We start from the raw sequence: 56,716 nt of genomic DNA, 5'->3' as shown, positions 1-56,716 counted from the left end.
GGTTGTCGATGCGGGGGCAGGCCGAATACGTACCGGACTCGTACGGCGAGGTGGGCTTCGTCCACCTGTCGACGCCGCAGCAAGTGCATCTGCCTGCAAATCGGCTGTTCCCGGGGCGAGAGGATCTCGTTCTGCTCCGTCTGGATCCCGCTCGACTGAATGCACCCGTTCGATGGGAACCCGGCGTGCCGTCCGATCCGGAGTCCATGCGCTTTCCACATTTGTACGGGCCGCTACCGATCGCGGCCGTCACGGCAGTGCTCGACTATCGGCCCGGGCCGGATGGATCGTTCTCGGTGCCACCGATGTGACGACACCGTGCCCTGACGACGAGAACGACGACCGCCGATCTCGAGGATCGACGGTCGTCGTTGTTCGAATCGGGTCACTCAGTCCAGGTAGTCGCGCAAGACCTGTGAACGGGACGGGTGACGCAGCTTGGACATCGTCTTGGATTCGATCTGGCGGATTCGCTCACGGGTGACCCCGTACACCTGTCCGATCTCGTCGAGGGTGCGCGGCTGGCCGTCGGTGAGGCCGAAGCGCAGACGGACCACGCCGGCTTCACGCTCGGAAAGAGTCTCGAGCACCGACTGGAGCTGGTCCTGCAGCAGCGTGAACGACACTGCGTCGACGGCAACGACTGCCTCGGAGTCCTCGATGAAATCACCGAGCTGGCTGTCGCCCTCGTCGCCGATGGTCTGGTCGAGGGAGATCGGTTCACGCGCGTACTGCTGGATCTCCAGCACCTTTTCGGGTGTGATGTCCATTTCCTTGGCGAGCTCTTCGGGAGTGGGCTCGCGACCCAGGTCCTGAAGCAGTTCGCGTTGGATGCGGCCGAGCTTGTTGATGACCTCGACCATGTGAACCGGGATACGAATAGTGCGGGCCTGATCGGCCATGGCCCGAGTGATGGCCTGTCGGATCCACCAGGTGGCGTACGTGGAGAACTTGTAGCCCTTGGTGTAGTCGAACTTCTCGACTGCGCGAATGAGACCGAGGTTGCCCTCCTGAATCAGGTCCAGGAAGGCCATGCCACGACCGGTGTAGCGCTTTGCGAGCGAGACGACGAGCCGAAGGTTGGCTTCGAGCAAGTGGTTCTTGGCGCGGTTGCCGTCACGGCAGATCCACGTCATGTCGCGACGCTGCGCGACGGGGAGCTTCTCGCCCTTCTCCGCGGATTCGCGCATCTTCTCGACTGCGAACAGGCCTGCCTCGATGCGCTTGGCCAGTTCGACTTCCTCCTCGGCGTTGAGGAGGGCGACCTTGCCGATCTGCTTGAGGTAGGCGCGGACGGAGTCGGCGGAGGCCGTGAGTTCGGCGTCCTTGCGGGCCTGCCGGAGCGCCTCGGATTCTTCTTCGTCCCAGACGAAGTCACCGGAAGCCTTGTCTTCGGCGGTCGGCTCGGTGGTGGCGTCCTCTTCGGTGTCGTCACCAGCGGCGACGACCTCGACGACATCGTTCGCGGCAGCGGCGAGGTCGCCCTCAGAGATGTCGATGTCTTCGATGCCGGGGGTGCTCTCTTCGGCGTCGTCCCCGGTCGCGGGTGTTGCTGTCTTCTTTGCTGCGGCCTTCTTCGCCGGTGCCTTCTTGGCTGCGGCGCGCTTGGCGGGTGCCTTCTTGGCCGGTGCCTTCGCAGCGGGTGCCTTGACAGCAGGTGCAGGTGCCGCAGACTCGGTCTCGGAATCTACGGTCTGACGGATATCGGTGGCTGCCACGTACGCCCTTTCGTGACGAAGTCGTGCGGCGTCACGCCAGAGTTGTTTCCGGCGGAGAGGTCTTGGGATTCGGGCCGGCTGCGTACCGGCACACACCATTGTAACGACCTCTCAGGAGTTTGTTACCGACCCTCGTCCTACGCGGGTGGCGACGCCGCGTGTCAGTGCGCCGATCCAGCGGATGTGCCGGTTTCTGCGGACGGAACTGCGCTGTCCGCAGCGAGTGCGGCACCGACGATCCCGGCAGTGTTCAGCAAGGTTGCCGGCACCACGGGAGTGCGGTTCGTCAGATGTGGAATCCACTTCTCGCTCTTGCGGCTGATCCCGCCACCGGCGATGAACAGATCCGGCCACAGCAGCGCCTCGAACGTCGCCAGAACCTTCGAGACCTCCTTGGCCCATTCCTTGTACGACAACCCCTGATTCTCCTTGACCGACGACGCTGCACGGTGCTCGGCTTCCTTGCCGTCGATCTCCATGTGGCCGAATTCGGTGTTGGGCAGCAGCACCCCGTTGTGCAGCACTGCCGAGCCGATCCCGGTGCCGAACGTCAGTAGTACGACGACACCGTCCTTGCCCTTGCCGCCGCCGTACTTGTCCTCGGCGATTCCGGCCGCATCGGCATCGTTGAGGACGGTGATGTTCTCGGTTCCGATGGCCTCGGCGAACAGCGCTCGGGCGTCGGTGTCGATCCAGGACTTGTCGATGTTGGCCGCCGAACGAGCCACGCCGTTGGTCACCACGGCGGGAAGTGTGACGCCTACCGGACCGGTCCACTCGAAGTGAGCGACGATCTCCGCGACGGTTCGCGCGACGGCATCCGGCGTGGACGGCTGGGGAGTCTCGATCTTGTAGCGGTCGCCGACGAGGTCACCGGTGCTCAGGTCGACGATTCCGCCTTTGATGCCGCTGCCGCCGACGTCGACGCCGAATCCGTGGCGCGCCGCCCCGCCGGGGGTGTTGTCCGAACCTGCCTGTGTCATGTGGATGCCGCTCCTGGCCTGATCGAATCCGTGTGGTGCCGTCGCTTCCGAACAATAGTGCCGTTTCGGTGTTCGTGGAACGCCGACGTGGCCCCGATGTGCTCGGTGAGTCGCTGCGGTGGTGCTCGGCCGTCGGTGTGTGTTGCGATGTACGTGTGCCGAAATCAGACGGATCGCAGAACGACACCGCCAGTACGCAATTGCCCGGAACGCCGGTGCCGGCGGGAGGGTCGGACACCGAACCGAACACGCGAGACGTGGACGTGCTGCACGAGGTTGCCGTTCGTGTCGCGACGCGTGCCGCCGAGCACGTCCGACTGCGGCGACCGCAGGTGTTCGGTGGCGGTTCGGGTGTCGATGACGAGGCAGTGCAGTCCAAGAGCACGCCGACCGATCCGGTGACTGTCGTGGACACCGAGACCGAACGCGTTCTGCGCGAGATGTTGGCGCAGCTGCGGCCGTCGGATTCCATTCTCGGGGAAGAGGAAGGGAGCGAGGACGAGTCGCTCGACGGTGTGCGGTGGGTACTGGACCCGATCGACGGGACCGTGAATTTCATGTACGGAATCCCGGCCTACGCGGTGTCGGTTGCCGTTCAGATCGACGGTGTGAGTGTGGCGGGGGCCGTGGTCGACGTTGCTCGCGATCTCGTCTACTCCGCTGCCAAAGGCCGCGGTGCCACCGTACGGGGGGCCGACGGCACGCAGGAGCAACTGCGGTGCTCGGACGTCACCGAATTGTCGATGACGTTGCTGGCCACCGGATTCGGCTACGGGTCGGGTCGCCGTGCGGTACAGGGCGCGATCATCTCCGAATTGCTTCCTCAGGTACGAGATATCCGCCGGATCGGATCGGCAGCGCTCGACCTGTGCATGGTCGCGGCCGGCGCAGTCGACGCGCACTTCGAGCACGGGCTCAGTCCGTGGGACTGGGCCGCGGGTGCGCTCATCGCGGCCGAGGCCGGAGCGGTGGTGCGGCTGCCGGCCGCGAACTCGACGAGTGCGCACGGCTCTGCGACCGTGGCTATGGCTCCCGGAATCTCGAACGCGTTCCTTGCCGCGTTGCGCAGCGCAGGCGCTCTCGATCCGATTCCGGGTTGACGGGTCGACTCGCCGTCAGCAGCGGGATACGCGCGCTGCAGCGAGTAGGTCTGGATCGAGTGGCTGCGGTGCGGCATCCGGTGCTGTACCAGCAAGCGTTCGCAGCACCTCTTCTGCGTCGTCGTTCGGCTGGATCGCGCTGAAGTAGGTACCTAGAGCGAGATCGACCGAGTCGTCGGTGCGGGAATCTTCGATGAGCTCCGCGCAGGGCGCGACGAGCCAGACCGCGCTGGCCGCAGCGACCCCGGCCGCACCGAAACGAATCTGGCCCTGGCACTGCATGTTCTGATCGACGTAGACCGGATCGTTGCCGACCTGGACGTCCGGTGCGCTTGCGAAACCGTAATCGATGAGCTGGGCCGCTACCAGAGCCGCCTGGCCGCGCTCACCGTTGGCGTTGAAGACACGCACCTTCGATGCGGACAGAGCCGCGGGCGCGACGTCGAGCAGCGTGTCGGGGTCGACCTCGTCACCCAGCGGAGCGGGCTGCGTGCCGTCGGTGGCCGCCGTGGTGGTCGGCGTATTGCATTCGGCGGTTGCGGAGGTGGCCTCGGATGTCGTGAACACCTTGACCCAGACGAGCACGCCGAGCAGAGCCAGCACCGTGAACACTGCGATGATGGGAAATGCCCGGCGGCGACGGAACGGACGACCTCGATCGTCGGCCGAACGGCCTTCGGTGATCAGAGAAACCACAGTTGATCTTCGCCTTTCCTTCGGCTGCCGCCGAGACCGGTCACAGGGTCGGTTCACACCGACGCGGTGCCTACTGTAGATGCCCGCGGTGCCAGGCGGCGGCACACTCGGGCCGACCCCTCTCGGATGCGGAGCGCAACTCCCGTTTCTGAGCCGAAAACCCGCACTGCGAAGCCTTCGGTGGATCGCGGAATGAAGACGGCCGCCCCGGTGTTGATGCGGCGTGCATGCAGGTAATGGACCCACCGGCGATTCGGTTTCAACTTTGTCACCGGCTTCGGCTATTGTCTGGCGGCCGCGGTGCTTCGAGAATCGGACGCCGGTGCACCATCGATCAGGTGAGCGAGGTCTCGAACGGGTTTCAACCTTCGAGTTTTGGGAACTACCCGGTGTAGTTTCGGGCACCGCGCGACGACGAACGATTCGATCAGGCACGAACAATCGGTGGGAGTGAGCAAGCGCCCTCTTCGCAGCCGACGGCCACAAGCCGACCACAACGGCAACTCCCACCACACACACCACGAAGATGAGGGGTACGAGAACAATGGCAACCGACTACGACGCACCGAGAAGAACAGAATCCGATGACGTGTCGGAGGATTCGCTCGAAGAATTGAAAGCTCGGCGCAACGAGGCCCAGTCCGCAGTGGTCGACGTGGACGAATCCGACACCGCGGAGTCGTTCGAGCTTCCGGGTGCAGACCTGTCCGGTGAGGAGCTCTCGGTTCGAGTGGTTCCCAAGCAGGCGGACGAGTTCACCTGTTCGAGCTGCTTCCTGGTTCATCACCGGAGCCGACTGGCCAGCGACGCCAACGGCGTACTGATGTGCCGCGACTGCGCGGCATGATCTTCTCCGCACAGACCTGACCGTCGGCTCGGGTCTGTGCGTCGGTTCTCCGACCATCGGTCGGGTGGGGGATCAGCGTGCCTCGACGCCGTGAGCAGACAGCACCGCCAGTAACGCGTCGGGGCGTTTGGTGCTGATCAGCCAATACGGTGTGGGATCGTCCGGATCGTCGAGAACCACGATCACCATCTGCTTCACCCAGGTGCGGTGCTGTACGAAAGCCAGCGGATCGAGCTGTCTGCCCAGTGCCGCACTTTTTGCTGTTCCAGGGACGACTGCCGCCCTGGCTGCAACCGCGAGCGGTAGGTGTGCTTTCCCTACACGCAATTCGACGTCGGTCGAACCGGTTCCGGCCACCACCTCGACGCGCAGCCTGCTGAAGGTGAACAGTGCCCAGGCGAGGAGCGGCAGCAACACGACGTACGGCAACCATGCGCGGATACCCGGTGCGCCCATGTGAATCTCCGCCGCCAGCAACACCGCTACGGCGGCCCCCGCTGCCCACCACCAGATCGGCACCCAGAGCCGCTCGGAGTAGAGCACCGAGTCGGTGGACCCGGTGCTGGGAGTGGAATTGCCGGAGTCCGGGTTCGCGGGTTCGGTCTGTCGATCTGCAGTCACGAGCACCAGGGTAGTCGCCACACCGAGACACGAGCGGGCCAGCGTAGTCTCGTTCGACGTGAGCGACGAAGTCCCCGAGGCCGGCAAGGATCCGTCCGCCGACCGAACCCCGAACCCCGTGTGGCCTGCATCTCCGCTGACCGAGGTGCGGGTCCGTCGACTCGACCCCGAGCTACCGATACCCACCCGTGCGCACGAGGGTGACGCAGGAGTGGATCTGCGGATCACGGCTCCGGTCACGATCGCGCCGGGCGAACGTGTGCTGGTGGGAACCGGTATCGCGGTCGCTCTTCCGCTGGGAACCGTCGGGCTGATTCATCCGCGCTCGGGCCTGGCGGCGAAATCGGGGCTGTCGGTCGTCAACACCCCGGGCACGATCGATGCCGGATACCGCGGCGAGATCAAGGTCTGTCTGATCAACCACGACCTGCATTCCCCAATCGTGCTGGACCGGGGCGACCGTATCGCTCAGCTGGTCGTACAGCGGGTCGAGCTGGTGACGTTCGTCGAGGTCGACGAGTTGGACGACACCGTTCGAGGGGCCGGTGGTCACGGGTCGACCGGCGGCCATGCGAGTCTGAAGCAGTGAGTTCCGCCACGGAGTCGGTCGGTGGCAGGCACCGTGGAAGCAACCGAGAAGAAGAGGGCTGAACATGTTCGGACGGCGTAAGAAGAACGACGCCGGCAGTGCCTCCGCACCCGGTGCGGAGGCATTCGTCGATGGAGTCGAGGACAGGGAGCCCGCGGACACCGGAGCCGACGGACCCCACGATTTGGAGGACCTCGACGACGATCGCGAGACCGTAGCGAAGACGCGTCTCGACCTCGGTTCGGTGTTGATTCCGCTTCCTGAAGGCGGCCAACTCCAGGTCGAGATGTCGCAGGCGGGCAGCCCGCAGGCAGTGCACATCGTCACCCAGTTCGGGCGCATCACCATCGCTGCGTACGCGGCACCCAAATCGCCCGGTCAGTGGCGCGAGGTGGCGGCAGACCTGGCGACATCGCTTCGCAACGACAAGGCCGAGACCACGGTCGAGACGGGGCCGTGGGGACGTGAGCTGCACGGCGTCACCGCTAATGCCGATCTTCGTTTCATCGGAGTCGACGGCTATCGGTGGATGGTCCGATGCGTGCTCGCCGGGCCGTCGGGTGCCGTGGGTGAGGGGCAGCCGCTCGTCCAACTCGCACATACGATTCTTCGGCAGACCGTGGTCGACCGGGGGACCGATCCGCATCCCGTCCGAACACCGCTGCCGGTGGTGCTGCCGCAGGTGCTGGCCGAGCAACTTGCTGCCGCCTCACAACAGCAGGCGGCAGCGCAGCAATCTCCACAACCCGAGTCCGAACCTGTTGCACCGCAACAGAATTCGGTCCCGCAACAAAATTCGGCACCTTCGACACCGGAGCAGAGTTCGGTGCCGCAGTCGACTGCGGCCGAGCGCGATCGAGCGCCGCGACGCGGGGCGTCGGGATCGGCAATTCAGCAATTGGGCGGTTGAGGCGACCGCAGGTCGAGACCGTCGACAACCGCCCGGCCGAGACATCCCGCGTCGCTGCCGATCATGTCCAGCGTCACCGTTCTGAGCACGCAGTTCGGTAGCGCCCGCGCCCAGTTTCGCGCCACGTCGATGGGATGCACCGCGTCGTCCGACGCGCCGACGACGACGGTCGGCGGCTCGATCCGCGCGAGCTCGTCGAGTTCGAGGCTACGGTGTCGCGCCGCCTCCTCCAAGGCGTCGGGAAGGGCCGGCCATTGAGCGGCCCAGGATCGCCGCAGGGTGCGAGCGAGCCATTCGGGGCTCGACGACGACATGGCCGTAGTGACGGCATCGAGCCCCACCTCGCGCAGCGATCGAGCGGTGAACTGGGCGCTGAGGGCCGCGGGAGTGCCTGTCGGGTCGCCGGTCCATGCCGGTAGAACCAGGGCCAGCGCTGCAGTGCTCGACGCGTTGTCGGCGGCCCATCGTGCTGCGACCGCGGCACCGAGGGAGATTCCTGCGACGACGATTCGGCCGTGCCTGCGCGTTGCGGCGTTGAGCGCGTCGACATAGCTCGCGACCACGCCGGTGGGATCGGGATCGACTGCGATGGTGGTCAATCCCACACCGGTGAACGCTGCAGAGAATGCGTCTTCGGCAAACCGGGCGTCCGATCCCGTGCCAGGTAGAACGACCGCGGCGAGGGTGTCGAATCGGCAGTGCACGACACGATTGTGCACGGCTTCGGTTCCGAGTGTGGCGGTGGTTGGTCAGTGTGACATTTCGGGTCTACAGTGGCGAAGTACCCGCCCTGACGAGGCAAACCCCCACGTCGCCGCAGTTGCTTCCAGGAGTGGAGCCTGCGGAATGACCTATACCGCTGGCTCGCGGAGCCTGCGGAACGACTCACACCGCTGGAGCGCACAATGGCACCCGCTGCCGCAGGATACTTTCGCCGGTTGACGCGAAAGTTGACCGAGGACATCGATCAGCTCGACGCTGAGGAGATGGCCGAATCTTCCGAAGCGTCCGGTGCCCGCCGCGCGTGCGATTGCTCGCGCGGCGAGGAAGTCACGATGTTGGGTCGGTTGCGCAGTGTGGAGGCGTGCTCCAAGGCTGCCAACGCAAACATCGAAGCAGAGTTCTTCGACGGGACCGACACGGTGACGCTCGTGTGGATCGGTCGCCGGAAGATCGCCGGTATCGAGCCGGGCAAGACCGTCCTCGTTCGTGGACGCGTCGGCGAACGCGACGGACGCAAGATCGTCTACAACCCCTACTACGAACTGCGCGACGACAGCTGACCGTCGCAGGTATGGCACTCTCGTTGTGGTGACCAACAGTGACGATGCCGTGCCGCCTCCCACGACGCCGGAACTTGCGACCGATGCGCCGACGCCGGACAGTGTCGAGAAGGTGGCCCCTACCGTTCTCGAACAGCTCGGCGGTCTGAGCGGGCTCGTCTATTCCACGTTGCCGGTCATCGTCTTCGTTCCGGCCAACAGCTACTTCGGCCTGGCCGTGGCCCTGTGGTCTGCACTCGGCGTGGCCGCTGCGGTCCTGGTGTGGCGTCTGGTTCAGCGCAGTCCCATTCAGCCTGCGATTTCAGGATTCTTCGGTGTCGGCATCTGCGCGTTCATCGCGTACCGCACCGGGGATGCCAAGGGCTATTTCCTGTTCGGCATCTACACCTCGCTGGTCTACGGCGGAGCATTCGTGTTGTCGGTACTCGCGCGCTGGCCGCTGGTCGGAGTCATCTGGGGTTACCTCAACGGCAAGGGAACGGCGTGGCGTCACAACCGGTCGGCTGTGCGCTTCTACGACGTGGCGACGATCGCGTGGGCGGCGGTGTTCGCCGCCAGGTACGTCGTCCAGTCGCAGCTCTACGACTCGGATCAGACCGGCTGGCTGGCCGTTGCGCGAATCGGTATGGGTTGGCCGCTCACCGGAGTAGCGCTACTGGTCACGCTGTGGGCCGTGCGTCGGGCCGATCACACGCTGGAGGTCGCGTCGAGTGCGGATCGGACCGACGGAACAAAGCCGTCAGATCAGACCGACCGCAGCACGTAGTTCGTTCTCTACTTCTTTCGCCGCGACGAACAGTAGTTCGTCGCCGCCCTCGAGCGGGTCGTCGTGCTGTGGCACGATCACTCGGCCGCCGCGCAGAATCGTCACCAAGGCAGCGTCCCTGGGCAATTGAAGCTTTCGGACCGGCTTTCCTGCGAGCGGAGTGTTCTCGGGCAGCGTGATCTCGACGAGGTTGGCCTGTCCCTTGCGGAATGTCATCAGATGCACGAGGTCTCCGACCGAGACTGCCTCTTCGACCAGTGACGCGAGCATGCGCGGCGTCGATACCGCGACGTCGACACCCCACGCGGAGTCGAACAGCCACTCGTTACGTGGATCGTTGACTCGGGCCACCACACGATCGACACCGAATTCGGTCTTGGCCAGCAGACTGAGCACCAGGTTGGCCTTGTCGTCGCCCGTGGCGGCGATCACCACGTCGTAGTTTTCGAGATGAGCGGCTTCGAGCAAGCTCAGCTCGCACGCGTCGGCCAGTACCCATTCGGCTTCCGGTATCGCCGCCTGATCGACGTGGTCGAGCTTGCGTTCGAGGAGCATCACGTTGTGCTCGCTGCGGATCAACTCGCGTGCAATGGATCTGCCGACTGCGCCGGCGCCGGCGATGGCGACTTTCATGGCTTCCCGTTCGGGTCGATGGGGGCGGTGGAGAACGTGCGTGCGGACATCAGTCGTCCGACGGCGGTGGGTTGCCCGCGAGTGCGATGGCTTCGGCGACGGTGCCAGACACGGCGGCGACGTACACTTCGTCACCGGCCTGGATCACGGTGCGTTTGTCCGGTAGCAACCCGACGCCGAATCGGATGACGAATGCCGCCCGCGAACGCGTCGACTCTTCGAGGACCGAGAGCTTCTTGCCGATCCAGGCGTCGTGGAAGTCGAGGAGGACGACGGCCACGCTGCCGGACGGATCGCGCCATTTGGTGGTCGGATCGTCACGCAGCAGATTGTGTAGAAATCGGTCGGTCGCCCAAGGGACCGTGGCCACGGTCGGGATGCCGAGGCGTTCGTAGACCGCGGCGCGTTTGGCGTCGTAGATTCTCGCCACCACTTTGTCGACTCCGAAGGTCTCGCGCGCGACGCGGGCGGAGATGATGTTGGAGTTGTCGCCGGAAGAGACAGCGGCGAAAGCCTCGGCCTTCTCGATTCCCGCACTCACCAACACGTCTCGGTCGAAACCCATGCCGACGACGCGGTGTCCGCCGAAGTCGGGATCGAGTCGCAGAAATGCTGTTTCGTCGCGATCGATGATCGCTACTTCGTGGCCGATGCGTTCGAGCGCCCCGGCCAGCGATGCGCCGACGCGGCCACATCCCATCACAACTACGTACAACGCCCAGCTCCGTCCCGATCTCGATTGTCGACCACTGCCGACCGACACTGCCACGACGGGCAGGCGTGCACCAACGTATCGGGGGATTGGTCGCGGGATCGACCGAGGGTGGGCTCCGACGCAGTTTCGGGCGCGTGGTTGAGACGTCGGCAGGCGGACGGCCTACGCTTCTGTCCGTGTCCAAGGTCTCGACTGCCGCCAAGCGGCTAGTGCTCGGTAAGCCGTTCCGTAGCGACAAGCTCGGTCATACGTTGCTTCCCAAGCGAATCGCGTTGCCGGTGTTCGCCTCGGATGCCATGTCGTCGGTGGCCTATGCCCCCGAGGAGATCTTTCTGGTGTTGTCGGTGGCGGGTATTTCGGCGGTCGCGTTCACCCCGTGGATCGGTCTCGCCGTGTGCGTGGTGATGGCCGTGGTCGTGGCCAGTTATCGACAGAACGTGCACGCCTATCCGTCCGGCGGCGGCGACTACGAGGTCGCGACCACCAATCTCGGTCCCGCGGCCGGATTGACGGTCGGCAGCGCGTTGCTGGTCGACTACGTGCTGACCGTGGCGGTATCGATCTCGGCAGCCGCGTCGAACATCGGGTCGGCGGTGCCCTTCGTCGCCGAGCACAAAGTGCTGTTCGCTGTGGTGGCCATCGTGTTCGTCACCTCGATCAATCTGCGGGGCATCCGGGAGTCCGGGGCTGCGTTCGCGATCCCGACCTACGCCTTCATGGGCGGCATGTTCCTTATGTTGGTGTATGGCCTGGTCCGGGTCTACCTGCTCGGCGACGACATCCATGCGGAATCGGCAGCCTTCGATCTGAAGGCAGAGGATTCGCACCTGTACGGAATCGCGTTCGCGTTCCTCATCGCACGGGCCTTCTCGTCGGGTTGTGCGGCGCTGACCGGGGTGGAGGCCATCAGCAACGGAGTACCCGCATTCGAGAAGCCGAAGTCGCGTAACGCAGCGACGACGCTGTTGCTTCTCGGGGCGATCGGCATCACATTGCTGATGGGCATCATCGTGCTCGCACAGAAGATCGGTATCAAGTACGCCATGGATCCCGATATTCAGCTGATCGGTGCGCCGGAGGGCTATCAGCAGAAGACGCTCATCGCGCAGCTTGCGGAGACGGTATTCAGCGGATTCCCTGCCGGATTCTTCTTCATCACCACCGTGACGGCCCTCATTCTGGTACTGGCGGCAAACACCGCCTTCAACGGCTTTCCCGTTCTCGGTTCGGTCCTGGCCCAGGACCGGTACCTCCCGAGGCAGCTGCACACCCGTGGCGATCGGCTCGCCTTCAGCAACGGCATCCTGTTTCTGTCCGGTGCGGCAATCGTCTTCGTCGTCGCCTTCGGAGCCGAGGTCACCAAGCTCATTCAGCTCTACATCGTCGGAGTGTTCGTCTCCTTCACGCTCAGCCAGACCGGCATGATTCGGCACTGGACGCGTCTGCTCCGATCCGAGACCGACAGTGAGCAGCGCCGCAAGATGCAGCGTTCGCGTGTGGTCAACAGTGTCGGTCTTGCCATGACGGCAACGGTGCTCGTGATCGTGTTGATCACCAAGTTCGCCGCTGGAGCATGGATTGCGATCGTGGCCATGGTGGCGATCTTCGTAGTGATGCGCATGATCAGGAAGCACTACGACACCGTGGCGCGCGAACTCGAAGACGAGGTGTGGGACGGAGTTCTGCCCAGCCGTACCCATTCGATCGTGCTGGTGTCGAAGTTGCACATGCCCACCCTGCGGGCACTGGCCTACGCGCGGGCCACCAGGCCCGACACGCTCGAAGCCGTGACCGTCAACGTCGACGAGGCCGACACCCGCGCGCTGGTACGCGAATGGGAGGCCAGTGACGTGACGGTGCCGCTCAAGGTCGTCGAGTCGCCGTACCGCGAAGTGACCAAACCGGTTCTGGACTACGTCAAGCGTGTTCGACGCGACTCACCGCGTGATGTCGTCACCGTCTTCATCCCCGAATACGTCGTGGGTCACTGGTGGGAGCAGGTCCTGCACAACCAGAGCGCGTTGCGACTGAAGTCCCGACTGCTGTTTCAACCGGGAGTGATGGTCACCAGCGTGCCCTGGCAGTTGCGTTCGTCCGAGAAGGCCAAGCGCGAGGTGCTCGGCAACGCACCGGGTGCGTCGCGTCGCGGCTACGAGCCTCCGGCGGGCAAGTGACCGAGAGCTGGTTCGGCCTTCTGCTCGAGGTCGAGCTCGGTGCGCCGGGACACGGTGGGTTCTGCGTGGCTCGCCACGAAGGTCGAGTCGTGTTCGTTCGTCATGGGCTTCCCGGAGAGCGGGTCGTGGCCCGGGTGACCGAGGACCGAGGTGGATCGTTCTGCCGAGCCGATGCCGTGGAAATCCTGTCGCCGTCCGCGGACCGGGTGGATACGCGCTGCCCCATCGCCGGACCGGGCGGATCCGGATGCTGCGATTACTCCCACACCACTGCCGATGCAGGCCGTCGACTGAAGTCTTTCGTCGTCGCCGAGCAACTTCGACGCGTCGCCGGAGTCGAGCGTGAGGTGCTCGTCGAGGAGCTACCGGGGACCGGCGACGGCACCGGGTGGCGAACCCGCGTTCGACTGGCCGTCGATTCCGGCGGGCGGCCCGGCTACCACCGCTATCGCAGTAGCTCGATTGTCAGCGAATTGTCTTGTCCGCAAATGGATTCCGTAGCTTTCGAAGGATTGTCGGGCCAGCAGTGGCGGCCGGGTGCGGAACTGCAAGTGGTGCTCGACGGAGCCGGTAGGCGGCACGTCGTGGAGATCGCCCCGGCTCAGCTCTCGACCACCGGGCGCAGATCTCCGGGTCGCCGCGGGGCGTCGGCGCGCCGGGCAGCGTCTTCTCGGGCACGACCGGAGAAGGCCGTGATCGGGTCGGGTCGAGTGACGGAATACGTCTCGGACAGGGCCTTTACCCTCGACGCCACCGGCTTCTGGCAAGCCCATCGAGGTGCTGCCCAGGTCTACACCGACGTGGTGACGGACTGGACGGACGCGACCCCTGGCGACGGCGCTTGGGATCTGTACGGCGGTGTCGGGGTGTTCGCGGCGTCTCTCGCCGCTGGGGTCGGGCCGGAAGGACACGTGACCAGCGTCGAGTTCTCCCGCCGCGCGGCCGAAGACGGACGTTCGGCGCTGGCCGACCTCACGCAGGTCTCGTTCGTGCCAGGACGCGTGGAGCGTTCGATGGATGCATTGGCCGAGCCGGTGGCAATAGCGGTGCTCGATCCACCTCGCGCGGGAGCTGGACGCGACGTGATCGACGCCCTCGCCGCCCGAGGTCCTCGTTCGGTGGTGCACATCGGCTGTGATCCCGCGTCGTTCGCGCGAGACGTGAGCCTGTACCGGGCCGCGGGATACGAGCTCACCGACATCCGCGCCTTCGACGCGTTTCCTCTGACCAGTCACGTGGAATGCATCGGACGTTTCGTCAGAAAGTAGGGTTCGACGACCCGGTGACCGCGAAGTCCTACTCGACCAATTCGGCACTGTCGATCGGTTGGGCCCTCGACGCCGTGGTGCCCGAGGTGGCGCGCACCCTGGAGTGATCGATCACGCGGGACGAGCAACCTCGGCGACGGGGGCGAAGCTCTCGGTGGGTACCGACACGATGCGTTGGGCCCCGCACTGGCAGCCCTCGTATCCGACGAGACCCTCGCTCGTGTGGTGGGTGGAACGAGTTGTCCAGCTGTGTTCTGTGTGCATACATCCACTGTGATGTAATGGTCTTGTGCATATCAACCCTTACGGTGAATACGCGGTGAAACTCGGTATCGATCTGCTCAATACTCCGCCCACCTCGGCGACCGAACTGGGCGAGCGCTGCGTCGATGCGGGCCTGGTTCCCGATTGGACGGCCACCGATGCCGATCTGGCCGACACGCTCGACTTCCTCGGTCAGTGGGCGCATGTCGTGGACGCCGACACCGAGAACGAGCGAGCACAGGCACTCAACGTCCTGCTGGCTCGAGCGGCGGCGTACCCGAGGTTGACCGACCATGCGGGAGACGGTTGGCACATGCACTATCGCGATCCCAATATCGCCCTCGGCGGCGTCATCCGAGCTCTGGTGAGCGTCGGCACCGCGTTGCATCTGACGGGACGCGGCATGTCCCGCCTGTCTCGCTGCGCTGCGGCCGACTGCTCGCTCGCCTTTGCGGACACGTCGCGAACGGGCACGCAACGGTACTGCGGAACGGTGTGTTCCAATCGCGACGCGGTGCGCCGGCATCGAGCGCGCGCAGCGTCTTGACCGGCTGACGTATCGAACTGCAGCGGTATCCGTACTGCAGCGGTATCGAACTGCAGCTAGGACTTTCGGTTGTACAGCCGCATCGTGATCGGTCCGAACACCGCCAGCAGAACGGCGCACAGCACCAGTGTCACTCCCAATTGACCGGTGTCGACATCGCCCTGCATCAGGCCGCGCAGAGACGTCACCAGGAAGCTGACCGGGTTGACGTCGACGAAGGCACGCAACCAACCGGGCATGGTGTTGGGATCGACGAAGATGTTGCTCGCAAATGTCAGCGGAAACAGGATGAACATCGACACACCCATGACTGCGGCCTCGGTGCGCACGATCATGGCGATCATCGTCCAGATCCAGGACAGGCAGAACGAGAACACCAGCAGCAGAGCTATCGAGGCCACTACGCCGACGAGACCGCCCTGCGGCCTGAACCCGAGGACCAAGCCAAGAATCAGCACGATCACCGAAGCGAGCGTGTAGCGGACCACGTCTCCGAGCAGCGCGCCGACCAACGGCGACGGACGCCAGATGGGCAGCGAACGGAAACGATCGAACACCCCCTTCTCGATGTCCTTGTTCATCGTCACACCCGTGTACATCGTGATCATCACCACGGTCTGCACCAGAATGCCGGGAAGCAGAAACTGGATGTACGCGTCGGTCGACCCGGCCAGTGCGCCGCCGAACAAGTACGTGAACAGCAGCGTGAACATGATCGGGAAGGCCGTCACGTCGAACAGTTGCTCGGGCACGTGTTTGATCTTGAGCAGCGCCCGCCACCCGAAGCTCAGCGACGTGGACAGCGACGAGGGCCGCGGGGGACGAGGGCCGGCCGCGCCGAGCACATCGATGATGGTCGAGGCCTGCGGCGTCGACTGCTGGGCTTCGGCGGTCACGACACAACCTCCCGATCGGATGTGGACAAGGCGGTCGTTCCTGCAGGCTCCACTCCCGCTTCGTGCCCTGTCAGGGCCAGGAACACCTCGTCCAAGCTCGGCTGGCCGAGGGTGAAGGCCGCAATCGAGATTCCCGCTGTCTCGAGTGCTGGCAGCACGGGCGCGGCCTGTGCCGGGTTGTCGAGACGCGCCGTGACGGTCGACGGATCCGGATCTTCCGTTACGGTGCCGCCGAGCAGATCTCGCAGGATCCGCGCGGCCGCAGTTCGTTGCGCCGCGTCGAGAACCCGGAGGTGCAGCGAGTTCGATCCCACCGATGCTTTCAACTCGCCGGTCGTACCTTCTGCGATGACTTTGCCGTGGTCGATGACCGCGACACGCCCGGCCAATTGATCGGCTTCGTCGAGATACTGGGTTGTCAGAAGCACTGTCGTCCCGCCTGCCACCAGAGCACGGATGATCTCCCATACGTGGTTTCGGCTGCGCGGATCGAGTCCGGTGGTGGGTTCGTCCAGAAAGATCAGCTCGGGGGTGACGATGATGCTGGCGGCGATGTCGATACGTCGGCGCATTCCGCCGGAGTAGGTTTTGACCTGTCTCGGGCCGGCGTCGGCGATGTCGAACGCGGCCAGCAACTGCTCGGACCGCGACCGGGCAGCAGGCCGGGAGTAGCCGAGCAATCGTGCCAGCAGAACCAGATTTTCCGTACCGGTCAGATCCTCGTCCAACGAGGCGAATTGGCCTGTCAGAGCGACCTTCTGCCGCACGGCCTCGGGTTCGCTCGCCACATCGTGCCCCAACACGCGTGCGCTACCCCCGTCGATGGGGAGCAGGGTGGCTAGCATTCGGATGGTCGTGGTCTTGCCTGCACCGTTGGGCCCCAGGACGCCGTAGACCCCGCCGGACGGGATGGACAGATCGACGCCGTCGACGGCGACGTTCGACCCGAATCTCTTGACCAGACCGCGTGTCTCGATGGCCGCCATGTCTCTCGATTCCTCCAGTGGGCCGATCGCCCGATTACCCACGATTGTCCGATTCTCCACCAAGGATGAATCGCGGTCCAGCTCGGTGCAAACGAATTCGTGAACCCGAACCATCCTCCGGCCGGTTTGTTCCGAATATGTACCGCGGCGGGAAAACGTGGAGGTTTCGATATGAGAGCACTATGACCACTAGTGTCGTGTTCGATGAACTCGATCATGAACCCGTCTGTTGGGACGACCTTTCGATGAGCGCGCCGTTGTCCGGATCGTCGGATGCCAGCCGTGACCGGGTGGCCGACGGCGCCGATGGCTACACGGACGACAGCGCGGTATGCGCCGTTCCCAGTCCACAGTTGAAGAATTTGCGAGCCGAGGAGACTGACCGTCTTCGACGGCTCATGGCATCGGTTGCACAGGGCGATCGGGCGGCATTCGCAGAGTTGTACGACGCCACGTCCGCTCGCGTCTACGGCATGGTGCTGCGAGTGCTTCGCGACCCGGGATACAGCGAGGAGACTGCGCAGGAGGTGTTCCTCCAGATCTGGCGCGCAGCACCGAATTACGACCCGAACCAGGGGAGCCCACTCGCCTGGATCATGACGCTGGCTCACCGCCGGGCTGTCGATCGCGTCCGCAGCGAGCAGTCGGGTACCGACCGTGAGGCGGCGTACGGCGCAGTGAGCCACACGCCCGAACACGACGAAGTGCTCGAGACGGTGACTCAGCGGCTCGAATCGGAGGCCGTGGTGGCCTGTCTCGAAACTCTGACCGATACGCAGAGCGAGTCGGTACGAATGGCTTATTACAGCGGATACACCTACCGCGAAGTTGCGGAGCGGCTCGGGGTCGCCGTTCCTACCATCAAGTCGCGCATACGAGACGGATTGATCAAATTGAAGACATGTCTGGGGGTGATCCCGCAATGAGCGAGTCGTCACGGCAACGACTGATCGAGGACGCGGAGATCTACGCTCTCCACGCGACCACCGAGTCGGAGCGACGCGACATCGAGACCGAACGGCTTCGCGTCGACGACACCGCGCGCGCTCAATTCGACGTTCTCGTCAGCGAAATCCAGGAGACTTTGGCTTTGGCTGCGGCGATCGATGCGAAGCCCGCCCCCGATCGGCTGCGTCAGATGGTGATCGACCGAACAGCAACAAGCGACCAGGAACCTACGGTCCGCGAGCTACCTCCGAACGTGACCCCGCTGCACCGGCATCGGCGCGAGCGCTCGAAGTCCTGGCGCTACTCGATGATGTCGGCCGCTGCAGCGGTGGTCGTTGCCGTCGGCGGCGTGGTGGTCGTCACGCAGACGATGGGTAACGATCCCCAGCCGTCGCAGGCGGACCAGATCGTCGCTGCACCGGATGCGCGGCGGACCTCGGCTGAGTTCCCCGGTGGCGGTTCGGCAACGGTCGCTTACTCACTGTCGCGGAACGCTGTCGTGGTTTCTCTGGACGGGGTTCCGCAGCCGCCGCCCGGCCGCGTCTATCAGATGTGGTTCGTCGAGGGTTCGCCTCGATCGGCCGGCGTCGTGACCGAGGATCAGCTCACGTCGGAATCGGGCACGGTGGTCGACGGACTCGGGGCATCGACGAACTTCGCGTTCTCCCTCGAGCCTGCAGGCGGGTCGCCGCAGCCCACAGAGGTGCTCACGATGCTGACGTTGGGTGCCTGACCGTTTCACGTTCGCCTCGGGCGGTTCGACCTTCGGTGTCAGATACCGATGTCGAACCGCCCGAGCGTTCTGATCACCGCGGCCATCTGGCCGTACGCACCGGTGGCCAGATTCTCCAGGAGAGCAAGCTTGACCTCGGGCGCGTCCTGAGTCAGCGCCTCGAAGTGCGGTACCGACACCACCACGAGGTCGACCGGTGTGTCTGCCACCATGTCGAGCAGAAACGGCACTGCCATCAACAGCGGCATCTCGCCGAAGCTCATCCCGGGCGACAGAGTCGTGATCCGATGCGTGCCACCATCGGCCGACACGGTGGTCGACGTCACCTCTCCGCGCAGCATCAGAAACAGGCCTGCGGCCGCGGCACCGTGATGCACGATGATGTCTCCGCGCGCATAGTGCCGCTTCTCGAGATAGGGACTCACCGCCTCGTACTGGGCGGCCGACAGTCCTTCGAGCAACGGATGCTCGGCTGGTGTGATCTCGGTGGGCTGTCGAAGACCTGCGCAATGTCGATCGAGCAGAAGGTTCTCGGCCCACTGGATGGCCGACCCCAGGCTCGAATAGACCCGACCCGCCGGATCGGCCGGGTCGAGACTGGACGCAGTGTGTCCCATGATCGTTCGCGGATCCACCAGACACACCACACAGCCGTGTTCGGCCAGATCCCGGCGAAGATCCTCGAACATGCTGCGAGCGATGGCACTGACCTCGTCGACGCCGCGGACGTCGATGACGAGTGCGTCGAGCTCTCGATCCAGATTTCCGATCTCACGGACTGCGGTCTCGGCGCCGGAGAACAGCAGGTCGCCGTGCAATTCGTACACCCGGGCGCGGTCTCCCACCGCGGCCAGGGTGGCCTGTTCGACGTCGGAGCGCCTTTTGCGTGACGGTGCCTCGGTGAGCACGTATCGACGCCGGATCGAGGACTTCGCCGCTCGTGTGACGTGCAGGAAGTGCAGTTCGAGCCGGCTCGAGAGTTCTCGGCAGGCGGCGACCCCGCGCACGCTGTTTCCATGGGAGTCGAGCCGCGGCGAGTAGACGGCGATCCCCATCTGTCCCGGCAGTACCGCGAGAATCCCGCCACCGACTCCGCTCTTGGCCGGCATTCCCACCTGCGCAACCCAATCGCCTGCGCCGTCGTACATCCCGCACGTGGTCATGACCGACAACACCCGTTCGACCAGAGCAGGTGCCAGGGCCCGTTCTCGGGTGCGCGGATTGACACCGTTGTTGGCCATGGTTGCCGCCATCATCGCAAGGTCCGCCGCGGTGACATTTATCGAGCACTGACGAAAGTACAGATCGACGGCGGCGTCCGGGCCGTGTTCGATGATGTCGAACGAGCGGAGCATGTATCCGATCGCACGGTTCCGGTTGCCGGTGCGCGCCTCCGAACGGTAGACGGCATCGTTGAAGGTCAAAGATCTCCCTGCATAGCGTGAGTAGGAGGCCCGAATTCGCTCGAACCGATCCTGCGGAGTACTTCCGGCGATGAGAGATGCCGACGTGATCGCACCCGCGTTGATCATCGGGTTGCGCGGTCGCTCGGTGACGGGGTCGAGGCTGATCTCGTTGAACGGCTCGCCGGACGGCTCGATATCGATCTTGTTCGCCACGGCATCGAGTCCGCGATCGGCCAGAGCCAGCGCGTAGGTGAACGGCTTGGAGATCGATTGGATCGTGAAGGGTAGTCGAGTGTCGCCGACCTCGTAGACGTAACCGTCGGTGGTAGTCAGCGCTATTCCGAAGCCGTCCGGCGTGACAGCGGCAAGCTCTGGAATGTAGTCCGCCACCTGCCCGGTCGTGTCGTCTCGGCACAGTTCGTGAACCCGGCACAGGATGGCATCGACGACGTTGCTCATGGTCGTCACTGTATGTGGTGTCCTGTCGGTCACCCTCGAGGTTAGGGGCGGCTGATCTGGGGCATCTCGGTGTTCGACGGTAGTGTCACCGACACCACGCTGGGCGGAGCAGCGCGGGGACAACAACTCCGTAGACTGAATTGTCCAGTGTGTTTTTCGGCCGGAGGGAGCGATCTCGTTGGGTGTCCTAGCGCGAATTCAGACGCCCGAGGACTTGCGTGACCTCGGTAGCACCGAGCTGGCCGAGCTGGCTCGCGAGATCCGTGCATTCCTCGTCGAGAAGGTGTCCGCCACGGGTGGCCACCTCGGGCCCAATCTGGGCGTGGTGGAGCTGACGTTGGCGATCCACCGGATCTTCGACTCGCCGCGCGATCCCGTCATCTTCGATACCGGCCACCAGGCCTACGTCCACAAGATGCTGACCGGTCGCACCGGAATGTTCGACACGTTGCGCAAGCAGGGCGGCCTCTCGGGCTATCCGTCCCGGACCGAGAGCGAACACGATTGGGTGGAGTCTTCGCACGCGTCGGCCTCGTTGTCCTACGCCGACGGCTTGGCCAAGGCATTCGCGCTCAAGGGCGAGACCGATCGGCACGTCGTCGCCGTCGTCGGTGACGGTGCGCTCACCGGCGGCATGTGCTGGGAAGCGCTGAACAACATCGCGGCAGGGCGCAACCGATCCTTGGTCATCGTCGTCAACGACAACGGGCGCTCGTACGCTCCGACCATCGGCGGTTTGGCCGATCATCTGGCAGCCCTGCGACTCCAGCCCGAGTACGAGAAGATCCTGGACAACGGGCGCCGCATCGTGCGCAAGATCCCCGTCGTCGGGCCCACCGCCTACCGGATGCTCCACGGCATGAAGGCAGGCGTGAAAGACGCCATCAGTCCACAAGTGATGTTCACCGATCTCGGCATCAAATATCTGGGGCCTGTCGACGGCCACGATCAGCACGCGATGGAGTCGGCACTGCGCCGAGCCAAGGCTTACGGCGGTCCGGTCATCGTTCACGCAGTGACGCGCAAGGGCATGGGCTACGTCCATGCCGAGAACGACGTCGCCGACCAGATGCACGCCACCGGAGTCATCGATCCGGCGACTGGACTCGCTCGATCGAAATCGGCACCGGACTGGACCTCGGTGTTTTCGGCGGCACTGATAGAACAGGGCGAGCGGAACGAGGATGTCGTCGCGATCACCGCTGCGATGGCCGCGCCCACGGGCCTCGCCGCTTTCGGTCTTCGGTTCCCGGACCGACTGTTCGACGTCGGCATCGCCGAGCAACATGCGATGACATCGGCTGCCGGGCTCGCACTCGGTGGGATGCATCCGGTGGTTGCCATCTACTCGACCTTCCTCAATCGTGCGTTCGATCAGCTGCTGATGGACGTGGCCTTGCTCGGACTACCGGTCACCGTGGTGCTGGACCGCGCGGGCGTCACCGGTGCCGACGGTGCCAGCCACAACGGCATGTGGGACATGTCTCTGCTCGGCATCGTCCCCGGCATGAAAGTTGCAGCACCGCGAGATGCCGAGACTTTGCGGGAAGAGCTGGCCGAGGCGATCTCGACATCCGACGGACCCACTGCGCTGCGCTTCCCGAAGGGTGCAGTCACCGAGACCGTGTCGGCCGTGCGCAGGCTGGACGGCATCGTAGATGTGTTGACCGAGCCCTCCGATGCGACGGGGGACGTGCTGATCGTTGCGGTCGGTGTATTCGGTTCACTTGCGCTCGACGCGGCGAAGAAACTCCACGATGCCGGGATCTCGGCGGCCGTCGTCGATCCGCGCTGGGTTCTGCCCATTCCGCAATCGTTGCTGAAGCTGGCCGAGGACTATCGAATGGTCGTCACCATCGAGGACAGCGGTCTGCACGGCGGGATCGGCTCGGCTCTTTCTGCGGCGCTGCGAGGAGCGGGCGTCGACACCCCCTGTCGGGATCTCGGTGTGCCACAACGTTTCCTGGACCACGCATCGCGCGAGCAGCTACACCACGAACTCGGTCTCACCTGCGAGGACGTCGTGCAGCGTGTCTCGGACTGGGTGAAGAGTCTCTGATCGCCGGCGACGGGCTATGCGCCCGTCGCCCACTCGCTGACCCGAACCTGGTCGATCAGATGGGCCGTTGCGAATGGGTCGTGTGCGAACATGCGTTCCACACTTTCCTTGTCCACGCCTTCGACGATCATGGTCGCGCCGGTGTGGTCGGCCAGCGGGCTCGATGACCGGAGGATCTTGCGGCGCTCGAGTTCGCGCAGCCACGCGCGATGGTCGGTCCGGTGATCGTCACGGCCTGAGGATGTTTCGGGTGAGTACGCGTACTCGACGACGAACATCGGCATGTCAGATCACCATGTCCTCGAGCTCCATACCCTTGGTCTCCCTGATCTTGTACTTGACGAAGAAGAACGACAGGATTGCAAAGAACGCGAAGAACGAATAGATGAATCCGAGCCCTATGGTGTCGGATAGTGGCGGGAATGCAAGGGTGATGGCGAAGTTGGCAACCCAATTCGCCGCGGTACTGATGCCGAGTGCGACGGCACGCATTCGGTTGGGGAACATTTCTCCGAGCATCACCCACATGATCGGTCCCCAGGTAGCGGCAAAGAAGACGACGAACAGGTTTGCACCCACCAGCGCGACGGGACCCCATGGTGACGGCAACTCCAGTTGGTCGCCGCTGCCCACTGCCTGAGTGAACGAGACGGCCGCGAGTACCAGGCCGACGAACATTCCGATCGAGCCGATCATGAGCAGATTTCGACGTCCGAAGCGATCGACGAACAAGATGGCGACGAACGTCATCGAGACGTTGATGACCGAAGTGATGACCGACGTGACGAACGACTGATTCTCGCTGAACCCCACGGACTTCCACAGAGTCGTCGAATAATAAAAGATGGCATTGATTCCGACGAGCTGTTGCAGGATCGCCATCGTGATGCCGACCCAGACAATGGGTTGCAAACCGAATTTGGGTCCGCGAATGTCGCCGAACGACGACGTGGACTCCCGGCGCAAGGTCAGCCGGATTTCCTTGACTCGCTCGTTCGGGTTCACTTCTCCGGAGATCTCACCGAGAATGCGAGCCGCTTCCTCGTCGGGGTGTTTGCCGACGAGGTATCTCGGTGACTCCGGAATCAGTGTGGCGAGAAAGCCGTAGACGAGAGCGGGTGCCACGCCGACGAGGAACATCCATCGCCAGGCTTCGAGACCGAACCACAGATCGTTCGATGGCCCGCCGGCCGCGTTCTGCAGTACCGCGTCCGAGAGGAGAGCGGCGAAGATGCCGACGGTGATCGCCAGCTGTTGCAACGACGCCAATCCGCCGCGATAACGAGCAGGCGCGATTTCCGAGATGTAGGCGGGTGCGATCACCGACGCGATTCCGATGCCCAGTCCGCCGAGCACTCGCCAGAGCATCAGATCCGGGACGCTGAAGGCGAACCCGGAGCCCACGGACGAGATGGTGAACAGTGCAGAACCGAGCAGCATCACCTTCTTGCGGCCCCAGCTGTCGGCGAGCCGGCCGGCGAACCAAGCACCGACCGCACAGCCGAGAAGCGCGATTGCCACCGCGAAGCCGGTGACGAACGACGACAAAGCGAAGTTTTCCTGGATGGAATCGACCGCGCCGTTGACAACAGACGAGTCGAACCCGAACAGGAAGCCGCCGACTGCAGCGGCAATGGTGACTCCGATAACTTTGGCGGTGTACCGATCGGTTGATTGCGTCATCGCGTGACCCAGCTTTCGAGGTGAACCAGCGTCCATGGTGGTCGTTCGCCATCATCGTCCTCGCGCCTGAGACATGGGAGCGGAATGGGCTTCCATTTCGACTCCGGTCGGTTTCGGCTCATGCGAAGGGCGAATTGTCCGATATTCCGCTGGTCGAACTCGACGTTATGAACGGTATTTCACCGAATGTCGTCCATAACGTCGAGTTCGGCGGCACGATCATTGTGCTTGTGCGGCCAACCATTGATCGAAGGTCCGTCGACCGTGATCCGAATCCTTTGTGGTGACCAGCGTTCCGTCTCGCATCGCGCGACCGTATGCGCCGGGAATCGGAATCTCGAGCACCAGGCCTCGGGCACCGATAGCCCGTGCGTAGCGCCGCACCATCTCGGCCATGCGTTCTTCACGTGGTCCACCGAGGTCTGCGACTCGGCCGGCCGGAGACTGCTCCGCCAGGTCGATCAGTCGTTCGCCAACCTCGCGTGCGGCGACAGGTTGCGAGACCATCTTCGGGATGATGCTCACCGGACCGTGCGACATCTGTGCACGGATCTGGCCGGCGAATTCGTGGAACTGAGTGGCTCGAAGAATCGTCCACGGCACGGTTCCGGCGCGAACAATCCTTTCCTGCTCCACCTTTCCGGCGTAATACGCATGCGGGGCCTGGTCGATTCCCACGATGGACAGCGCCACGTGATGACCGACACCGGCCTCGGTCTCGGCCGTCAGTAAGTTGCGGGTGACGGCGGCGAAGAACGCCGTCGATTCTTTTGCCGAGATCGTCCGCGTCGACGCGACGTCGATCACCGCCTCGATGCCGGACAACGCGCCCGACAGTCCAGAGCCGCTCACGAGATTTATGCCCGCCGATCGCGACAGCACGACCACATCGTGTCCGCGTTCCCGAGCTACCTCGACGACATGCGTTCCGACGGTTCCTGTTCCACCGGCTACGGCCAACTTCATTGCGACTTCCACCTGTTCTTCGTACGAGGGTCGGACCCGACGAGTTGGGGGTCTCGATTCTCTGACGATGTAGCCGACAACAATGTATGAGCGGGTGTCAGGGCCAGTGTCGGAGTTTGTCCGGATTGAGAACGATCCAAATGTCGGCCACCACCCCGTCCGTGGTGTCGAACCCGATGACGCCGAACACGCCGCCGCCCCGTCGGATCACGATGCCGGACAGGCCGTTGACGGCCTCGATGGACCACGCCAGGTCGGTGGACTTGGCGGTGATGCCGCGGACGAAACGAGCGACTCGGTCGGAGCCCACAACAGGATTGCGGGCCGCCGAGACTTGCCCGCCTCCGTCGCTGATCAGGGTGACATCAGGGTCGAGCAACGAGACGAGCGTTGCAAGGTCACCGTCTCTCGAGGCCCTCGCGAAGGCGCGGACGACGCGATCGTGCTCGATAGGGTCGGCAGAGGTGAGGTGGCGGCTGTGCACGTGTTTTCGGGCGGCTGACGCGAGTTGGCGGCATGCAGCAGGGGAGCGGTCGAGTACGGCCGCGATGTCGTCGAACGGAACGGCGAATGCATCGTGCAGCACGAATGCGACTCGCTGCGCAGGACCGAGCGATTCGAGAACGACGAGTAAGGCGAGAGTCACCGAATCCTGTTGTGCGACTTGGTCGGCCGGGTCGGCGGCCGTCGAATCCACCGAGTGCAGGCCGCAGACGGGTTCCGGCAACCATTGACCGACGTAGTTCTCACGGCGAACGCGGGCCGAGCCGAGCATGTCGAGACAGATCCGGCCGACGACGCGGGTGAGCCACGCGGCGGGAACGTCGATGGCGTCGCGTTCGACATCGGTGAGTCGGTACCACCGAACCAGAGCCTCGGACGCAGCGTCTTCGGCGTCGCTGTAGGAACCGAGCATTCGATAGCCGATGCCGATCAGCCGACCGCGTTCGTTGTTCATCGGGACAGACCCTATCCCGACGCGAAAAAACCGAGTTCGAGGTTACGGTGGGAAATCCGGAGAAATCCGTCCATAACCTCGAACTCGGCGGGCGGTGCTAGACGCTGGCTACGCCCGGAGCGAGGAACCGCTGACCGGTTGCGGCCTCGGATGCACCGCTACGGTCCAGGTACGGGGTGATGCCGCCGTTCCAGAATCCGAAGCCGCCGCCGAGAAGCAGGCAGAGGTCGATGTCCTCGGCCGCCGCGACAACGCCTTCGTCGAGCATGATCTTGATCTCGTCGGCGATTGCGTTGCGGGTGCGCTCGAGCACCTGCTCGGCAGTGGACGGCGAATCTCCCTGTGGCCACAGTGCAGCCACCTCGGGATCTACGACCTGGCCCTCGGGCCCGTAGGTCCATACGCCCGGCTTCTTCGCCTCGACGAGTGCACGGAATCCGGGGGAGTCCTTGAACCGCTCCGGGTATGCCTCGCCGAGAGTTTCCGCGGTGTGCAGTGCCACCGCCGGACCGACGAGGGCCAGCAGGGTCAGCGGACTCATCGGCATGCCGAGTTCGCCCACAGCGCCGTCGGCGACGTCGAACGGCGTGCCTTCGTCGATGGCGCTGATGATCTCGTTGGACGCGCGGGTGACGAGACGGTTGAAGACGAATCCGGGGAGATCAGCCGACAATACGGCCGACTTCTTCAGTGTCTTGGCCGTCGCGAATGCCGTTGCGAGAGTGGCATCGTCGGTCTTCTCGCCCTTGACGACCTCGAGCAGCGGAAGAACGGCCACGGGGTTGAAGAAGTGGAAGCCGACGACCCGCTCGGGGTGCTTCAGATCGGCCGCCATCTTCGTGATCGACAACGAAGAGGTGTTGGTCGCGAGAATCGTTTCGGCAGAGACGAACTCCTCGACCTCGGCGAACACCTTCTTCTTGACGTCGAGGTTTTCGAAGACTGCCTCGATGACGAAGTCGGTGTTCGCGAAAGCGGACTTGTCGATCGAGCCGGAAACCAACGCCTTCAACCGATTTGCGGCATCGGGGGACAGGCGCTTCTTGCCGAGCAGCTTGTCGATCTCACCGTGGACGTAGCCGACACCCTTGTCGATGCGCTCCTGATCGATGTCGGTGAGGATCACCGGCACCTTGAGCTGCCGCACGAACAGCAAGGCGAGCTGGCTGGCCATCAAACCGGCACCGACGATGCCGACACCGGAGATCTTGCGGGCGAGGGACTTGTCGGGTGCACCGGCGGGACGCTTTGCGCGCTTCTGCACCAGATCGAAGGCGTACAGCCCGGCGCGGAGCTCGTCCTTGACCAGCAACGTGGACAGGGCCTCGTCCTCGGCCGCGAAGGCTTTGTCGAGCGAGGTCGAATCGGTGATGTCGGTGTTCTTGGCGAGCTCGAGCAGCTCCACCGCGGCGACGGGGCCGGGGGCGAAGTTGTTGGTCTTGCCCGCGACGATGCCCTTGGCGCGTGCGATGGCGTCGTCCCAGGCCTGTCCGCGGTCGATCTCTGGACGGGCAGGTGTGATCTCGCCCTTGATGACCTGAGCGGCCCACGCGAGGGACTGCTCCAGGAAATCGGCTCCGCCGAAGAGGGCGTCGGCGATACCGAGGTCGAGTGCCTGCTGCGGCTTGAGGACGCGGTTCTGGTTCAGTGCGTTCTCGATCACCACAGTCACGGCATTGGATGCTCCGATGATGTTGGGAAGCAACTGAGTTCCGCCCCATCCCGGTACCAGGCCGAGGAAAGCCTCGGGCAGGCCGAGCGCAGCAGCATTCTCCGCGACGGTCCGGTAGTGCGAGTGCAGTCCCACTTCGAGGCCACCGCCGAGTGCGGCACCGTTGATGAAGGCGAACGTCGGAATCGTGGACTCGCGCAGGCGTCGGAACACCTTGTGGCCGAGTTGCCCGATCTGCAGCGCCTCGTCCTTGGTCTTGATGTTCGGCACGCCGTTGAGGTCGGCACCTACTGCGAAGATGAATGGCTTGCCGGTGACGGCGACGGCCACCGGTTTCGCTGCGAAGGCCTCGTCGAGGGCGGCGTCGAACTTGGCCAGTCCGCCGGGACCGAAGGTCGACGGCTTGGTGTGATCGAAGCCGTTGTCCAAGGTCACCAAGGCGATGGAGCCGTCGAGCCCCGGGACGGAGATGATCTTGGTGAATGCGTTCGTGACTACCTCGTCGGTGAAGGCAGTGGTGATGTCACTCATTTGGCTGCTCCCGAGTAATCAGCGTGGTTGGGGTTCTCCCAGATGACGGTGCCGCCCATGCCGAGACCGATGCACATGGTCGTCAGGCCGTAGCGGACGTCGGGCTGCTGAGCGAACTGGCGGCTCAGCTGGGTCATCAGGCGCACGCCCGAGGATGCGAGGGGGTGGCCACACGCGATGGCACCGCCCCACTGGTTGACGCGGGGATCGTCGTCGGCGATGCCGTAGTGCTCGAGGAAGGCAAGTACCTGGATGGCGAACGCCTCGTTGATCTCGAACAGGCCGATGTCTTCGATGCTCAATCCCGTTCGGCCGAGCAGCTTCTCGGTGGCGGGGACCGGTCCGATGCCCATGACGGCCGGGTCGACGCCGGCGAAGCTGAAGCCGACCATCCGCATGCCGATGTTCAGGCCGAGTTCGTGCGCGGTGTCCTCGCCGGCGAGGATCGCGGCGGTGGCTCCGTCGTTGAGTCCCGCGGCGTTTCCTGCGGTGACGCGGCCGGCAGGGCGGAACGGCGTCTTGAGCTTGGCGAGATCTTCGACGGTGGTGCCGGGGCGAGGCGGCTCGTCTTCGGTGGCCAGGCCCCATCCCGCGGCGGACTTGGTGGCGACGGGCACGAGGGTGTCGGCGATGTAGCCGGCCTTTTTGGCTGTGTCGTACTTGTTCTGGCTGGCGACGGCATAGGCGTCGGTGCGGTCCTTGGTGATGCTCGGGAACCGGTCGTGCAGGTTCTCGGCGGTGTTGCCCATCACCAGGGCACTGGGATCGACCAGCTTGTCGGCGAGGAAGCGCGGGTTGGGGTCGACGCCCTCACCCATCGGGTGGCGACCCATGTGCTCGACGCCACCGGCGATGACGACGTCGTACTGGCCGAAGCCGATGCCCGATCCGGTGGTGGTCACCGAGGTCATCGCACCCGCACACATGCGGTCGATCGCGAATCCGGGGACGCTGCGGGGGAGCCCGGCCAGCAGGGCGGACGTGCGGCCGATGGTGAGCCCCTGGTCACCGGTCTGCGTGGTCGCAGCGATCGCGACCTCGTCGATACGCTCGGGAGGAAGATTGGGGTTCTTACGGAGAAGTTCGCGGATCGCCTTGACGACGAGGTCGTCGGCGCGAGTGTCGGCGTACATGCCCTTGGGGCCTGCCTTGCCGAACGGGGTACGGATGCCGTCGACGAAGACAACATTCCTTTGTGAGCTGGTGGACGCGGGTACAGACACGCTTTTCGATCCTCCCGAGAAGATGCGGTCGACTCGCCCGGGTGCCCGGACGCGCCCCTACTGTAGCGGGGATTACCCGTCGGTAACTTGGGAAGGGTGCAGTGCCTTCGCCAGTACCGGCACCACCAGCGTGCGCTGCCATGGTCGAGCGCCGCCCTCGGTCAGACGGGCGTCGATCAGCTCGGCCGGGTTCACATCGGAATCGTTCGGACTCTGCCAATCCCACACCAGTCGGCGCAGCAGATCCGGCATCAACAGATTCTCGACCGGAACCGACACCGATTCGCTCAGCTCGGTCATCGCCGCTCGTACGTCGGCGAGCCGCGCTGCTGCGTCGGGATCGCGGCGGGCCCACCGATTGACCGGGGGCGGACCGTCGAAAGACGCTGCCATCGAGGGTAATTCGGAGGTCGGGAGCGCCCGCGCACGAGTCAGGGCCGAGGCCCACAATCGGGACGATCTGCGCTGACGTGGACCACCGAAGACCGGTAGTTGCTCGAGCTCGCGCGAGGATTTCGGGTCCGCTGTCGCCGCCGCCACGATCGCCGAGTCGGGCAACACCCGGCTCGGTGCCACATCGCGCTTGGCCGCCAACTCGTCTCGCGCGATCCACAATTCGCGAACGGCAGCGAGGGTGCGGGGAGATTTGATTGCGTGAATGCCCGATGTCCGACGCCATCTGTCGGTCTTGGGTTTGGGCGGCCCGAGAGTGAGAATGTGGGCGAATTCCTGTGCTGCCCATTCCGTCTTGCCCTGCCGTTCGAGCTCCTCGGCCATTGCGTCGCGCAGTTCGAGCAGCACCTCGACGTCGAGTGCTGCGTAGTTGAGCCAGGTATCGGGGAGGGGCCGGGTGGACCAGTCCGCAGCACCGTGTCCCTTCTGCAGCGCGAGTCCGAGGGTGCGTTCGACGATGGCGCCGAGGCCGACGCGCTCGAATCCGGCGAGACGGCCGGCGAGCTCGGTGTCGTAGAGCGTGGCGGGGACCAGGCCGAGTTCGGCCAGTCCCGGGAGGTCCTGATCGGCGGAGTGCAGCACCCATTCGAGGGGGTTGATCACCTCGGCGAGTGGAGCTAGATCGCCGGTGACCGGGATCGGATCGAGCAGAACGGTGCCGGCTCCGCGGCGACGAAACTGCAGCAGGTAGGCGCGCTGGGAGTACCGAAAGCCCGACGCGCGTTCGGCATCGACCGCGAGAGGCCCGTGACCTGCGGCGAGGAGCTTGGCGGCCGCGAGAACGGCGTCCGGTGTGTCCACGACATCGGGCACGCCGTCAGCCGGGGCGAGCAACGGAACGGCGACAGGCTCGTTGACCTGCTCGTCCGACGTGGCGTCGTCCGACGTGGTGTCGGGGGAACTCTCGGCTGACATGGACAGTGACTCTAAGCCCTACGGTCGGCGGGTCCGGAGACTATGTCCGGCTGGAACTGCGTTGACCGAGGGTCGTGATGCCCGCGGGCGGTAGACCCGCCGCGTACGCGAGAACCTCGCAGAAGGCCTCGACATGCGTCGAGAGGTCCTCGGACGTCGCAGTCCAGGACGCGCGAAGTTCGAGTTGATGGGCCTTGGGGGGACCTGCGATGTCGCCGTAACGCACCGAGCTGGTCGAGGTGACGGTGCCGCCGAGTGCGTTGAGCGGCTCCGACCGGGACTCCAGTGCGTCGACCAGCCAACTCCAGCCGACCTCGGGGAGCAGCGGATCGTCGGCCAGCGATTCGTCGACGTCCGCTTGAATGTAGGCGACCAATCGAAGCGTCCCGTTCCAGGCTTCTGCCCCGTCGGGGTCGTACAGCAGAATCAAGCGACCGAACGCGTCGCCGTCGCTCTGTTCGTCAACCTGCTCGGAATCCGGGTGCTTGACCTCGGCCCCGATGGCGTAGCTGTAGGGCGCCAGTCGCTGCGGCGGCCGGATCGGACCGATTTCGATCGCCGGATGTACCTGGGCCCGATGCATCGCGTCGATGGCGGCGCGGAAAGGCGCAGGTTCGGCGGTGGATTCGGGTTCGGTCACGTGGTCGGACGTTAGACGCGTCACGTTGTCCGGCGGCGGAGGCGCGCCGAGCCGTGATGGAACCGAAGTGGGTGTGTCGCCCTTGATGGCAGAAGCTTTCCTGACGCGTGGCAGCATGGAACCCGATGAACGCCGAAGCGCACACCACAGCCCCCGCCCGTCGAGAACTCCCGGACGCGCCGTTCTTGGCCGCGATCGCCGGTGAAACGCCCTCGCGTCGGCCGATGTGGTTCATGCGTCAGGCCGGCAGGTCGCTCCCCGAATACCGAAAGATCCGCGCCGGCATCGGCATGCTGGATTCGTGCTTCCGGCCGGATCTGGTGGCCGAGATCACGCTGCAACCGGTCCGCCGACACGATGTGGATGCGGCAATCCTGTTCTCGGACATCGTGGTTCCGCTCAAGGCTGCCGGTATCGATCTCGACATCGTCGCCGGCACCGGTCCGGTCGTGGCTCAGCCGGTGCGTTCGGCGGCCGATGTGGCAGCGCTGCCCACATTGACCGCCGATCAGGTCGAGCCGGTGGCCGACGCGGTGCGGATCCTCACCCGAGAGCTCTCGGGCACGCCGCTCATCGGCTTCGCCGGAGCGCCGTTCACCCTCGCGTCCTACCTGGTCGAGGGTGGCCCCAGTCGCAATCACGAGAAGACGAAGGCGCTGATGCGCTCGGACCCGGCGACCTGGCATGCCCTGCTCGACGCACTGGCGACCACGACGATCACCTTCTTGCAAGCTCAGTTGGCCGCCGGAGTGGACGCGGTGCAGGTGTTCGACTCGTGGGCGGGTGCGCTGTCGCTGGCCGACTACCGCGAGTACGTGCTGCCGCATTCGACGCGAGTGTTCGACGCCGTGTCATCGGCCGGCGTTCCCAAGATCCATTTCGGGGTCGGTACCGGCGAGTTGCTCGGTGCCATGGGTGAGGCCGGTGCCGATGTGGTCGGTGTCGACTGGCGGATTCCGCTCGACGACGCCGTGCACCGAGTCGGCGGCGGCAAGGTGCTGCAGGGAAATCTCGATCCCGCGGTGCTGTTCGCCGGCTGGGATGCCGTCGAGGCCGAAGTTCGACGTATCGCCGCCGAAGCCGACCGCGCGGTGGCTGCCGGTGCGCGGGGGCATGTGTTCAACCTCGGCCACGGCGTGTTGCCCGACACCGATCCCGAGATTCTGACCCGGGTGGTATCGCTGGTGCATTCGTTGTGACGGTGCGGCGCTACGCCGTGGTCGGCGGCGGGATCTCCGGCCTGGTCGCGGCGTATCGCCTCCGGCAGGCCTGTGGACCCGATGCGGAGATCACTCTCGTCGAGGCGTCCCCTCGCCTCGGTGGCACCCTGCGGACCACCGAGGTCGGTACCGAGTCGCTCGATGTCGGCGCGGAAGCGTTCATCGGTCGTCGTCCGGAAGTACCGGCTCTGCTCGCCGAACTCGGCCTGTCGGATCAGCTGGTGCACCCGTCGTCGGCGCGTCCGCTGGTCTACTCCGGCGGTCGGACGCATCCCCTCCCTCTCGGCACCTTGATGGGCATACCGTCCTCGGCCGACTCGGTGCGGAATCTGGTGGACAGCGAAGTGCTGCGCACGATCGAGACCGAGACCGCACGTCCGTTCGCCTGGACTGCGGGCTCGGACGTCAGCGTCGCCGATCTCGTGGGTAGCCGCTTCGGCTCCCAGGTCGTGAGCCGTTCGGTCGACCCGTTGCTCGGTGGCGTGTACTCCGGCTCGGCGAGCTCGATCGGCGTCCGGGCTGCACTTCCGACGTTGGCAGCCGCATTGGACGGCGGGGCATCGAGCCTGACCGAGGCAGTGCTGGCGGCTCTTCCCGCGCCGTCGCCTGGACCGGTGTTCGGCGGGCTGCGCGACGGCTATGCGGTGTTGCTCGATGCTCTGATCGCCGCGACCGGCGCCCGAACGATCGTCGACGCAGGCATCGGCGAGGTACGCCGTGAGGCGAACGGCTGGTTCGTCGATCGCGTGGGCGTTGTCGACGGCGTGGTCTTGGCGGTACCCGCGCCCGTCCTCGGTCACCTCGTCGCCGCGGTGGCACCCGAGGCGTCGCGGGCTGCGCGAAGTATCGAGCTGGCGTCGTCGGTCGTCGTGGCGCTGGCCTTTCCGAAAGTGACCGACCTGCCGCAGAATTCGGGCATTCTCGTGGCGACGGACGCGGGCCTGGATGTCAAGGCGTTCACGCTGTCGAGTCGTAAGTGGCCGCATCTCGGGGATCGTGACGCGGTACTGCTGCGGGCCTCGCTCGGCCGGTTCGGCGACTCCACGGCCTCGGACCGATCCGACGAGGAGTCGATCGAGACCGCGTTGAACGATCTGCGGACGGTAGCCGGCATCGATGTGCGACCGCTGGCCGCGACAGTGCAGCGCTGGCCGGGCGGCTTGCCTCAGTACGCGCCCGGGCACCTCGATCGCGTCGCCGCCGTCGAGTCCGGCGTCGCCGATCTACCCGGCCTCGAGGTCACCGGAGCCTGGCAGCGCGGCGTCGGTGTACCCGCATGTATTGCGTCCGCCACCACCGCTGCCGCCCGGTTGATCGAAGTGGCACGATAGGGCCATGGCACGCCTCGATTACTCAGCGCTCAATTCGACACTCCGCTATCTGATGTTCTCGGTCTACAAGGTCACGCCCGGTGTGCTGGGCGACGATCGGGCCGCAGCAGCCAAGGAGGCGAAAGTCTTCTTCGAAGGCCGTGAAGACAAGGGCGTCGCAGTGCGGGGTGTGTACGACATTGCCGGCATGCGCGCCGACGCCGATTTCATGGTCTGGACTCATGCCGAGCGCATCGAGGACCTGCAAGCCACCTACTCCGACTTCCGGCGCACCACCGCGCTGGGCAAGGCAAGCACTCCGGTCTGGAGCAACACCGCACTGCACCGCCCGGCGGAGTTCAACAAGAGTCACGTCCCGGCCTTCATCGCGGGTGAGGATCCGGGCGCGTACATCTGCGTCTACCCGTTCGTCCGGTCGATCGACTGGTATCTGCTGCCCGACGACGAGCGCCGCACGATGCTCGCCGACCACGGCAAGGCCGCCCGTGACTACAAGGACGTTCGCGCGAACACCGTGCCATCGTTCGCACTGGGCGACTACGAGTGGATTCTGGCGTTCGAAGCTCCCGAATTGGACCGCATCGTCGATCTGATGCGGGATCTTCGTGCTACCGAAGCGCGGCGGCACGTGCGTGAGGAGATCCCGTTCTTCACCGGCCCGCGGGTCGAGGTGGACGCACTCGTCGAATCGCTGCCGTGACCACGACGGGCACATCGACGATCGAGGCCGTTCTGTTCGACTTCTCGGGCACGCTGTTTCGGCTCGAGGAGGATCCGACCTGGTTCGACGGGATCCATGACGCAGACGGCACCCCGGTCGACGGTGCCGGAGCTGCGGAACTTATGCGACGCATGACCGCGCCGGTAGGCGAGACGGTCGAGTTCGACGATGCGACGCGTCATGCATGGCGAAACCGAGACCTGGATCCGGCACTGCACCGGCAGGCCTATCTGCATGTGCTCGCGCAGTCCGGTGTCAGCGACCCACAGCAGGCCGAGTCGGTGTACGGACGCGTGATCGACGCAGACTCCTGGACGCCGTATCCGGACACCGAGGCGGTGCTGAAAAGGCTTGCGCGCGAGTCGGTTCGGGTCGGGGTACTGAGCAACATCGCCTTCGACATCCGTCCCGCGTTCGTCGATCGCGGTCTCGACCGGTATGTCGACGAGTTCGTGCTCTCGTTCGAGGTAGGTCATGTCAAACCGCAGCCCGAGATCTTCCGGCACGCAGTGGCGAGTTTGGGCGTCGACCCTGCGGCGACATTGATGGTGGGCGACAGCGCCGAGGCCGACGGTGCGGCGCAGGAGATCGGGTGCAGCTTCGCGCTCGTCGATCCCGCACCGACATCCGAGCGTCCCGATGCACTGCTGACAGCGTTGAGCGCGTTCGGAATTCGATGACCGGAGTGGCGGGCGTCCAGCACATGGGCCACTGGGGCATGTTTCGTGCCGAGTCGGATGGACGCGACGTCACCGCTGTTCATCCCGAGGTCTCGGACAGCAATCCTTCCCCGGTGTTGGGCAACCTCGTCGGGTCGGTGACTCATCGATCGCGCGTTACCTCACCTGCGGTACGCAGAGGCTGGCTCGAGCGCGGCCCGGGGCCGACCGACGACCGGGGCAGCGACGAGTTCGTCGAGGTCTCCTGGGGCGAGCTGACAGACCTACTGTCGGACGAATTGCGCAGAGTCGTCGGCACATACGGCAACAACGCCATCTACGGCGGCTCGTACGGGTGGGCAAGTGCCGGACGGTTCCATCATGCGCAGAGCCAGGTGCACCGCTTTCTGAACTGCATCGGCGGCTACACCCGATCGGTGCACAGCTACTCCCTGGGTGCGACCGGCGTCATCATGCCGCACGTGCTCGGTGCGCATTGGAAGATGTTCTCGCGCTCCACGTCCTGGAACGTGATCGCCGCGCACACCGAACTACTCGTGGCCTTCGGTGGGGTTCCGGTGAAGAACACCGGCATCAATCACGGCGGTACGTCGGATCATCCGACGGTCGACTCGCTCGACGCGATGCGTGCCCGCGGCGGACAGATTGTCACTGTCAGTCCGCTGCGCAACGACATGAACGGCGACGCTCGATGGATTGCGCCGCGACCCGGTAGCGACGTCGCGATGATGTTGGCTCTCGCATTCGTGCTCGCTGACGAAAAGTTGCACGACACAGGCTTTCTCGACATGTACTGCGAGGGCTATCCGGAGTTCGAGCGGTACCTGCTCGGCGTCTCGGACGGCACACCCAAGACCCCGCAGTGGGCGTCGACGATCTGCGGTGTCGAGGCTGCGCTGATTGCGGATCTCGCTCGGGAGATGGCGTCGAAACGCACGATGGTGACGGTCACCTGGTCGCTGCAGCGGACTCGACACGGCGAGCAGGCCCCGTGGATGGGCGTCACCCTGGCGGCGATGCTGGGTGGGATCGGCGTTCCGGGCGCAGGATTCGGCCACGGGTACGGGTCGATGAACGAGCCCGGTCTGGCCCCAGTGCCGTATCCGTTACCGACTCTGCCACAGGGAATCAATCCGGTGCCCGATCTGATTCCGGTGGCGGCTGTCTCGGACATGTTGCTAGATCCCGGTGGCGAATTCGACTACGACGGTCAGCGATTGACGTATCCGGACATCAAGGTCGTCTACTGGGCCGGCGGCAATCCGTTCCACCACCACCAGGATCTCGGACGGCTTCGTCGCGCCCTCGGTAGACCCGACACCGTCGTGGTGCACGATCCCTACTGGACACCGATGGCCAAGCACGCCGACATCGTCGTCCCGTCGACGACGTCACTGGAACGATCGGATCTGAGCTGCACACGCAACGATCCGTTGCTCGTCGCCATGGAGCCGGCCGCCCAGCGATTTGCCGATTCGCGTGACGATTACGACACTTTCGCTGAGCTGGCCACGAAACTCGGTGTGGGGAAGCAGTTCACCGAGGGGCGTACCTCGGAGCAGTGGCTCGAGCATCTGTACGGGCAGTGGCGCGGATATTTGCGAGCCGGGGGCGTCGATACTCCGGAATACGATGATTTCCGGCATGAGGGGTCGTTCCGAATGCAGACCGAGGACGATCTGACGTTCCTCCAAGATTTTCGAACCGATCCCGTCGGGAACGCCCTGCGCACCCCGAGCGGCAAGATCGAGATCTTCTCGGCCACGGTGGCGGGCTTCGACTACGACGACTGCCGAGGGCATCCGATGTGGTTCGAGCCGCAGGAGTGGCTGGGCGGGCCACGCGCTCAGCAGTTTCCGTTGCACCTGATTGCCAATCAGCCACGCACCAGGCTGCACAGTCAGCTCGATCACGGTGCGGTGAGCCGAAACTCGAAGATTCAGGACCGCGAGCCGATACGCGTGCACCCGTCCGCGGCCGCGGACAGGGGATTCGCGGACGGTGACGTCGTGCGGGTGTTCAACGACCGCGGTTCGTGCCTGGCCGGTGTGGTCGTCGACGACGCAATGTTGGAATCGGTCGTTCAGTTGTCGACCGGGGCATGGTACGACCCGCTCGATCCGGCTGATCCCGGTTCGATGTGCAAGCACGGCAGCGTGAATGTGCTCACCGCAGACGACGGGGCGTCCTCGCTGTCACGTGGATGCACCGGACAGCATGTGCTGGTGGAGATCGAACGCTACGACGAACCGCTGCCGCCGATCACCGCGTTCGATCCACCTGTTCGATCAGGGGTCAGAACACGACCCGAGAGATGATCTCGGCGACCAGCGCCGGCTTGTCCTCGCCCTCGATCTGCAATGTTCCCGCTGTCACCATCTGTAGTGCTCCGCCGGATACCTCTTCGACGGAGACGAGGGTGGTATGCAGGCGCACGTGGGCTCCGACCTTCACCGGGTTGATGAAGCGAACCTTGTTGGAGCCGTAGTTGATTCCGAGCTTGGTGTTCTCGATGGTGTAGATCTGCCAGTTGAGCATCGACACCAGGGACAGGCTCAGGAATCCGTGTGCGATCGGCGCGCCGAACGGGCTTTCCTTCTTCGCCCGCTCGACGTCCACGTGAATCCACTGGTGATCGCCGGTGGCGTCTGCGAAGGTGTTGACCCGTTCCTGGGTGATCTGCAGCCAGTCACTGGTGCCGAGGTCTTCGCCGACGGCCGCTTTGATCTGCTCTGGTGAGGTGAAAGTGCGCATGCTCACAGTATGGCTCGAGCAGAGCGGATCAAGACGCAGGCTTGAGTACCAGTGAGATCGAGTTGATGCAGTAGCGCTGATCGGTCGGCGTGGGGTAGCCCTCGCCCTCGAACACGTGGCCGAGGTGACTGTGGCAGTTGCGGCAGACGACCTCGACACGGCGCATTCCGAGCGTGGTGTCCTCGTTGAGGATCACGGCGTCGCTGTCGGCCGGATCGAAGAACGACGGCCAGCCGCAGTGAGATTCGAACTTCTCGGTGCTGCGGAACAATTCGGCTCCGCAGGCTCGGCATTCGTAGATGCCCTCGGTGGTGGTGTCGGTGTACTCGCCGACGCCCGGGCGCTCGGTGCCTGCTTGGCGGAGCACCGCGTATTCCTCGGGGGTCAGCTTCTCGCGCCACTGTGCGTCGGTGAGCTGGACGGCGGGAGCGGAGTTGTTGTCGGTGGCTGAACTCATGCTCTCACGCTAATACGATTTGTCGGGCTATGCCGTTTTCGCTGGTGGCGCGCTCGGCAGCAGGTAGCTCGGTTCGATTCCGTCGTCGAGTCGTCCTTCGCTTCGAGCGGCGAAATAGCGTCCGACGAGAACACCGAAGATGACCACGATCAGCAGCGCCCACCCGAAGGTGGTCCGGAGGTAATCCAGGGCACGGCCGGTTTCGATCCACCGTCCGGACAGCCATCGGTCGTAGTTCATGAACCCGTAGATCGCGAGCCAGGCGGGCCAGTTGCGGAGTACTGAGTTCTTCAACACGACACTCATGAGCAGCGGGAACAGCATCATCGAGTAGTACATCTGGCCCAGGGAGCCCAGCAACCAGTGCGCGGTGAGGATCAATCCCGATGTGGTCGCGAAGAAGAACAGACGGTCTTCGCGGCAGTACCGGTACAGCAGCCACAGCGACACCAGAACCATGATTCCCAGAACCGCGCGGATGCCGAGGGTGAGCAGTTCGGGAACACCGTAGTAGCGACCGTTACCGACGACAGCACTGTTGAAGTAGTCGCGAGTCTGCAGCAGGTACGGCAGCGTCCGGTCGATGAAGTTCATCGGGTCGACCGACAGCGGCCAGGCGATGGCCATCATCACCACGGGGATCGCGATCGAGGTGATGAAGACCTTCCACTGACGCGTCATCAGAGGAAGCAGCAGCAGCGGCGCGAGCATCGGCTTGATCGCCAGAGTCAGGCCCATGGCAACGCCGGCCGACAGGTCTTTGCGTTGGAGTAGAAACCCGAGAAACGCTACTTCACCGAGGAGGACGAAGCCGTTGAAGTTGGTGAACACCAACGTGTTCGTCACCGTCTCGCTGACGAATGCGGCGAGGAGCAGCGCGGGAGCGGCAACCGAGTCGAGTCGGAATCCGAAGATGCGCAACAGGATGTAGAGCGCCACGAGAATTGCGATGGTGCTGGCGATGATGAAGAACCAGCGAGATCGCTCGGGGTCGATGATGGCTATGGGGGAGAGCAACATCGTCGCGCTCGGTTGATACAGGTAGTGCGGGTCGACGGAGTCGAAGTTCGCCGTATACACCGGCTGGCGATTCAGGAACGCCAGAGCTGCGCTGTACACGGGATTGAAGTCGTTGGTGATATCACCGTTGACCGCCTTGACGACCACCCGCTGGATCACGGTCATGATGGCGATGGGCCACAGGGCGTACTTGATTACCTCGGCGGTCGTCCGCCCTGAGCGCGGCTCCAGAAAGCTAAGTGACACCCGCGAACGGTACCCGAGCCGGTGCCGCACCAGCGAAAGGACACCCCGCGCCGGAGTCCGGTCGAGGAATCAGGCGGGACAGACGGTGCCGTCGGTCGGAAGCGCAGTATCGAGCGCGTAATTCACCACAGTGCTCTGCAGACACTGTGATCCGCCGAGGCTCGGGTGTCCGCTGCCCTGCCACGCCGCCGACGCCACTGCCGCGCCGGTTGCCCCGACCAGCCCGGTGACCGAGGACAGGCCTCCGTTGCCGACGATCGGGTCGCCCGCGTTCGACAGGACCAGTACCGGAACGTCCAACGAGGTGGGCAGGGGGATCGACGGTGCCGTCGGCCAGGAGGAGCACAGCAACGCTGTCAAGGCGGCGTCGGTGCCGTAGACCGGGTAGCGGTCGGTCCATTGCGACGACAGGTCACGCACGCCCTGCGGAGACGGCCACTGCTGGCCGTCCGTGCAGCGGGAAACGAACTGCCCGTCGGTGCCGTACGCATTTCGACCTCGTTCGGCGAGGGCGAGCAGAGCCGCGGTGTCGGATCCAGCCGCTGCGGACAGGGTCGTGGACAGGGCGGTGGCCCGAGTCGACGCGTCCCCTGCTGTCGATGCGAGTGCGAAGGTGATGCCGTCGAGAATTTCGTGAGTGGACAGCGGTGCGAACTCGCCACCGGCGGCGCGTCGGAGCAGCTGCTCCACAGCAGCCGTCGGATCGGCTCCGAGTGAGCAGTTCAGCGCGACGCATCGTTGTGCGAACGCCGCGAAGGCGGCTTCCTTGCCCTGCGTCCGTTGCTCGGCCAGCGTGATCTGATCGGTATTGACCCCGGGCGGCGAATCGAGAATCAGACGCGAGATGTTGTCCGGGAACTTCGCCGCGTAGGCCAACGCGGTGAGCGCACCGTTCCCGGATCCGATCACTCCGATCTGATCCAGGCCCCAGAGCTGCCGCAGACGGTCGAGATCGTCCGCGGCGTAGGTGGTTCCGAAGGCGAGCTCCTGTGGCTGCAGTGTGTCGGTGCACTCGATGGTGGCGTCTCGGCCCGCGTCGAATGCGCGGTCGGCGGTATCGGCGTCGGATCTGGTGAACTGCCCCAGGGCATCGACTGCAGTCTTGGTAGGGGACTGGAGGGTGTCGTCGATGCAGTCCACAGCGGTGGAGCGGCCGATCCCGCGTCGATCAACGGCGACGATGGGGTGAGCTTCCAGCAGTGTCGAGAGCGGACCGGCTGCCATTGTCGCCAGTGTGGCGATCGAGGATCGATCGGAGCCGGAGGTGAACAGCAGCGGACCAGCATCGGCCGGTGTTCCATCGAGCCGGGCGCGCAGTGCGCCGACGGCGAACGTGCCGAACATCTGCCCGCTGGCATCGACGTCGGCCTCGTACTCCGCGCACTCGAGTGTCAGTCCGGGCGTGGTGGAGGTGAGCCCGAACGTCCCGAGAGTGGCGGCGGTGCAGTCGGCCCAGTCGAGATCGGTCGTCGGCACGGCGAGTGCAGCCGGTTCCGGCGGAGCCTCTGCGGACGGCTCGCCGGGCTGACCGGGGGACCGTTGCTCCACTGCGACATCGGGCCGGATCGACGGCCCGGCGCCGCAGGCCGCGCACATCGTGGCCAGGACGAGGACGGCGGCGAGCAACGTACGTTTCTGCGTCACCGTGCGAGGCTATCGACTTTTCGATCGATGCCGCACCGCTCGCTGCTCATGGCCTACGCACCCAGCGTGTGAGCAGCGTGCCGTCCGATGCAGCGAGAACGTGCGCTCGCTGCATCGGTGTGTCGGAGGCACCGGCGGAGTGGGCGATGCGGCCCGCCTCTCCGGCAACGAGCATCGGCGAGATCGTCAGGCACAGATCGTCCGCCGCACCGTCGGATGCGAGTTGCCCGAACAGTCCTGGTCCGCCCTCGCACAGGATGCGGCGAAATCCGAGGTCGCTCAGCGTCTTCACGATGTCTTCGGTCGACACCGTTTCACCGGACACCTCGATCACCGTTGCGCCCGCGGAACGCAGCGCGGCCACCTTCGAGGTGTCCGCCGCCGCCGAGGTCAGCACCACCGGCTGCACTTCGGTGTCGGTGACGAGCCGAGACTCGGCATCGATCGAGCCGGTGGCGGTGACCACCACGATCGTGGGAATCGGTACCAATCCGTTCGCTACTCGACGTGCTTTCGCCTCGGCGGACAGCGAGACGCCGCCGTAGTTCTCGGCGCGAGCAGTTCCGGCCCCGACGAGAACGGCGTCGCACAGCTCTCGCAGAATGCCGAACAGTCGGGCGTCGGCGGGGGTTCCCAGGCCCGCCGACTTACCGTTCGCGGTGACAGATCCGTCGATGCTGGTGACGAAGTTGGTGCGGATCCACGGTCGGCCCAGGTCTGCTGGGTAGGCGTACAGGTCGCGGATGGCATCGTCGTCGAGTGTCGACCCGACGGTGAGCGCGGACTCGGCTGCCTGCTCGGATGTGAAGTAGGTCCCAATATCGAGAAGCTGCATGAGAGAGATCAGACCACGTCGTTACGCTCGTCCAATGCCCGCACGCCTTGTCGACCGAAATCCCGTGGTCCCCTCCGATCAGCTGATCGCGCAGATGGTCCCGCCGGCGATGTTCGACGACGTCAGCTTCTCCTCGTACATCCCCGACCCCAAGGAGCCCACCCAGGCTGCTGCGGTCGCGAAGGCCGAGGAATTCGCGAGCAAGGTTCAGAAGATTCGAGGCAAGGGCAAGCGCGGGCTGTTCGGTAAGAAGACGCCGGCCATCGGTGCGGGCCTGTACCTCGACGGCGGCTTCGGTGTGGGCAAGACCCACTTGCTGGCCTCGATCTACCACAGTGTTCCCGAGCCCAAGGCGTTCGGCACGTTCGTCGAGCTGACCCACGTCGTCGGGGCACTCGGCTTCAACAAGGCGCTCGAAGAACTTTCGGGCCACAGCGTGCTGTGCATCGATGAGTTCGAGCTCGACGATCCGGGCGACACGATGCTGGTTTCGCGGCTGCTTTCCGAACTTTCGCAGCGTGGAGTGTCCATCGTCGCGACGTCGAACACTCTGCCCGGTCAGCTCGGTGAGGGTCGTTTTGCCGCCGAGGACTTCCTGCGCGAAATCAAGAAGCTCGGTTCGATCTTCGAGTCCGTCCGTGTCGACGGCCCCGACTACCGCCACCGCGATCTGCCCCCGGCTCCCGAGCCCACATCCGAGTCCGAGCTGATCGAGCGCGCCGACACCGTCGACGGCGCAACCTTGGACGACTTCGACGAGCTGCTGGCACACCTGAGCACGCTGCACCCTTCTCGCTACGGCAAGTTGCTCGACGGAGTTCCCGCGGTGTTTCTGAAGAATGTGCACCCGGCATCGGATCAGGCCATCGCGCTGCGACTGGTCGTCCTTGCCGACCGCCTGTACGACGCGGGCATCCCGGTAACGGCCTCGGGCAGCAAACTCGACGAGATCTTCACCGAGGAGATGTTGGCCGGCGGATACCGCAAGAAGTACCTGCGCGCCACTTCTCGTCTGCTTGCGTTGTCCCGCTTCGCCGCCGTCGGATGAGTCAGCCGACGGGTAGTTCCGTCTCCATCACATAGTCGTCCTCGGTTCGGCCGCCTACGACGAAGGTCTTGGTTCCGGCAATCCTGAAACCGTGTTTGCGATAGAACTTCTGCGCCCGCTCGTTCTCCTGGTTGACTCCGAGCCAGGAGCCCGCACAGCCGATCTCGCTCGCATGGTCCAGGGCAGCGGTCATCAAGCGGCCCGCCACTCCGGTACCGTGCCCGGTCGGTCTCACGTACAGCTTGCTGACTTCCAGTGTCGGCAAATGTGTGAGAGACGCTCGTATGTGCGGGTCCGACGGGTCTCCGACTACCAGCATCGCGTAACCGAGCAATTCTCTCACGGCGCCGTCGTCGACCAGTACCACCTTCGATGCGTCAGCGACGTAGGTCTGAAAGTGCTTGACAGACAACGTGTTCGAGATGAAACTCTCGATGTCTTCGGGGCGGGTTCCTGACGGGCAAGCGAGCGGGAAGGTGACAGCGGCCAATTCGGCCAGCCCGGGTGCATCGTCGATCGTGGCAACGCGAACGGTCACAGCAGATCCACCGCGTTCTTCGCATCCCGCAGAGACAGGCCGGTTCGATCGCGCAGCAGTTTGATGGCGGAGATAGCTTTTCCTTCCGATTTCAGTGACTGCAAACGCGGAATCAGATCGTCCCAGGGTGTCGGACCGGACTGAGCCGCGTCGACGATGGTGGACGAGGTCGGAAAGGGTTCGCCGCGTTGAACGCTTTCGATCGCGTTCTTCGCTTCGAGGAGACTGGCACCTGTCCGTTCACGAAAGATCTTGATGGCCTGGATCTTCTTGTTCGCCGCCAACAACTGGTGAATGTCTGCACGGGCATTGCCGTCGAGGCCGATCAACCCGATGCTGCGCGATGTCTCCGGGCCCGAGCCGGGCTTCTTTCGGGCCAACAACCATGCTGCAAGCACCGCGGCATCGACGAGGACCAGAGCAACGATGAACCATCCCCAGGTCGGCATGCCTTAGTAGACCACTTCAGCGTGACGGGTCGAAGGGCGGGACGACTACCGAAGAATCGGAGAACAACGAGACGGCTCCGGCAAGGGTTTTCGTCGCCGCGTCGTACTTGATCGGAGCGAGGTCGTGGCCCGCGCCCTCGATGTCGACGAGCATTGTGGGGGCCGGGACGAGAGCGAGCGCAGCGCTCAGTTCGGCAGTGGTGCCGAACGGGTCCTTCGTGCCGTGCACCACCACCGTCGGTATTCGCAGTTCAGGAAGGTGCTGTGTACGAGCCCTTTCCGGCTTGCCCGGTGGGTGCAGGGGATAGGAGGTCAGAACGAGTCCGTCGACGAGATCCGGGCGTTCGGCCGCGATCATCGACCCCTGCCTGCCGCCGTAGGAATGCCCACCGAAGGCGATGAAACCCGATGTCTCGACGCGGAGGCCGTCGATCGCCGCAGCGATGCCCAGCCGATCCTCGGCCGACCGAGACGGGTGCGGCGGGCCCTTGGGTTTGCGAACTCGAAACGGGAGGTCGAACCGCAGCACCGTGAACCCGGCTGCCGACCACACCACGGCAATGCGCTGCAGCAGAAGCGACTCGCAGTTGCCGCCCGCGCCGTGAGTGAGAGCGAGTCCGCCACGTGACGGTGTGGACGGTGTGTGCAGATAGGCGACGCCCCCGCCGAGTTCGATATCGGCGGGGGCGTCGGGACCATCGAGTTCAGGCATCGTGCGAGGACGTTACCTTTTCGGCGTGGTCGGTGTCCGTGCTGTCGGTTTCGGAGCTGTCGGATGCACCCTGATCGTCGGCGTCGACGAGCTCACCGTCGTCGTCGACCATGTCGGCGAATGCGGTCCCGGCGACGGTGCCGTTCGTTCCCGGTAGCGCCACGGTGGGCCGGGCACCGGGTCGATAGCGATCGTCGAGCCCTTCGACGGATTTCTTTGCCTCCTCCATGGTGGCGTCGTCGACTGTGGGTTCGCTCTGAGCATCGTCCGACACGTGAGTGTCCTTCCATCGAAGTGTGTGCGTCATCTCCACTGTGCACTTCTATGGCGTGAATCACCACAATTGATTCGTGAAGCACAAAAAAGACCCCCTCGAAAGGGGGTCTGATCTGTCTGACTCTGGTGCGCGATACTGGGATTGAACCAGTGACCTCTTCCGTGTCAGGGAAGCGCTCTCCCGCTGAGCTAATCGCGCATGTCCTCGCATCGATTCTGCAATCGATGCACTAGCGAGGTGGAGACGGGAATCGAACCCGTGTGCACGGCTTTGCAGGCCGTTGCCTCACCACTCGGCCACTCCACCATGGGTCGAGACCCTCGAGCGGATGACGGGATTCGAACCCGCGACCCTCACCTTGGCAAGGTGATGCGCTACCACTGCGCCACATCCGCATACCCCGGAGGCGCTCACTGCTGGGCAGTTGTTGTCTCCGTGGTGCGGGGAAAACATTAACCCAACGGGAGTGAAACTCACAAATCTCGTGGTCAGCAGCTGATTCGGCCGAATCGGTCCCTGTGAACGGTGTGAAAGCAGTGGCGTGATGGCATTGCCCGGGCGCTGTGACCGTGTGTTCGGCGCTCGGGCAGGCGATTCGGTTCGCCGTGGCACCTCGTGTTAATGTTTTGCCTCGTTCGGTCCCGTGGCTCAGTGGGAGAGCGTCCGCTTCACACGCGGAAGGTCGCTGGTTCGATCCCAGCCGGGACCACAGAATGCAAGGCCCGCACCCATGTCGGTGCGGGCTTTCTTGCGTCCGAGGCCGGTAGCCTGAGCCGGTGAGCACCGAACAATCGAAGCCCGACGCCATTGACGACCAGAATCCGGTGGACAAGGCGAAGGTGAAACACCGGCGCTTTCGGGCGCGTATCGCCGAGAACAAGTCTCTCGATCTGGGCTACCGAATCACGGTCGGAGTCGTCGGAACCATCGTGCTCATCTTGGGTGTGCTTGCCATTCCTTATCCCGGGCCGGGTTGGCTGATCGTGTTCGCGGGACTGGGCATCCTGGCGTCGGAATTCGCGTGGGCCAAGAGTGCACTGCGATTCGTCCGTAAGAGATACGACGCTTTCATGGCCTGGTTCTCGAAGCAGTCGATGTTCGTCAAGGGTCTGGGCGTGCTGTTCACCACGGTCGTGGTGCTCGCAACCCTGTGGCTGCTCGGAACGTTCGCGCTGGTCGGCGGCTGGTTCGGGCTCGACTGGACGTGGTTCGAAAGTCCGATCTGACGAACGCGCCGCGCTGAGGGCCGACGAGGGGCTCGATGCCGATAGGCTGTCGGAGGCCTTCCTGGCCAGAAGAACCGATCGAGGAGTATATCGCTGTGAGCATGCCCGTTGTCGCCACCGTTCCGCCCGCCCGCATCATGGTGCCGGCAGGAACTACGGCAGGTACGGCGCTCCGCGACACCGGTCTGCCGAACAAGGGTCCCGACGCCATCGTCGTAGTGCGCGATCCCGACGGCAAGCTGCGCGATCTGTCCTGGTCGCCGGAGGGCGACATCGAGGTCGAGCCCGTGCCGGCGAACACAGAGGACGGCCGAAGCGTCATCAGGCATTCGGCGGCTCACGTTCTGGCCCAGGCCGTCCAAGAACTCTTTCCCGATGCCAAGTTGGGTATCGGACCGTTCATCAAGGACGGCTTCTACTACGACTTCGACGTGACAGCACCGTTCACTCCCGAGGATCTGACTGCCCTCGAGAAGAAGATGAAGCAGATCGTCAAAGCTGGACAACGGTTCTCGCGTCGGGTGTACGAATCGGTCGAGCAGGCTCGCGAAGAACTGGCGAACGAGCCGTACAAGCTCGAGTTGATCGACGACAAGTCCGGAATAGACGATCCAGAGGTCATGGAGGTCGGCGGGGGAGAGCTGACCGCATACGACAACCTCAATCCCCGGACCGGCGAGCGCATCTGGGGCGATCTGTGCCGCGGCCCCCACATCCCCACCACCAAATACGTTCCGGCGTTCAAGCTGACCCGCAGTTCGGCAGCCTACTGGCGCGGCAACCAGGACAACGCGGATCTGCAGCGCATCTACGGAACCGCCTGGGAGTCCACCGAGGCACTCGACGCTCATCTCGAACTGTTGGCCGAGGCCGAGCGCCGCGATCACCGCAAGCTCGGGTCCGAGCTGGACCTGTTCAGCTTTCCCGATGAGCTCGGCTCCGGACTTCCGGTGTTCCACCCGAAGGGCGGTGTGATCCGCAACGAGCTCGAGAACTACTCCCGCCAGCGGCACATCGAAGAGGGCTACGAGTTCGTCAACACCCCGCACATCACGAAGGGCCATCTCTACGAGGTCTCGGGCCACCTCGACTGGTACCGAGACGGCATGTTCCCGGCGATGCATCTCGACGCCGAACTCGACGAGAACGGTGACGTACGCAAGCCCGGCCAGGACTACTACCTCAAGCCGATGAACTGCCCGATGCACAATCTCATTTTCCGCTCCCGCGGCCGCTCGTACCGTGAGTTGCCGTTGCGCCTCTTCGAGTTCGGCTCGGTCTACCGCTACGAGAAGTCCGGAGTCATCCATGGTCTGACCCGTGTGCGCGGCATGACCCAGGACGACGCACACATCTTCTGCACCCGCGAGCAGATGCGCGGCGAACTCACCAGCACCCTGGAATTCGTCCTCGGCCTGCTCAAGGATTACGGTCTCGACGATTTCTACCTCGAGCTCTCGACCCGCAACCCGGAGAAGTCCGTCGGTAGCGACGAGGTCTGGGAAGAGGCGACCAATACGCTCGCCGAGGTCGCGGCGGCGTCGGGTCTGGATCTGGTGCCCGATCCGGGCGGTGCGGCGTTCTACGGACCCAAGATCTCCGTGCAGGCCAAGGATGCTCTGGGCCGCACCTGGCAGATGTCGACCATACAGCTCGACTTCAACCTGCCCGAACGGTTCGAGCTCGAATACACCGCCTCCGGCGGAGTCAAGGAGCGCCCGGTGATGATCCACCGCGCGCTGTTCGGTTCGATCGAGCGATTCTTCGGCGTACTCACCGAGCATTACGCCGGCGCATTCCCGGCCTGGCTCGCCCCGGTCCAGGTAGTGGGCATCCCGGTTGCCGAGGTACACCAGGATCACCTGTTCTCGGTGGTGAAGGAGCTCAAGAAGCTCGGGGTGCGCGCCGAGGTGGACGCCAGTGACGATCGGATGCAGAAGAAGATCTTCAACCAGACCGCACAGAAGATCCCCTTCATGCTTCTCGCCGGCGAACGCGACGTCGAAGCCGGTGCCGTCAGCTTCCGATTCCGTGACGGAACTCAGGTCAACGGTGTTCCGGTTGCGCAGGCAGTAGCAACGATCACCGACTGGATCTCCCAGCGCAACAATGCATCACCGACCGCCGAACTCGTGCAGACCAGTACCGCAGGAGTGAGTTGACATGCCCGATCAGGACGAGTCGATCGTCGCCACCGGAGCCGGTGAGCCCGATCGGTTGCAGCGACTGTGGACCCCACATCGGATGTCCTACATAGCCGAGGCCCCGCAGGCCTCGGCCAAGTCGAGTGAGCCGTTCTCCGACATCCCGAAGATGAGCGACGAGGACGGGCTGGTGGTCGCGCGCGGCGAATCGGTGTACGCGGTACTCAACCTGTATCCGTACAACCCCGGCCACACGATGATCGTTCCGTACCGCCGGGTCGCGGCACTCGAAGATCTCACGCCCGCCGAGAGCGCCGAGTTGATGGCATTCACCCAACAGATGATTCGCGTCATCAAGACGGTGTCTCGCCCGCACGGCTTCAACGTGGGCCTCAATCTTGGTGCCGCAGCAGGCGGATCGTTGGCCGAGCACCTGCACCAGCACATCGTCCCGCGCTGGGGCGGCGACGCGAACTTCATCACGGTGATCGGCGGTGCCAAGGTGATGCCGCAGTTACTCCGCGACACTCGGGCCCTGCTCGCGTCGGCCTGGAACGAATGAACCACAGGCGAGAGGAGCACGCGCCGTGCTGAGTATTTTCGGCCGTGCGCCGGTGTCGAAGGTAACCGCTCCGCTCGGACGCGCCCTCAACAGCACCGGCCTGACACCCGACTCGGTGACCCTCATCGGCACCATCGTCACTGTTACGGCGGCAGTGACGATGTACCCCGCCGGCTACCTGTGGTGGGGTTCGATCGTCATCACGCTGTTCGTTCTCTTCGACATGCTCGACGGAGCCATGGCACGGGCCAGGGGCGGTGGCACCAAGTACGGGGCCGTCCTCGATGCGACGTGCGATCGGGTGGCCGACGGCGCAATCTTCGGTGGCCTGGCCTGGTGGGCAGTGACTTCCGAGCAGAACAAGCCGTTGCTCGTGGCCACGCTGATCTGTCTGGTCACCTCACAGGTGATCTCGTACGCGAAGGCGCGGGCCGAGGCCAGCGGACTCTCGGCCGACGGTGGTTGGATCGAGCGCCCGGATCGCCTCGTCATCGTTCTCGTCGGAGCCGGATTGACCGGCGTGGGTAGGCATTTCGATATTCCGTGGATGGACAGCCTCATCTACCCGGCGATGTGGGTGCTCGCTGCCCTGAGCATCGTGACGGTGTTCCAACGCGTGCTGGCCGTCCGCGGGTCCGACGGGGCTCGCGACATCATCGTGCCCCCGACTGCTCCTGCCCCCGACGATGGTGACGTGGCCGCGTCGTGAACGTCTCCGACAGAGCCAGCGACCTCGGATATGCAGCCGGGTGGCGACTGGTCCGATCGCTGCCGGAGGGTGTGGCGAGAAGTCTCTTCGATCGCGGTGCCGATATCGCGTCCACCCGAAACGGTGGCCCGGACCAATTGCGGCGCAATCTCGCTCGTGTCCTCGGGACAACCCCCGGCGAGGTCCCCGACGAGTTGATTCGCGACAGCGTCCGGTCGTACGCCCGCTACTGGCGCGAGGCGTTCCGGTTGCCGTCGATGGATCTGGCCGCCCAGGCCGCCGTCATCGACCGGTGTGTGAACGGACAAGAGCATCTCGAGGCTGCTCTGGCGGCGGGCAAGGGTGCCGTGCTGGCGCTGCCGCACAGTGGCAACTGGGACATGGCCGGAATGTGGCTGGTACGCAAGCACGGTGGTCTCTCGACAGTTGCCGAACGACTGAAACCCGAATCGCTGTACCAGAGGTTCGTTGCTTATCGGGAAAGCCTCGGCTTCGAGATCTTCCCGCTCAGCGGCGGTGAGCAGCCGCCTCTGCAGGCGCTGAGCGAGCGCCTGCGCGAGAACAAGGTGGTCTGCCTCCTCGGTGAACGAGACCTCGCCAAGCATGGAGTGCCGGTGACCTTCTTCGGTGAACCGACCCGGATGCCCGCGGGGGCCGCGAAGCTGGCGATCGACACCGGGGCGACGCTGCTGCCGGTGCACGGTTACTTCGACGGTGACGGCTGGGGTTTCGATATTTTTCCGGCGGTGGATGTCGCGCACGGAATCGATGTCGCCACACAAGCATTGGCAGATCACTTTGCTGCCGGCATTCGGGCACACCCGGCCGACTGGCACATGCTCCAACCCCTGTGGATGAGCGACTGGTCGGCCGAACGACGCGCCCGAATCGAGGGCGCGTGAAGATCGGTATGGTCTGCCCGTACTCGTTCGACGTTCCCGGCGGGGTGCAGGCGCACGTCCAGCAGTTGGCGGAGGTGTTCATCGAGCGCGGGCATCGGGTGAGTGTGTTGGCACCGGCGTCGGAGGACGTCGAGCTGCCGGAGTTCGTGGTGTCGGCGGGGGAGGCGCTCGCAATTCCCTACAACGGATCGGTCGCGCGTCTTCGATTCGGACCGGTGACGTATTCCCGAATCCGAAAGTGGATCTCGGACAACGATTTCGACGTATTGCACATCCACGAACCGAACGCTCCGAGTCTGTCGATGCTGGCCCTCAAGGCCGCGGACGGTCCGATCGTGGCGACGTTCCACACCTCCACCACGAAGTCCTTGGTGCTCAGCACGTTCCAGGGCGTCCTGCGTCCGTACCACGAGAAGATCAGTGGCCGGATCGCCGTATCGGAGCTTGCTCGACGCTGGCAGGTCGAGGCACTGGGATCCGACGCCGTCGAGATCCCCAACGGCGTCGACGTGCCCGCGTTCGCCGATGCCGCTGTGCTGGAGGGCTATCCCCGAGCCGGCCGTACGGTGCTCTTCCTCGGCCGATTCGACGAACCGCGAAAGGGAATGGCCGTTCTGCTCGGTGCCCTGCCCGCACTGGTCGAATCACATCCGGACATCGAGATCCTCGTCGTCGGCCGCGGCGACGAGGACGAACTGCGCAAGGACGCAGGCGCACTGTCGTCACACCTGACCTTCCTGGGGCAGGTGGACGACGCGACGAAAGCCTCCGCGATGCGCAGTGCCGATGTCTACTGCGCCCCGAATCTCGGCGGGGAAAGCTTCGGAATTGTGCTCGTCGAGGCGATGGCGGCCGGAACACCGGTCGTGGCAAGCGAACTCGATGCCTTCCGCAGGGTGCTCAAGGACGGCACCTGCGGACTGCTGGTGCCGATCGAGGATTCCGATGCGCTCGCCGCGGCAGTCACCTCGATCCTGGACGACGACGCCGTCCGAGACCGCCTGGTCGACGCCGCCTCGATTGCGGTGGCCACTTACGACTGGCCCGTCGTCGCCGAGCAGATTCTGCGGGTCTACGAGACCGTCACTCTCGGCGGGCAGAAAGTGCGAGCGTCGACCTGATGACCCTCTCTGCCGTCACAATTCTGGTGCTCGGGCTGATTGCAGTCCTGATTCTCGTCGTCGGTCTGTGGGCCTACGGGACGGCAAATCGACTCGATCGCTTGCACGTGCGCACCGACCTCGCGTGGCAGTCCCTCGACGCCGCACTCGCCCGCCGTGCCGTCGTCGCGCGTGCAGTGTCCGCTGCCACCCGCGACTCGGTGCCGTCGAGCAGAGAACTGGCGGCGCTGGCGGACCGAGCCGAGCGAGCCGACCGGTCGCAACGAGAAGAAGCCGAGAACGCGGTATCGATGGCGCTCGCGGTCGTCGAACCGAATGAGCTTCCCCCGCAACTGGTTGCGGAATTGGCCGACGCCGAAGCGCGCGTACTGATTGCGCGGCGGTTCCACAACGATGCCGTGCGCGACACTCTGGCGTTGCGCATCCGTCGACCGGTCCGGTGGTTGCATCTCGGTGGAACGGCCGCACTGCCGTCGTACTTCGAGATCGCGGAGCGTTCTGCCGCCGCGACGTTCGGCAGCGAGAATCGTGCCACTCCGCGGACCTCCGCGCGGGTGGTATTGCTCGACGAGCGCGGCCGCGTACTGCTGTTGCGAGGCCACGATCCGACCGTGCCCGATACCTTCTTCTGGTTCACGATCGGTGGGGCAGTGGAGAAGGGTGAATCGCTCCGCGAGGCAGCGGTGCGAGAAGTGCACGAAGAAACGGGATTGCGCGTTGCCGCAGCCGATCTACGCGGTCCGTTGTGGCGGCGAGTTGCCACGTTCCCGTTCAACGGAACATTGATCAGGTCCGAGGAACTGTTCTTCGCGCACCGAACGCAGGAGTTCGAACCCGAGAGTGCAGGCTTCACCGACTTCGAGCGACGGACCGTGACCGGACATCAGTGGTGCACAGAGTCCGACATCCGGGCTCTCAGCGCGCTCGGCGAGAACGTCTATCCCCAGGACCTGGCGGAACTGCTCGACGAGGTGAACGTGGCTCTCGCTCGACGCGGCGACCCGGACGTGCGCGCGATTCGGTAGGCATCTGGACCCTTTCGAGCAGTCCAGCAGTCTTCAAGTGGTTATGGGAATCGCGCGGGCGAAGGCCTACTGTTCTGGGCGCGACATCGCGCTGCGCGCGATCGCACCTATCAGCCCGGAGCGCCGCAACAGCGTCGAAGAACACAGGAGTTTCCCTTGACTACCCCACACGCCTCGAACACGCCCGCCGCATCGGTCGACGGTGGATCCGGCGAAAACGGAGTCGGTACCGCGCGCGTCAAGCGGGGTATGGCCGAGATGCTCAAGGGCGGCGTCATCATGGACGTGGTCACCGCCGATCAGGCCAAGATCGCCGAGGACGCCGGAGCGGTGGCCGTGATGGCTCTCGAGCGCGTTCCAGCCGACATTCGCGCCCAGGGCGGGGTGTCGCGAATGAGCGATCCCGACATGATCGACAGCATCATTTCCTCGGTCAGCATCCCGGTGATGGCGAAGGCGCGCATCGGGCACTTCGTCGAGGCGCAGATCCTGCAGAGCCTGGGTGTCGACTACATCGACGAGTCCGAGGTGCTCACCCCGGCCGACTACGCCAATCACATCGACAAGTGGAAGTACACCGTTCCTTTCGTGTGCGGTGCCACCAACCTGGGTGAGGCTCTACGCCGAATCACCGAGGGCGCGGCCATGATTCGCTCCAAGGGTGAGGCCGGCACCGGTGACGTCTCGAATGCGACGACGCACATGCGCAAGATCCGCGACGAGATTCGCCGACTCACCTCGCTGCCCGAGGACGAGCTGTACGTAGCGGCGAAGGAACTGCAGGCACCGTACGACCTCGTCGTCGAGATCGCCCGCGCCGGCAAGTTGCCCGTCACGCTTTTCACCGCCGGTGGCATCGCCACGCCCGCCGATGCGGCGATGATGATGCAGCTCGGAGCCGAGGGTGTCTTTGTCGGATCGGGAATCTTCAAGTCCGGCAACCCCAAGGAACGCGCGGAGGCAATCGTCAAGGCCACCACGTTCTTCGACGACCCCGACGTACTTGCGAAGGTCTCGCGTGGCCTCGGTGAGGCGATGGTCGGCATCAATGTCGACGACCTCCCCGTCGGACACCGGCTCGCCGAGCGCGGTTGGTGACGGGCTTCTAGGGTCGGCGTTCCAAGGCCGGGCGGTCCGGATGGTCCCATCGGACCAAAAAATCTGGTCGGCCGGCGGAACGGTCCGACCGATCCAGGCTGTCGTAATACGTCGTCAGCGGCTCGCAGGTCCATTCTTCTGCCGAATCGGTCCTACGTCGTAGCGCAGTCTCGGACAAACGAAGGTGCACCGACAGATCGACGTCGAGGCCTCGCCCGAGCAGCATGGGACCGGCAATGAAAACGATCTCGTACGGCGCTGCCGGGACGCTGCGGGCGCGGGCCGATCGATCGGTTGCTTCATCCCACAGCCGGGGCAGGAAGTGACCTCGACCACCGGGTCGCAGCGGTGCGATGACCTCCCGAGACACGGCGTCGTAGTCGAACCACAGTGTGCGATAGCTCAATTCGTCGTGGCGCGAATATTCGAATCGGATCGACGCTGGTCGAACGTAGTCGTGCAGATCGACCACGCTGGCCGAACGTCCGCTGGAGCGGGCGTGTTCTGCTGTGCGCGAGGCGAACTCGACGGGCCGCGCAGCATCGGCACCGTCGACCACAACGATCGTTCGTGCGTCGGCGGGACAGGAATCGACGATCGATTCCATGAGGAGATCGGGAAAGATCGGCACAGGTTGACCCACACCGACCATCCTGCCTGGTCGATCCATTGTTAGCCTGATCCACTGGAGAAAGGTGGGCACCAGCAATGGCCAGTATCGAGGACATTCTCGAATTGGAACGGATCGAGAACGACATCTATCGGGGACGGACGTTCCCGAGTCGTCTACCCCGGACGTTCGGCGGCCAGGTTGCGGGCCAGGCGCTCGTCGCGGCTGTGCGCACAGTTGCCCCCGAGTTTCGTGTGCACTCGCTGCACGGCTACTTTCTGCGGCCGGGCAACCCCAACGAGCCGGCCGTGTTCATGGTCGATCGAATCCGCGACGGACGGTCGTTCTGCACGCGCCGCGTCACCGGAATTCAGCACGGCAAAGCAATATTCACGATGTCCGCATCGTTCCACGGCGACGACGACGGTATTTCTCATCAGGACCTCATGCCCGAGGTCGTCGGCCCGGAGACTCTGCCCGATCCGACTACCCTCGCCGAGTACGACAACTCGTACTACAAGGAGTGGTCGGAATGGGACATCCGTCTCATTCCCGACGACCAGACCGTCAAGCATCCGAGTTTCGCTGCGCAGCAGCGCGTCTGGTTCCGCTATCGCGACACTCTGCCCGACGATCAGGTGTTCCACGTCTGCGCACTCGCCTACATGAGCGACATGACGTTGATCGGCTCCGCCAAGGTGCCGCATCCGGACGCCGTCACTCAGACCGCCTCCCTCGATCACGCGCTGTGGTTCCTGCGTCCGTTCCGGGCAGATGAATGGTTGCTCTACGACCAGACGTCACCGTCCGCGGATTTCGGCCGGGCACTGGCTCAGGGGCGAATTTTCGACACGTCCGGACGCATGGTTGCTGCGGTGGTGCAAGAAGGGCTGATGCGTTACGAGCGCGACACCAGCAAATCCAACGTCGATCCCTTCGGAGTGAAGTGAACGCTCCGACCATCGGAGTTCTGGCATTGCAGGGCGACGTTCGCGAACATCTGGCCGCACTCGAGTCGAGTGGTGCGCACGGCGTCACGGTGCGGCGTCCGTCCGAACTCGCACAGATCGACGGGCTGATCATCCCCGGTGGGGAATCGACGACCATGAGCAACCTGCTCGGTGTGTTCGATCTTCTCGAACCGCTGCAAGCCCGATTGGCCGAGGGCATGCCCGCATACGGATCGTGCGCGGGCATGATCTTGCTGGCGTCCGAGATTCTCGATACCAGGCCCGACGCGCGGCATCTCGACTGCCTCGATATCACCGTGCGGCGCAACGCTTTCGGTCGTCAGGTCGACTCCTTCGAGACCGATCTCGACGTCATCGACATCGACGGTGGTCCGGTGCGAGCGGTGTTCATTCGGGCACCCTGGGTCGAGCGCGTCGGCGAACACGTCGAGGTCCTCGCCACCGTGCCCCATGGACCGGCCGCGGGACGTGTGGTGGCCGTGAGGCAGAACTCGGTGCTGGCGACGAGCTTCCATCCCGAGGTGACCGGTGACGATCGTGTGCACCGACTCTTCGTCGACATGGTGCGCCGCAGTTAGAAACGGTGCGCCGCCGTTTCGAACCCGCCGGAGCAGGTCGGTCCCGAGCGCGGTAGCGGGCGAGTAAAGTCGACAACACTGATTTCGAGCAGGAAGGGGCTCTATCGCATGAGCGGCCACTCAAAATGGGCCACCACCAAGCACAAGAAGGCGGTGATCGACGCCCGACGTGGCAAGTCTTTCGCCAAACTCATCA

58 protein-coding genes, 4 tRNA genes and 1 pseudogene (1 of these 63 cut by a window edge) are annotated in these 56,716 nt (G+C 64.5%); 31 read left to right on the top strand and 32 right to left on the bottom strand.

What is annotated here, in order from left to right; all coding sequences use genetic code 11:
- Window positions 1-311 carry the 3' portion of a DUF952 domain-containing protein gene (locus QM797_RS21620; protein WP_283277712.1) on the top strand. It extends 49 nt beyond the left edge of the window, so the window shows 311 of its 360 coding nt (coding positions 50-360); its start codon lies beyond the left edge, outside the window; its stop codon occupies window positions 309-311.
- 78 nt (window positions 312-389) lie between these two features.
- On the opposite strand, the gene QM797_RS21615 is transcribed toward QM797_RS21620, so the two are convergent.
- Both QM797_RS21615 and ppgK read right to left on the bottom strand, forming a co-directional pair.
- Window positions 390-1,718, bottom strand: coding sequence for an RNA polymerase sigma factor (locus tag QM797_RS21615; protein WP_283277711.1), 1,329 nt, complete (start codon window positions 1,716-1,718; stop codon window positions 390-392).
- Between the two features lie 161 nt (window positions 1,719-1,879).
- Window positions 1,880-2,701, bottom strand: coding sequence for a polyphosphate--glucose phosphotransferase (ppgK, locus tag QM797_RS21610; RefSeq protein ID WP_283277710.1), 822 nt, complete (start codon window positions 2,699-2,701; stop codon window positions 1,880-1,882).
- Window positions 2,702-2,958: 257 nt separating this feature from the next.
- Between ppgK and QM797_RS21605 the strand changes: the two genes are divergently transcribed.
- On the top strand, window positions 2,959-3,801 hold the full coding sequence (locus QM797_RS21605; RefSeq protein ID WP_283277755.1) for an inositol monophosphatase family protein: 843 nt from the start codon (window positions 2,959-2,961) through the stop codon (window positions 3,799-3,801).
- A gap of 15 nt (window positions 3,802-3,816) precedes the next feature.
- Here QM797_RS21605 and cei read toward each other — a convergent pair whose 3' ends face one another.
- Window positions 3,817-4,497, bottom strand: coding sequence for an envelope integrity protein Cei (gene cei, locus QM797_RS21600; protein WP_283277709.1), 681 nt, complete (start codon window positions 4,495-4,497; stop codon window positions 3,817-3,819).
- A 544-nt stretch (window positions 4,498-5,041) separates the two neighbouring features.
- On the opposite strand from cei, the gene QM797_RS21595 reads away from it, so the two are divergent.
- Entirely contained in the window at window positions 5,042-5,344 is a 303-nt protein-coding gene (locus QM797_RS21595) for a DUF4193 domain-containing protein (protein ID WP_027496891.1), read from the top strand.
- 72 nt (window positions 5,345-5,416) lie between these two features.
- Here the strand turns inward: QM797_RS21595 and QM797_RS21590 are convergent, their stop codons facing one another.
- Window positions 5,417-5,887: a DUF3093 domain-containing protein gene (locus QM797_RS21590; RefSeq protein WP_283277754.1), complete on the bottom strand. Its 471-nt coding sequence runs from the start codon at window positions 5,885-5,887 to the stop codon at window positions 5,417-5,419.
- Between the two features lie 214 nt (window positions 5,888-6,101).
- Here QM797_RS21590 and dut point away from each other — a divergent pair, with 214 nt between their 5' ends.
- The gene (gene dut / locus QM797_RS21585) at window positions 6,102-6,554 is read left to right on the top strand and encodes a dUTP diphosphatase (RefSeq protein WP_283277753.1); all 453 of its coding nucleotides are present in this window, start codon (window positions 6,102-6,104) and stop codon (window positions 6,552-6,554) included.
- 64 nt (window positions 6,555-6,618) lie between these two features.
- Window positions 6,619-7,464: a DUF3710 domain-containing protein gene (locus tag QM797_RS21580; RefSeq protein ID WP_283277708.1), complete on the top strand. Its 846-nt coding sequence runs from the start codon at window positions 6,619-6,621 to the stop codon at window positions 7,462-7,464.
- Here the strand turns inward: QM797_RS21580 and QM797_RS21575 are convergent.
- On the bottom strand, window positions 7,446-8,183 hold the full coding sequence (locus QM797_RS21575; RefSeq protein ID WP_283277707.1) for an alpha/beta fold hydrolase: 738 nt from the start codon (window positions 8,181-8,183) through the stop codon (window positions 7,446-7,448). The genes QM797_RS21580 and QM797_RS21575 overlap by 19 nt on opposite strands.
- Before the next feature lie 186 nt (window positions 8,184-8,369).
- Here QM797_RS21575 and QM797_RS21570 point away from each other — a divergent pair, with 186 nt between their 5' ends.
- Window positions 8,370-8,747 carry an OB-fold nucleic acid binding domain-containing protein gene (locus QM797_RS21570; protein WP_032378440.1) on the top strand — a complete coding sequence of 126 codons (378 nt, stop codon included), beginning with the start codon at window positions 8,370-8,372 and terminating at the stop codon, window positions 8,745-8,747.
- Window positions 8,748-8,859: 112 nt separating this feature from the next.
- Window positions 8,860-9,513 (top strand): DUF3159 domain-containing protein, encoded by a 654-nt coding sequence (locus QM797_RS21565; RefSeq protein ID WP_283277752.1) that lies wholly within the window; start codon window positions 8,860-8,862, stop codon window positions 9,511-9,513.
- Here QM797_RS21565 and QM797_RS21560 read toward each other — a convergent pair.
- Complete coding sequence (locus tag QM797_RS21560; protein ID WP_283277706.1) at window positions 9,487-10,146, bottom strand: potassium channel family protein; 660 nt, start codon at window positions 10,144-10,146, stop codon at window positions 9,487-9,489. The two genes, QM797_RS21565 and QM797_RS21560, sit on opposite strands and share 27 nt — an antisense overlap.
- A 49-nt stretch (window positions 10,147-10,195) precedes the next feature.
- Entirely contained in the window at window positions 10,196-10,861 is a 666-nt protein-coding gene (locus QM797_RS21555; RefSeq protein ID WP_283277705.1) for a potassium channel family protein, read from the bottom strand.
- Between the two features lie 176 nt (window positions 10,862-11,037).
- Between QM797_RS21555 and QM797_RS21550 the strand changes: the two genes are divergently transcribed.
- Together QM797_RS21550 and QM797_RS21545 are read left to right on the top strand one after the other, a co-directional pair.
- Complete coding sequence (locus tag QM797_RS21550) at window positions 11,038-13,035, top strand: APC family permease (RefSeq protein WP_283277704.1); 1,998 nt, start codon at window positions 11,038-11,040, stop codon at window positions 13,033-13,035.
- Entirely contained in the window at window positions 13,032-14,303 is a 1,272-nt protein-coding gene (locus QM797_RS21545) for a class I SAM-dependent RNA methyltransferase (protein WP_283277702.1), read from the top strand. The genes QM797_RS21550 and QM797_RS21545 overlap by 4 nt, the downstream gene beginning before the upstream one ends.
- A 111-nt stretch (window positions 14,304-14,414) precedes the next feature.
- Here QM797_RS21545 and QM797_RS21540 read toward each other — a convergent pair whose 3' ends face one another.
- On the bottom strand, window positions 14,415-14,567 hold the full coding sequence (locus tag QM797_RS21540; RefSeq protein ID WP_283277700.1) for a hypothetical protein: 153 nt from the start codon (window positions 14,565-14,567) through the stop codon (window positions 14,415-14,417).
- A 25-nt stretch (window positions 14,568-14,592) separates the two neighbouring features.
- Between QM797_RS21540 and QM797_RS21535 the strand changes: the two genes are divergently transcribed.
- Window positions 14,593-15,114: a CGNR zinc finger domain-containing protein gene (locus QM797_RS21535; RefSeq protein WP_283277699.1), complete on the top strand. Its 522-nt coding sequence runs from the start codon at window positions 14,593-14,595 to the stop codon at window positions 15,112-15,114.
- 56 nt (window positions 15,115-15,170) lie between these two features.
- On the opposite strand, the gene QM797_RS21530 is transcribed toward QM797_RS21535, so the two are convergent.
- Together QM797_RS21530 and QM797_RS21525 are read right to left on the bottom strand one after the other, a co-directional pair.
- Window positions 15,171-16,010: an ABC transporter permease gene (locus tag QM797_RS21530; RefSeq protein WP_037173896.1), complete on the bottom strand. Its 840-nt coding sequence runs from the start codon at window positions 16,008-16,010 to the stop codon at window positions 15,171-15,173.
- Window positions 16,007-16,996: an ATP-binding cassette domain-containing protein gene (locus QM797_RS21525; RefSeq protein ID WP_283277698.1), complete on the bottom strand. Its 990-nt coding sequence runs from the start codon at window positions 16,994-16,996 to the stop codon at window positions 16,007-16,009. Before QM797_RS21525 ends, QM797_RS21530 begins: the two co-directional genes overlap by 4 nt.
- A gap of 182 nt (window positions 16,997-17,178) precedes the next feature.
- On the opposite strand from QM797_RS21525, the gene QM797_RS21520 reads away from it, so the two are divergent.
- Window positions 17,179-17,922: a sigma-70 family RNA polymerase sigma factor gene (locus QM797_RS21520; protein WP_283277696.1), complete on the top strand. Its 744-nt coding sequence runs from the start codon at window positions 17,179-17,181 to the stop codon at window positions 17,920-17,922.
- Entirely contained in the window at window positions 17,919-18,677 is a 759-nt protein-coding gene (locus QM797_RS21515) for an anti-sigma factor (RefSeq protein WP_283277695.1), read from the top strand. Before QM797_RS21520 ends, QM797_RS21515 begins: the two co-directional genes overlap by 4 nt.
- A gap of 38 nt (window positions 18,678-18,715) precedes the next feature.
- Here QM797_RS21515 and glsA read toward each other — a convergent pair whose 3' ends face one another.
- Entirely contained in the window at window positions 18,716-20,542 is a 1,827-nt protein-coding gene (glsA, locus tag QM797_RS21510; RefSeq protein WP_283277694.1) for a glutaminase A, read from the bottom strand.
- Between the two features lie 178 nt (window positions 20,543-20,720).
- Here glsA and dxs point away from each other — a divergent pair, with 178 nt between their 5' ends.
- Window positions 20,721-22,601: a 1-deoxy-D-xylulose-5-phosphate synthase gene (dxs, locus tag QM797_RS21505; protein ID WP_283277693.1), complete on the top strand. Its 1,881-nt coding sequence runs from the start codon at window positions 20,721-20,723 to the stop codon at window positions 22,599-22,601.
- 14 nt (window positions 22,602-22,615) lie between these two features.
- Here the strand turns inward: dxs and QM797_RS21500 are convergent, their stop codons facing one another.
- From QM797_RS21500 to QM797_RS21465, 8 genes are all read right to left on the bottom strand, one after another.
- The gene (locus QM797_RS21500; RefSeq protein WP_283277692.1) at window positions 22,616-22,885 is read right to left on the bottom strand and encodes a YciI family protein; all 270 of its coding nucleotides are present in this window, start codon (window positions 22,883-22,885) and stop codon (window positions 22,616-22,618) included.
- A 1-nt stretch (window position 22,886) separates the two neighbouring features.
- Window positions 22,887-24,284 (bottom strand): sugar porter family MFS transporter, encoded by a 1,398-nt coding sequence (locus QM797_RS21495; RefSeq protein WP_283277691.1) that lies wholly within the window; start codon window positions 24,282-24,284, stop codon window positions 22,887-22,889.
- Between the two features lie 219 nt (window positions 24,285-24,503).
- Window positions 24,504-25,250, bottom strand: a complete 747-nt coding sequence (locus tag QM797_RS21490) for an SDR family oxidoreductase (protein WP_283277690.1) — start codon at window positions 25,248-25,250, stop codon at window positions 24,504-24,506.
- A 97-nt stretch (window positions 25,251-25,347) separates the two neighbouring features.
- Window positions 25,348-26,208: an RNA polymerase sigma factor SigJ gene (gene sigJ, locus QM797_RS21485; RefSeq protein WP_283277689.1), complete on the bottom strand. Its 861-nt coding sequence runs from the start codon at window positions 26,206-26,208 to the stop codon at window positions 25,348-25,350.
- 97 nt (window positions 26,209-26,305) lie between these two features.
- A complete protein-coding gene (locus tag QM797_RS21480) occupies window positions 26,306-28,411 on the bottom strand; it encodes a 3-hydroxyacyl-CoA dehydrogenase NAD-binding domain-containing protein (protein ID WP_283277688.1) in 2,106 nt (701 codons plus the stop codon).
- Window positions 28,408-29,634, bottom strand: a complete 1,227-nt coding sequence (locus QM797_RS21475) for a thiolase family protein (protein ID WP_283277686.1) — start codon at window positions 29,632-29,634, stop codon at window positions 28,408-28,410. Before QM797_RS21475 ends, QM797_RS21480 begins: the two co-directional genes overlap by 4 nt.
- A 72-nt stretch (window positions 29,635-29,706) precedes the next feature.
- Window positions 29,707-31,002 (bottom strand): HRDC domain-containing protein, encoded by a 1,296-nt coding sequence (locus tag QM797_RS21470; RefSeq protein ID WP_283277685.1) that lies wholly within the window; start codon window positions 31,000-31,002, stop codon window positions 29,707-29,709.
- Between the two features lie 40 nt (window positions 31,003-31,042).
- Window positions 31,043-31,642 carry a DUF3000 domain-containing protein gene (locus QM797_RS21465; protein ID WP_032377756.1) on the bottom strand — a complete coding sequence of 200 codons (600 nt, stop codon included), beginning with the start codon at window positions 31,640-31,642 and terminating at the stop codon, window positions 31,043-31,045.
- A 125-nt stretch (window positions 31,643-31,767) separates the two neighbouring features.
- Here QM797_RS21465 and hemE point away from each other — a divergent pair, with 125 nt between their 5' ends.
- Genes hemE through QM797_RS21440 form a run of 5 tightly spaced genes read left to right on the top strand, consistent with a single transcriptional unit; the run spans window position 31,768 to window position 37,912 of the window.
- Window positions 31,768-32,841 (top strand): uroporphyrinogen decarboxylase, encoded by a 1,074-nt coding sequence (hemE, locus tag QM797_RS21460; RefSeq protein WP_283277683.1) that lies wholly within the window; start codon window positions 31,768-31,770, stop codon window positions 32,839-32,841.
- Entirely contained in the window at window positions 32,838-34,193 is a 1,356-nt protein-coding gene (locus QM797_RS21455) for a protoporphyrinogen oxidase (RefSeq protein WP_283277681.1), read from the top strand. The genes hemE and QM797_RS21455 overlap by 4 nt, the downstream gene beginning before the upstream one ends.
- A 4-nt stretch (window positions 34,194-34,197) precedes the next feature.
- Window positions 34,198-34,893 (top strand): hydrogen peroxide-dependent heme synthase, encoded by a 696-nt coding sequence (hemQ, locus tag QM797_RS21450; RefSeq protein WP_283277679.1) that lies wholly within the window; start codon window positions 34,198-34,200, stop codon window positions 34,891-34,893.
- Window positions 34,890-35,594 carry an HAD family hydrolase gene (locus QM797_RS21445; RefSeq protein WP_283277678.1) on the top strand — a complete coding sequence of 235 codons (705 nt, stop codon included), beginning with the start codon at window positions 34,890-34,892 and terminating at the stop codon, window positions 35,592-35,594. The genes hemQ and QM797_RS21445 overlap by 4 nt, the downstream gene beginning before the upstream one ends.
- Window positions 35,591-37,912 (top strand): molybdopterin-dependent oxidoreductase, encoded by a 2,322-nt coding sequence (locus tag QM797_RS21440; RefSeq protein WP_283277677.1) that lies wholly within the window; start codon window positions 35,591-35,593, stop codon window positions 37,910-37,912. Before QM797_RS21445 ends, QM797_RS21440 begins: the two co-directional genes overlap by 4 nt.
- Here QM797_RS21440 and QM797_RS21435 read toward each other — a convergent pair.
- The 5 genes from QM797_RS21435 to QM797_RS21415 form a co-directional block, all read right to left on the bottom strand.
- On the bottom strand, window positions 37,890-38,348 hold the full coding sequence (locus QM797_RS21435) for a MaoC family dehydratase (protein WP_283277676.1): 459 nt from the start codon (window positions 38,346-38,348) through the stop codon (window positions 37,890-37,892). The two genes, QM797_RS21440 and QM797_RS21435, sit on opposite strands and share 23 nt — an antisense overlap.
- Window positions 38,349-38,376: 28 nt before the next feature.
- Window positions 38,377-38,805 (bottom strand): peptide-methionine (R)-S-oxide reductase MsrB, encoded by a 429-nt coding sequence (gene msrB, locus QM797_RS21430; protein ID WP_283277675.1) that lies wholly within the window; start codon window positions 38,803-38,805, stop codon window positions 38,377-38,379.
- A gap of 27 nt (window positions 38,806-38,832) precedes the next feature.
- Window positions 38,833-40,071: a glycosyltransferase family 87 protein gene (locus QM797_RS21425; protein ID WP_283277674.1), complete on the bottom strand. Its 1,239-nt coding sequence runs from the start codon at window positions 40,069-40,071 to the stop codon at window positions 38,833-38,835.
- Between the two features lie 69 nt (window positions 40,072-40,140).
- Window positions 40,141-41,715: an alpha/beta hydrolase gene (locus tag QM797_RS21420; protein ID WP_283277673.1), complete on the bottom strand. Its 1,575-nt coding sequence runs from the start codon at window positions 41,713-41,715 to the stop codon at window positions 40,141-40,143.
- Between the two features lie 46 nt (window positions 41,716-41,761).
- On the bottom strand, window positions 41,762-42,550 hold the full coding sequence (locus QM797_RS21415; RefSeq protein ID WP_283277672.1) for a pyrimidine reductase family protein: 789 nt from the start codon (window positions 42,548-42,550) through the stop codon (window positions 41,762-41,764).
- A 34-nt stretch (window positions 42,551-42,584) separates the two neighbouring features.
- Here QM797_RS21415 and zapE point away from each other — a divergent pair, with 34 nt between their 5' ends.
- Window positions 42,585-43,598 (top strand): cell division protein ZapE, encoded by a 1,014-nt coding sequence (gene zapE, locus QM797_RS21410; protein WP_283277671.1) that lies wholly within the window; start codon window positions 42,585-42,587, stop codon window positions 43,596-43,598.
- A 1-nt stretch (window position 43,599) separates the two neighbouring features.
- Here zapE and QM797_RS21405 read toward each other — a convergent pair whose 3' ends face one another.
- The 7 genes from QM797_RS21405 to QM797_RS21375 form a co-directional block, all read right to left on the bottom strand.
- The gene (locus QM797_RS21405; protein WP_283277670.1) at window positions 43,600-44,136 is read right to left on the bottom strand and encodes a GNAT family N-acetyltransferase; all 537 of its coding nucleotides are present in this window, start codon (window positions 44,134-44,136) and stop codon (window positions 43,600-43,602) included.
- Complete coding sequence (locus QM797_RS21400) at window positions 44,133-44,585, bottom strand: hypothetical protein (protein ID WP_283277669.1); 453 nt, start codon at window positions 44,583-44,585, stop codon at window positions 44,133-44,135. The genes QM797_RS21405 and QM797_RS21400 overlap by 4 nt, the downstream gene beginning before the upstream one ends.
- 16 nt (window positions 44,586-44,601) lie before the next feature.
- Complete coding sequence (locus QM797_RS21395) at window positions 44,602-45,297, bottom strand: alpha/beta hydrolase family protein (protein WP_283277668.1); 696 nt, start codon at window positions 45,295-45,297, stop codon at window positions 44,602-44,604.
- Entirely contained in the window at window positions 45,290-45,571 is a 282-nt protein-coding gene (locus QM797_RS21390) for a hypothetical protein (protein ID WP_283277667.1), read from the bottom strand. Before QM797_RS21390 ends, QM797_RS21395 begins: the two co-directional genes overlap by 8 nt.
- A gap of 126 nt (window positions 45,572-45,697) precedes the next feature.
- Window positions 45,698-45,772: transfer RNA gene (locus tag QM797_RS21385), tRNA-Val, on the bottom strand.
- A 37-nt stretch (window positions 45,773-45,809) separates the two neighbouring features.
- Window positions 45,810-45,880: transfer RNA gene (locus QM797_RS21380), tRNA-Cys, on the bottom strand.
- A gap of 17 nt (window positions 45,881-45,897) precedes the next feature.
- Window positions 45,898-45,969 (bottom strand) — tRNA-Gly (locus tag QM797_RS21375).
- A 242-nt stretch (window positions 45,970-46,211) separates the two neighbouring features.
- Here QM797_RS21375 and QM797_RS21370 point away from each other — a divergent pair.
- The 9 genes from QM797_RS21370 (at window position 46,212) to pdxS (ending at window position 54,361) form a co-directional block, all read left to right on the top strand.
- A tRNA-Val gene (locus QM797_RS21370) sits at window positions 46,212-46,283 on the top strand.
- Between the two features lie 97 nt (window positions 46,284-46,380).
- Window positions 46,381-46,800 carry a TIGR02611 family protein gene (locus QM797_RS21365; RefSeq protein WP_283277750.1) on the top strand — a complete coding sequence of 140 codons (420 nt, stop codon included), beginning with the start codon at window positions 46,381-46,383 and terminating at the stop codon, window positions 46,798-46,800.
- A 101-nt stretch (window positions 46,801-46,901) separates the two neighbouring features.
- A complete protein-coding gene (gene thrS / locus QM797_RS21360) occupies window positions 46,902-48,962 on the top strand; it encodes a threonine--tRNA ligase (protein ID WP_283277749.1) in 2,061 nt (686 codons plus the stop codon).
- A 1-nt stretch (window position 48,963) separates the two neighbouring features.
- Complete coding sequence (locus QM797_RS21355) at window positions 48,964-49,506, top strand: ATP adenylyltransferase (protein WP_057478628.1); 543 nt, start codon at window positions 48,964-48,966, stop codon at window positions 49,504-49,506.
- 25 nt (window positions 49,507-49,531) lie between these two features.
- The gene (gene pgsA / locus QM797_RS21350; protein ID WP_283277666.1) at window positions 49,532-50,215 is read left to right on the top strand and encodes a phosphatidylinositol phosphate synthase; all 684 of its coding nucleotides are present in this window, start codon (window positions 49,532-49,534) and stop codon (window positions 50,213-50,215) included.
- Complete coding sequence (locus tag QM797_RS21345; RefSeq protein ID WP_283277665.1) at window positions 50,212-51,117, top strand: phosphatidylinositol mannoside acyltransferase; 906 nt, start codon at window positions 50,212-50,214, stop codon at window positions 51,115-51,117. The genes pgsA and QM797_RS21345 overlap by 4 nt, the downstream gene beginning before the upstream one ends.
- Entirely contained in the window at window positions 51,114-52,238 is a 1,125-nt protein-coding gene (locus tag QM797_RS21340; protein ID WP_283277664.1) for a glycosyltransferase family 4 protein, read from the top strand. Before QM797_RS21345 ends, QM797_RS21340 begins: the two co-directional genes overlap by 4 nt.
- Complete coding sequence (locus QM797_RS21335) at window positions 52,238-53,263, top strand: NUDIX hydrolase (protein ID WP_032403324.1); 1,026 nt, start codon at window positions 52,238-52,240, stop codon at window positions 53,261-53,263. The genes QM797_RS21340 and QM797_RS21335 overlap by 1 nt, the downstream gene beginning before the upstream one ends.
- 156 nt (window positions 53,264-53,419) lie before the next feature.
- On the top strand, window positions 53,420-54,361 hold the full coding sequence (gene pdxS, locus QM797_RS21330) for a pyridoxal 5'-phosphate synthase lyase subunit PdxS (protein ID WP_283277663.1): 942 nt from the start codon (window positions 53,420-53,422) through the stop codon (window positions 54,359-54,361).
- Window positions 54,362-54,368: 7 nt separating this feature from the next.
- Here the strand turns inward: pdxS and QM797_RS21325 are convergent, their stop codons facing one another.
- Window positions 54,369-54,968: a nucleoside/nucleotide kinase family protein gene (locus QM797_RS21325; protein ID WP_502942375.1), complete on the bottom strand. Its 600-nt coding sequence runs from the start codon at window positions 54,966-54,968 to the stop codon at window positions 54,369-54,371.
- Between the two features lie 101 nt (window positions 54,969-55,069).
- On the opposite strand from QM797_RS21325, the gene QM797_RS21320 reads away from it, so the two are divergent.
- From QM797_RS21320 to QM797_RS21310, 3 genes and pseudogenes are all read left to right on the top strand, one after another.
- Entirely contained in the window at window positions 55,070-55,921 is an 852-nt protein-coding gene (locus QM797_RS21320; RefSeq protein ID WP_283277661.1) for an acyl-CoA thioesterase, read from the top strand.
- Window positions 55,918-56,520, top strand: a complete 603-nt coding sequence (gene pdxT, locus QM797_RS21315) for a pyridoxal 5'-phosphate synthase glutaminase subunit PdxT (RefSeq protein WP_283277660.1) — start codon at window positions 55,918-55,920, stop codon at window positions 56,518-56,520. Before QM797_RS21320 ends, pdxT begins: the two co-directional genes overlap by 4 nt.
- 108 nt (window positions 56,521-56,628) lie before the next feature.
- A pseudogene (locus tag QM797_RS21310) lies at window positions 56,629-56,716 on the top strand (YebC/PmpR family DNA-binding transcriptional regulator); the annotation flags it as partial.

Source organism: Rhodococcus sp. IEGM 1381 (genome assembly GCF_030056795.1).
In the GTDB taxonomy this organism is placed as follows: domain Bacteria; phylum Actinomycetota; class Actinomycetes; order Mycobacteriales; family Mycobacteriaceae; genus Rhodococcoides.
The sequence above is the reverse complement of the archived record's forward strand: the minus strand, read 5'-3'. Positions and strand labels throughout refer to the sequence as shown.

Excerpts from the sequence above, each read along its gene's own strand:
- QM797_RS21435 (WP_283277676.1), bottom strand. The coding sequence starts at position 38,348 with ATGCGCACTTTCACCTCACCAGAGCAGATCAAAGCGGCCGTCGGCGAA.
- QM797_RS21570 (WP_032378440.1), top strand. The coding sequence starts at position 8,370 with ATGGCACCCGCTGCCGCAGGATACTTTCGCCGGTTGACGCGAAAGTTG.
- QM797_RS21495 (WP_283277691.1), bottom strand. The coding sequence starts at position 24,284 with ATGACGCAATCAACCGATCGGTACACCGCCAAAGTTATCGGAGTCACC.
- QM797_RS21440 (WP_283277677.1), top strand. The coding sequence starts at position 35,591 with ATGACCGGAGTGGCGGGCGTCCAGCACATGGGCCACTGGGGCATGTTT.
- QM797_RS21520 (WP_283277696.1), top strand. The coding sequence starts at position 17,179 with ATGACCACTAGTGTCGTGTTCGATGAACTCGATCATGAACCCGTCTGT.
- hemQ (WP_283277679.1), top strand. The coding sequence starts at position 34,198 with ATGGCACGCCTCGATTACTCAGCGCTCAATTCGACACTCCGCTATCTG.
- sigJ (WP_283277689.1), bottom strand. The coding sequence starts at position 26,208 with ATGAACAACGAACGCGGTCGGCTGATCGGCATCGGCTATCGAATGCTC.
- QM797_RS21490 (WP_283277690.1), bottom strand. The coding sequence starts at position 25,250 with ATGAAGTTGGCCGTAGCCGGTGGAACAGGAACCGTCGGAACGCATGTC.
- QM797_RS21395 (WP_283277668.1), bottom strand. The coding sequence starts at position 45,297 with ATGCCTGAACTCGATGGTCCCGACGCCCCCGCCGATATCGAACTCGGC.
- QM797_RS21560 (WP_283277706.1), bottom strand. The coding sequence starts at position 10,146 with ATGAAAGTCGCCATCGCCGGCGCCGGCGCAGTCGGCAGATCCATTGCA.
- QM797_RS21355 (WP_057478628.1), top strand. The coding sequence starts at position 48,964 with ATGCCCGATCAGGACGAGTCGATCGTCGCCACCGGAGCCGGTGAGCCC.
- msrB (WP_283277675.1), bottom strand. The coding sequence starts at position 38,805 with ATGAGTTCAGCCACCGACAACAACTCCGCTCCCGCCGTCCAGCTCACC.
- QM797_RS21525 (WP_283277698.1), bottom strand. The coding sequence starts at position 16,996 with ATGGCGGCCATCGAGACACGCGGTCTGGTCAAGAGATTCGGGTCGAAC.
- QM797_RS21595 (WP_027496891.1), top strand. The coding sequence starts at position 5,042 with ATGGCAACCGACTACGACGCACCGAGAAGAACAGAATCCGATGACGTG.
- QM797_RS21500 (WP_283277692.1), bottom strand. The coding sequence starts at position 22,885 with ATGCCGATGTTCGTCGTCGAGTACGCGTACTCACCCGAAACATCCTCA.
- QM797_RS21400 (WP_283277669.1), bottom strand. The coding sequence starts at position 44,585 with ATGCCGACCTGGGGATGGTTCATCGTTGCTCTGGTCCTCGTCGATGCC.
- QM797_RS21540 (WP_283277700.1), bottom strand. The coding sequence starts at position 14,567 with ATGCACACAGAACACAGCTGGACAACTCGTTCCACCCACCACACGAGC.
- QM797_RS21470 (WP_283277685.1), bottom strand. The coding sequence starts at position 31,002 with ATGTCAGCCGAGAGTTCCCCCGACACCACGTCGGACGACGCCACGTCG.
- QM797_RS21325 (WP_502942375.1), bottom strand. The coding sequence starts at position 54,968 with ATGGAATCGATCGTCGATTCCTGTCCCGCCGACGCACGAACGATCGTT.
- zapE (WP_283277671.1), top strand. The coding sequence starts at position 42,585 with ATGCCCGCACGCCTTGTCGACCGAAATCCCGTGGTCCCCTCCGATCAG.
- QM797_RS21580 (WP_283277708.1), top strand. The coding sequence starts at position 6,619 with ATGTTCGGACGGCGTAAGAAGAACGACGCCGGCAGTGCCTCCGCACCC.
- ppgK (WP_283277710.1), bottom strand. The coding sequence starts at position 2,701 with ATGACACAGGCAGGTTCGGACAACACCCCCGGCGGGGCGGCGCGCCAC.
- QM797_RS21515 (WP_283277695.1), top strand. The coding sequence starts at position 17,919 with ATGAGCGAGTCGTCACGGCAACGACTGATCGAGGACGCGGAGATCTAC.
- QM797_RS21320 (WP_283277661.1), top strand. The coding sequence starts at position 55,070 with ATGGCCAGTATCGAGGACATTCTCGAATTGGAACGGATCGAGAACGAC.
- glsA (WP_283277694.1), bottom strand. The coding sequence starts at position 20,542 with ATGAGCAACGTCGTCGATGCCATCCTGTGCCGGGTTCACGAACTGTGC.
- thrS (WP_283277749.1), top strand. The coding sequence starts at position 46,902 with ATGCCCGTTGTCGCCACCGTTCCGCCCGCCCGCATCATGGTGCCGGCA.
- QM797_RS21335 (WP_032403324.1), top strand. The coding sequence starts at position 52,238 with ATGACCCTCTCTGCCGTCACAATTCTGGTGCTCGGGCTGATTGCAGTC.
- QM797_RS21480 (WP_283277688.1), bottom strand. The coding sequence starts at position 28,411 with ATGAGTGACATCACCACTGCCTTCACCGACGAGGTAGTCACGAACGCA.
- QM797_RS21415 (WP_283277672.1), bottom strand. The coding sequence starts at position 42,550 with ATGCAGCTTCTCGATATTGGGACCTACTTCACATCCGAGCAGGCAGCC.
- hemE (WP_283277683.1), top strand. The coding sequence starts at position 31,768 with ATGAACGCCGAAGCGCACACCACAGCCCCCGCCCGTCGAGAACTCCCG.